The organism is Plantactinospora sp. KLBMP9567 (assembly GCF_033446045.1).
GTDB lineage: Bacteria > Actinomycetota > Actinomycetes > Mycobacteriales > Micromonosporaceae > Plantactinospora.
The window spans coordinates 1-57,671 of the sequence record NZ_JAWQRR010000020.1; the positions used below are offsets into that span (position 1 = coordinate 1).

General features: G+C 72.0%; 48 protein-coding genes and 1 pseudogene (1 of these 49 running past the window's edge). 30 read left to right on the forward strand and 19 right to left on the reverse strand.

Going from position 1 to position 57,671, the window contains the following annotated elements; all coding sequences use genetic code 11:
• Positions 1 to 2,104: MMPL family transporter (locus R6Y94_RS15000; RefSeq protein ID WP_318396456.1), on the reverse strand; the 2,104-nt coding region annotated here is incomplete at its 3' end.
• Between the two features lie 299 nt (positions 2,105 to 2,403).
• Here R6Y94_RS15000 and R6Y94_RS15005 point away from each other — a divergent pair.
• From R6Y94_RS15005 to R6Y94_RS15020, 4 genes are all read left to right on the forward strand, one after another.
• The gene (locus R6Y94_RS15005; protein WP_318396457.1) at positions 2,404 to 3,705 is read left to right on the forward strand and encodes a sensor histidine kinase; all 1,302 of its coding nucleotides are present in this window, start codon (positions 2,404 to 2,406) and stop codon (positions 3,703 to 3,705) included.
• Positions 3,657 to 4,301: a response regulator transcription factor gene (locus R6Y94_RS15010; protein WP_318396458.1), complete on the forward strand. Its 645-nt coding sequence runs from the start codon at positions 3,657 to 3,659 to the stop codon at positions 4,299 to 4,301. Before R6Y94_RS15005 ends, R6Y94_RS15010 begins: the two co-directional genes overlap by 49 nt.
• A gap of 210 nt (positions 4,302 to 4,511) precedes the next feature.
• Positions 4,512 to 5,717, forward strand: a complete 1,206-nt coding sequence (locus R6Y94_RS15015) for a cytochrome P450 (protein WP_318396459.1) — start codon at positions 4,512 to 4,514, stop codon at positions 5,715 to 5,717.
• The gene (locus tag R6Y94_RS15020; RefSeq protein ID WP_318396460.1) at positions 5,714 to 5,941 is read left to right on the forward strand and encodes a ferredoxin; all 228 of its coding nucleotides are present in this window, start codon (positions 5,714 to 5,716) and stop codon (positions 5,939 to 5,941) included. The genes R6Y94_RS15015 and R6Y94_RS15020 overlap by 4 nt, the downstream gene beginning before the upstream one ends.
• Positions 5,942 to 6,087: 146 nt before the next feature.
• On the opposite strand, the gene R6Y94_RS15025 is transcribed toward R6Y94_RS15020, so the two are convergent.
• Complete coding sequence (locus R6Y94_RS15025; RefSeq protein ID WP_318396461.1) at positions 6,088 to 6,939, reverse strand: alpha/beta hydrolase; 852 nt, start codon at positions 6,937 to 6,939, stop codon at positions 6,088 to 6,090.
• A gap of 285 nt (positions 6,940 to 7,224) precedes the next feature.
• Between R6Y94_RS15025 and R6Y94_RS15030 the strand changes: the two genes are divergently transcribed.
• Complete coding sequence (locus R6Y94_RS15030) at positions 7,225 to 8,001, forward strand: alpha/beta hydrolase (RefSeq protein WP_318396462.1); 777 nt, start codon at positions 7,225 to 7,227, stop codon at positions 7,999 to 8,001.
• A 162-nt stretch (positions 8,002 to 8,163) separates the two neighbouring features.
• On the opposite strand, the gene R6Y94_RS15035 is transcribed toward R6Y94_RS15030, so the two are convergent.
• Positions 8,164 to 8,472 (reverse strand): hypothetical protein, encoded by a 309-nt coding sequence (locus tag R6Y94_RS15035; protein WP_318396463.1) that lies wholly within the window; start codon positions 8,470 to 8,472, stop codon positions 8,164 to 8,166.
• A gap of 588 nt (positions 8,473 to 9,060) precedes the next feature.
• Between R6Y94_RS15035 and R6Y94_RS15040 the strand changes: the two genes are divergently transcribed.
• Both R6Y94_RS15040 and R6Y94_RS15045 read left to right on the forward strand, forming a co-directional pair.
• On the forward strand, positions 9,061 to 9,840 hold the full coding sequence (locus R6Y94_RS15040) for a helix-turn-helix transcriptional regulator (RefSeq protein WP_318396464.1): 780 nt from the start codon (positions 9,061 to 9,063) through the stop codon (positions 9,838 to 9,840).
• Positions 9,837 to 10,025 (forward strand): DUF397 domain-containing protein, encoded by a 189-nt coding sequence (locus R6Y94_RS15045; RefSeq protein WP_318396465.1) that lies wholly within the window; start codon positions 9,837 to 9,839, stop codon positions 10,023 to 10,025. The genes R6Y94_RS15040 and R6Y94_RS15045 overlap by 4 nt, the downstream gene beginning before the upstream one ends.
• A gap of 36 nt (positions 10,026 to 10,061) precedes the next feature.
• On the opposite strand, the gene R6Y94_RS15050 is transcribed toward R6Y94_RS15045, so the two are convergent.
• Complete coding sequence (locus tag R6Y94_RS15050) at positions 10,062 to 11,990, reverse strand: Hsp70 family protein (RefSeq protein ID WP_318396466.1); 1,929 nt, start codon at positions 11,988 to 11,990, stop codon at positions 10,062 to 10,064.
• Between the two features lie 217 nt (positions 11,991 to 12,207).
• On the reverse strand, positions 12,208 to 13,602 hold the full coding sequence (locus tag R6Y94_RS15055) for a PLP-dependent aminotransferase family protein (RefSeq protein WP_318396467.1): 1,395 nt from the start codon (positions 13,600 to 13,602) through the stop codon (positions 12,208 to 12,210).
• On the opposite strand from R6Y94_RS15055, the gene R6Y94_RS15060 reads away from it, so the two are divergent.
• The 3 genes from R6Y94_RS15060 to R6Y94_RS15070 all read left to right on the forward strand — a co-directional run bounded on the left by R6Y94_RS15060 (position 13,601) and on the right by R6Y94_RS15070 (position 16,492).
• Positions 13,601 to 14,533, forward strand: coding sequence for a DMT family transporter (locus R6Y94_RS15060; protein ID WP_318396468.1), 933 nt, complete (start codon positions 13,601 to 13,603; stop codon positions 14,531 to 14,533). The genes R6Y94_RS15055 and R6Y94_RS15060 overlap by 2 nt on opposite strands.
• Before the next feature lie 114 nt (positions 14,534 to 14,647).
• Entirely contained in the window at positions 14,648 to 15,085 is a 438-nt protein-coding gene (locus tag R6Y94_RS15065; protein WP_318396469.1) for an RpiB/LacA/LacB family sugar-phosphate isomerase, read from the forward strand.
• Between the two features lie 93 nt (positions 15,086 to 15,178).
• Entirely contained in the window at positions 15,179 to 16,492 is a 1,314-nt protein-coding gene (locus R6Y94_RS15070) for an NAD(P)/FAD-dependent oxidoreductase (protein ID WP_318396470.1), read from the forward strand.
• Positions 16,493 to 16,838: 346 nt separating this feature from the next.
• Here the strand turns inward: R6Y94_RS15070 and R6Y94_RS15075 are convergent, their stop codons facing one another.
• Positions 16,839 to 17,282: a PPC domain-containing DNA-binding protein gene (locus tag R6Y94_RS15075; RefSeq protein ID WP_318396471.1), complete on the reverse strand. Its 444-nt coding sequence runs from the start codon at positions 17,280 to 17,282 to the stop codon at positions 16,839 to 16,841.
• 384 nt (positions 17,283 to 17,666) lie between these two features.
• Here R6Y94_RS15075 and R6Y94_RS15080 point away from each other — a divergent pair, with 384 nt between their 5' ends.
• Positions 17,667 to 19,826 (forward strand): glycogen debranching N-terminal domain-containing protein, encoded by a 2,160-nt coding sequence (locus R6Y94_RS15080; protein ID WP_318396472.1) that lies wholly within the window; start codon positions 17,667 to 17,669, stop codon positions 19,824 to 19,826.
• Positions 19,827 to 19,899: 73 nt separating this feature from the next.
• A complete protein-coding gene (locus R6Y94_RS15085; RefSeq protein ID WP_318396473.1) occupies positions 19,900 to 20,688 on the forward strand; it encodes a glucose 1-dehydrogenase in 789 nt (262 codons plus the stop codon).
• Positions 20,689 to 20,816: 128 nt separating this feature from the next.
• Here R6Y94_RS15085 and R6Y94_RS15090 read toward each other — a convergent pair whose 3' ends face one another.
• Positions 20,817 to 21,296, reverse strand: coding sequence for a hypothetical protein (locus tag R6Y94_RS15090; protein WP_318396474.1), 480 nt, complete (start codon positions 21,294 to 21,296; stop codon positions 20,817 to 20,819).
• 335 nt (positions 21,297 to 21,631) lie between these two features.
• Here R6Y94_RS15090 and R6Y94_RS15095 point away from each other — a divergent pair, with 335 nt between their 5' ends.
• From R6Y94_RS15095 to R6Y94_RS15105, 3 genes are all read left to right on the forward strand, one after another.
• Entirely contained in the window at positions 21,632 to 23,299 is a 1,668-nt protein-coding gene (locus R6Y94_RS15095) for a metallophosphoesterase family protein (RefSeq protein WP_318396475.1), read from the forward strand.
• Between the two features lie 67 nt (positions 23,300 to 23,366).
• On the forward strand, positions 23,367 to 24,041 hold the full coding sequence (locus tag R6Y94_RS15100) for a hypothetical protein (protein WP_318396476.1): 675 nt from the start codon (positions 23,367 to 23,369) through the stop codon (positions 24,039 to 24,041).
• Positions 24,038 to 25,036, forward strand: a complete 999-nt coding sequence (locus tag R6Y94_RS15105; protein ID WP_318396477.1) for a hypothetical protein — start codon at positions 24,038 to 24,040, stop codon at positions 25,034 to 25,036. Before R6Y94_RS15100 ends, R6Y94_RS15105 begins: the two co-directional genes overlap by 4 nt.
• A 39-nt stretch (positions 25,037 to 25,075) precedes the next feature.
• On the opposite strand, the gene R6Y94_RS15110 is transcribed toward R6Y94_RS15105, so the two are convergent.
• The 3 genes from R6Y94_RS15110 to R6Y94_RS15120 form a co-directional block, all read right to left on the reverse strand.
• Entirely contained in the window at positions 25,076 to 25,318 is a 243-nt protein-coding gene (locus tag R6Y94_RS15110; RefSeq protein WP_318396478.1) for a hypothetical protein, read from the reverse strand.
• Between the two features lie 285 nt (positions 25,319 to 25,603).
• Positions 25,604 to 25,834 (reverse strand): ATP-binding protein, encoded by a 231-nt coding sequence (locus R6Y94_RS15115; RefSeq protein WP_318396479.1) that lies wholly within the window; start codon positions 25,832 to 25,834, stop codon positions 25,604 to 25,606.
• A 76-nt stretch (positions 25,835 to 25,910) separates the two neighbouring features.
• On the reverse strand, positions 25,911 to 26,975 hold the full coding sequence (locus R6Y94_RS15120) for a glycoside hydrolase family 43 protein (protein WP_318396480.1): 1,065 nt from the start codon (positions 26,973 to 26,975) through the stop codon (positions 25,911 to 25,913).
• A 300-nt stretch (positions 26,976 to 27,275) separates the two neighbouring features.
• On the opposite strand from R6Y94_RS15120, the gene R6Y94_RS15125 reads away from it, so the two are divergent.
• The 5 genes from R6Y94_RS15125 (at position 27,276) to R6Y94_RS15145 (ending at position 32,288) form a co-directional block, all read left to right on the forward strand.
• Positions 27,276 to 28,268, forward strand: coding sequence for an NAD(P)-dependent oxidoreductase (locus R6Y94_RS15125; RefSeq protein ID WP_318396481.1), 993 nt, complete (start codon positions 27,276 to 27,278; stop codon positions 28,266 to 28,268).
• A gap of 256 nt (positions 28,269 to 28,524) precedes the next feature.
• Positions 28,525 to 28,680 (forward strand): hypothetical protein, encoded by a 156-nt coding sequence (locus R6Y94_RS15130; protein ID WP_318396482.1) that lies wholly within the window; start codon positions 28,525 to 28,527, stop codon positions 28,678 to 28,680.
• Between the two features lie 92 nt (positions 28,681 to 28,772).
• Positions 28,773 to 29,681 carry an ABC transporter permease gene (locus R6Y94_RS15135; protein WP_318396483.1) on the forward strand — a complete coding sequence of 303 codons (909 nt, stop codon included), beginning with the start codon at positions 28,773 to 28,775 and terminating at the stop codon, positions 29,679 to 29,681.
• The gene (locus R6Y94_RS15140; RefSeq protein ID WP_318396484.1) at positions 29,678 to 30,574 is read left to right on the forward strand and encodes a carbohydrate ABC transporter permease; all 897 of its coding nucleotides are present in this window, start codon (positions 29,678 to 29,680) and stop codon (positions 30,572 to 30,574) included. The genes R6Y94_RS15135 and R6Y94_RS15140 overlap by 4 nt, the downstream gene beginning before the upstream one ends.
• A 52-nt stretch (positions 30,575 to 30,626) precedes the next feature.
• Positions 30,627 to 32,288 (forward strand): extracellular solute-binding protein, encoded by a 1,662-nt coding sequence (locus R6Y94_RS15145; RefSeq protein ID WP_318396485.1) that lies wholly within the window; start codon positions 30,627 to 30,629, stop codon positions 32,286 to 32,288.
• Positions 32,289 to 32,305: 17 nt separating this feature from the next.
• Here R6Y94_RS15145 and R6Y94_RS15150 read toward each other — a convergent pair whose 3' ends face one another.
• Positions 32,306 to 33,382 carry an MFS transporter gene (locus R6Y94_RS15150; RefSeq protein ID WP_412102767.1) on the reverse strand — a complete coding sequence of 359 codons (1,077 nt, stop codon included), beginning with the start codon at positions 33,380 to 33,382 and terminating at the stop codon, positions 32,306 to 32,308.
• Here R6Y94_RS15150 and R6Y94_RS45130 point away from each other — a divergent pair.
• A pseudogene (locus R6Y94_RS45130) lies at positions 33,359 to 33,460 on the forward strand (ArsR family transcriptional regulator); the annotation flags it as partial. The gene R6Y94_RS15150 and the pseudogene R6Y94_RS45130 overlap by 24 nt on opposite strands.
• Positions 33,461 to 33,533: 73 nt before the next feature.
• Here the strand turns inward: R6Y94_RS45130 and R6Y94_RS15155 are convergent.
• Complete coding sequence (locus R6Y94_RS15155) at positions 33,534 to 34,106, reverse strand: TetR family transcriptional regulator (protein ID WP_318396487.1); 573 nt, start codon at positions 34,104 to 34,106, stop codon at positions 33,534 to 33,536.
• A 99-nt stretch (positions 34,107 to 34,205) separates the two neighbouring features.
• Here R6Y94_RS15155 and R6Y94_RS15160 point away from each other — a divergent pair, with 99 nt between their 5' ends.
• The 7 genes from R6Y94_RS15160 to R6Y94_RS15190 all read left to right on the forward strand — a co-directional run bounded on the left by R6Y94_RS15160 (position 34,206) and on the right by R6Y94_RS15190 (position 44,820).
• Positions 34,206 to 35,144: an oxidoreductase gene (locus tag R6Y94_RS15160; RefSeq protein ID WP_318396488.1), complete on the forward strand. Its 939-nt coding sequence runs from the start codon at positions 34,206 to 34,208 to the stop codon at positions 35,142 to 35,144.
• Positions 35,145 to 35,388: 244 nt separating this feature from the next.
• The gene (locus tag R6Y94_RS15165; RefSeq protein ID WP_318396489.1) at positions 35,389 to 36,804 is read left to right on the forward strand and encodes an aminopeptidase P family protein; all 1,416 of its coding nucleotides are present in this window, start codon (positions 35,389 to 35,391) and stop codon (positions 36,802 to 36,804) included.
• 348 nt (positions 36,805 to 37,152) lie between these two features.
• Complete coding sequence (locus tag R6Y94_RS15170; protein WP_318396490.1) at positions 37,153 to 40,233, forward strand: glycosyl hydrolase 115 family protein; 3,081 nt, start codon at positions 37,153 to 37,155, stop codon at positions 40,231 to 40,233.
• A 363-nt stretch (positions 40,234 to 40,596) separates the two neighbouring features.
• Complete coding sequence (locus R6Y94_RS15175; protein ID WP_318396491.1) at positions 40,597 to 41,811, forward strand: ABC transporter substrate-binding protein; 1,215 nt, start codon at positions 40,597 to 40,599, stop codon at positions 41,809 to 41,811.
• Positions 41,808 to 43,007 (forward strand): ABC transporter ATP-binding protein, encoded by a 1,200-nt coding sequence (locus tag R6Y94_RS15180; protein WP_318396492.1) that lies wholly within the window; start codon positions 41,808 to 41,810, stop codon positions 43,005 to 43,007. The genes R6Y94_RS15175 and R6Y94_RS15180 overlap by 4 nt, the downstream gene beginning before the upstream one ends.
• Complete coding sequence (locus R6Y94_RS15185; protein WP_318396493.1) at positions 43,004 to 43,960, forward strand: sugar ABC transporter permease; 957 nt, start codon at positions 43,004 to 43,006, stop codon at positions 43,958 to 43,960. Before R6Y94_RS15180 ends, R6Y94_RS15185 begins: the two co-directional genes overlap by 4 nt.
• On the forward strand, positions 43,960 to 44,820 hold the full coding sequence (locus R6Y94_RS15190; RefSeq protein ID WP_318396494.1) for an ABC transporter permease: 861 nt from the start codon (positions 43,960 to 43,962) through the stop codon (positions 44,818 to 44,820). Before R6Y94_RS15185 ends, R6Y94_RS15190 begins: the two co-directional genes overlap by 1 nt.
• 172 nt (positions 44,821 to 44,992) lie before the next feature.
• Here R6Y94_RS15190 and R6Y94_RS15195 read toward each other — a convergent pair whose 3' ends face one another.
• From R6Y94_RS15195 to R6Y94_RS15215, 5 genes are all read right to left on the reverse strand, one after another.
• Positions 44,993 to 47,188 carry an AMP-binding protein gene (locus R6Y94_RS15195; protein ID WP_318396495.1) on the reverse strand — a complete coding sequence of 732 codons (2,196 nt, stop codon included), beginning with the start codon at positions 47,186 to 47,188 and terminating at the stop codon, positions 44,993 to 44,995.
• Positions 47,110 to 48,330, reverse strand: a complete 1,221-nt coding sequence (locus R6Y94_RS15200; protein ID WP_318396496.1) for a beta-ketoacyl synthase N-terminal-like domain-containing protein — start codon at positions 48,328 to 48,330, stop codon at positions 47,110 to 47,112. Before R6Y94_RS15200 ends, R6Y94_RS15195 begins: the two co-directional genes overlap by 79 nt.
• Entirely contained in the window at positions 48,317 to 49,546 is a 1,230-nt protein-coding gene (locus R6Y94_RS15205) for a beta-ketoacyl synthase N-terminal-like domain-containing protein (protein ID WP_318396497.1), read from the reverse strand. Before R6Y94_RS15205 ends, R6Y94_RS15200 begins: the two co-directional genes overlap by 14 nt.
• Positions 49,536 to 49,796: an acyl carrier protein gene (locus R6Y94_RS15210; RefSeq protein ID WP_318396498.1), complete on the reverse strand. Its 261-nt coding sequence runs from the start codon at positions 49,794 to 49,796 to the stop codon at positions 49,536 to 49,538. The genes R6Y94_RS15205 and R6Y94_RS15210 overlap by 11 nt, the downstream gene beginning before the upstream one ends.
• A 279-nt stretch (positions 49,797 to 50,075) precedes the next feature.
• Complete coding sequence (locus tag R6Y94_RS15215) at positions 50,076 to 51,182, reverse strand: L-dopachrome tautomerase-related protein (protein WP_318396499.1); 1,107 nt, start codon at positions 51,180 to 51,182, stop codon at positions 50,076 to 50,078.
• 245 nt (positions 51,183 to 51,427) lie between these two features.
• Between R6Y94_RS15215 and R6Y94_RS15220 the strand changes: the two genes are divergently transcribed.
• Positions 51,428 to 52,366: a peptidoglycan DD-metalloendopeptidase family protein gene (locus R6Y94_RS15220; protein WP_318396500.1), complete on the forward strand. Its 939-nt coding sequence runs from the start codon at positions 51,428 to 51,430 to the stop codon at positions 52,364 to 52,366.
• A 63-nt stretch (positions 52,367 to 52,429) separates the two neighbouring features.
• On the opposite strand, the gene R6Y94_RS15225 is transcribed toward R6Y94_RS15220, so the two are convergent.
• Positions 52,430 to 53,464 (reverse strand): SAM-dependent methyltransferase, encoded by a 1,035-nt coding sequence (locus R6Y94_RS15225; protein WP_318396501.1) that lies wholly within the window; start codon positions 53,462 to 53,464, stop codon positions 52,430 to 52,432.
• Positions 53,465 to 53,694: 230 nt separating this feature from the next.
• On the opposite strand from R6Y94_RS15225, the gene R6Y94_RS15230 reads away from it, so the two are divergent.
• Positions 53,695 to 56,070, forward strand: a complete 2,376-nt coding sequence (locus R6Y94_RS15230) for a M64 family metallopeptidase (RefSeq protein ID WP_318396502.1) — start codon at positions 53,695 to 53,697, stop codon at positions 56,068 to 56,070.
• A 108-nt stretch (positions 56,071 to 56,178) separates the two neighbouring features.
• Here the strand turns inward: R6Y94_RS15230 and R6Y94_RS15235 are convergent, their stop codons facing one another.
• Positions 56,179 to 57,671, reverse strand: partial view of an Hsp70 family protein gene (locus R6Y94_RS15235; RefSeq protein ID WP_318396503.1) — the 3' portion only. Its footprint extends 340 nt past the window's final position; the window shows 1,493 of its 1,833 coding nt (coding positions 341–1,833); its start codon lies off the right edge, out of view; the stop codon is at positions 56,179 to 56,181.

A 57,671-nucleotide genomic window follows, 5' to 3' on the forward strand; every position in this document is an offset into this window, starting at 1 on the left:
ACACCACGGCCGCCGGGACCGGATCGACCGGTCTCGGCGCGGCCGGCGGCGCCGCACGCCGGGACAGCCGGCCCGGCCACCAGGTGGCGGGTCCGACCGAGAGCGCCAGTGCCGGAACCAGCAGGCTGCGCACCAGGAACGTGTCGATGAGTACGCCCACCGCGACGATCACCCCGGTCTGCACCGACGGCACCAGCGGCATCACACTCAACGCGGCGAAGGTGGTCGCCAGCACCACCCCGGCGCTGGTGATCACACCGCCGGTGACCGTCAGCGCGTGCAGTACGCCCCGCCGGTGCCCCAGCACGGCGACCTCCTCCCGGGCCCGGGTCATCAGGAAGATGGTGTAATCGACGCCGAGCGCGACCAGGAACAGGAACGTCTGCAACGGCAGCGCCACCCAGAGCCTCGGGTGGCCCAGCGCGTCGAGGATCAGCCCGGCCGCACCCAGCGCGGCGACGTACGACAGCACCACGCTGGCCATCAGCAGCAGGGGCGCGACCAGAGCCCGGAGCAGCACCACCAGCACGAGGAAGACCACGAGCAGGATCAGTGGCATCACCACCCGGTCGTCCCGGGCGGTGACCCGGTCGGTGTCCAACTGGTACGCGGTCTCGCCGCCGACCAGCGCGTCGGCGCCGGGCACCGCCCGCAGCGCGGTACGCAGCCGGTCGACGCTCTCCTTCGCCGCCTCGGTGCCCGGGTCGTCGGCCAGTACCGCCGGAATCCGTACCCACCGGCCGTCGGCGGAGCGCTCCGCCGGGCCGACCTCGGCGATGCCGTCGACGCCCCGGGCCACCTGGGCCACCTGGTCGGCGCTGCCCGCACCGGCCACGATCTCCGCCGGCGCGAGCTGGCCGGCCGGCCAGTGCGCCTCGACCATCCGTTGACCGGTGACCGAACCGACCTCCCGGGTGAAGAACTCGTCACCGGGCAGGCCGATGCTGAGGTTGCCGATCCCGAGCACGAGTACCCCGAGCGCGAGCGTGCTGCCGATCCAGGTGGTCCTGGGCCGGCGGCCGACGAACCGGGCCACCCGGGCCCAGCCACGGTGGTCCTCGGCGACGTCGTGCCCGGCCAGGCCGACGGTGTAGCGCGGCACGAACGGCCAGAACACCCAGCGGCCGAAGAGCACCAGTACCGCCGGCAGCAGGGTGGCCATCGCGACCAGGGTGGCGGCGATGCCGACCGCGCCGACCGGGCCGAGTCCCCGGGTCGACGGCAGGTCGGCGGCGAGCAGGCAGAGCAGCCCGGCACCGACCGTGGCGGCCGAGGCGCACATCGCCGGGAAGGAGCGGCGCAGCGCCAGCGCCATCGCCTCGTGCCGGTCCTCGTGCCGCCGCAACTCCTCCCGGTAGCGGGCGACGATCAGCAGCGCGTAGTCCACCCCGACGCCGAGGACCAGCACGGTCAGGATGTTCTGGCTCTGGAAGTCGACGGTGAGCCCGGCGTACTCGGCGAGGAGGTAGACCACCGCGCTGGCCACCTGACTGGCTATCCCGGCGGTGAGCAGCGGGATCAACCAGAGCACCGGGCTGCGGTAGGTGACCAGCAGCAGCAGCGCCACCGCGCCGATCGTGGCGAACAGCAGCGTGTGGTCCATCCCGCCGAACGCGTCGAAGAGGTCCTCCTCGGCCCCGGCCGACCCGGTCAGTGCGGTACGCGGGCCGTCCGGCCCGCCGTCGCCCAGCCGCTGCCGGATCTCACCGACCGCCGCCGACTGCGCCTCGTCGGTGCCGGCGAGCGGAAAGGAGAGCAGCAGCGCCCGGCCGTCGTCGCTGGGCAGTTCGGGCGGGACGATCCCGTCGACCGCGTACCGGGCGAAGGCCGCCCGGTCGGCCGCGACCCTGGCCCGGTCGGCCTCGGTGAGGCCGGTGTCCCGGGCGTACACGGCGACCGCGACCAGCGCGTCCGGTCCGGGGAACGCGGCCTCGGCCCGCGCGGCCGCCCGGCTCGCCTCGGCGCCGCCGGGCAGCGCGCCGAGATTGTCGTTCTGCTGTACCTCGGTGAGCTTCAGCGCGAGCGGGCCGACGATCGCGGCGACGACCACCCAGAGGGCCAGCATCGCGAACTTGGCGCGCCGACCGGCGACGACGCCGGCCAACGAACCTCTTCCAACCTCCCCTTGCGCTCCGGTGGACCGTGAGGTCGAACGCGGGGCGCGAACGTCGCGCGGTTCAGGTTGAAAAGGGTTCAATCGGTGCCTGGACATGGCATGTTCCTCCCGGAACCTGGTAGGACTGCTGGTTCGACCGGCGGGAGTCGCGGCGGGCATCCGGGCCGGACCGGTCATGCCATCGATCCAACGGGCTGGCGGGGCGGGCGGCAGGGGTGGCACGTCCCGAACGACGGTGGTCGTAGCACCACAGATCGGAGTCGGGCGGGTCGACCAGAATGGGGCCCATGGACCCCGCGACCACCACCCGGCTACCACCGGGGCTCCGGCGCCGGCTCATCCAGGCCGGCCAGGCGCTGCTGCTGGCCGTGCTCTCGGTGGGCGCCAACATCGCTCTGCTGGTGCTCTCGGTGCTCTCCCTCGTCTTCACCGTGCTCGGTGCGGGCTTCCTCGCCTTTCCGGCGGTGACCGCCGCGGTACGCGATCTCGCCGACCTCAACCGCCGGATCGCGGGGCGATGGACCGGCCGGGAGGTGCCGAGCCCGTACCGACCGCCGCCGGAGCGGATGACCGTCTGGGCCCGGTACCGGTGGGTGGTGACCGATCCGGCCACCTGGCGGGACCTGCTCTGGCTGCTGGCGTCGATACCCGTCGGGCTGGTGCTCGGGCTGCTGCCGGTCTGCCTGGTGGTCTACGGCCTGGAGGGGCTGCTCGGGGTGCCGGTGCTGCTCTGGGCCCTCGACGTCTGGTACGGCTACGGCGCGGTCTGGCCGGCCGACACCCTCGGCAAGGCGCTGCTGGGGGCGCCGCAGGGTGCCCTGATCCTGCTCCTCGGCGTCTACGCCGGCGACCTGATCCACCGGTTGCATGCCGGCTTCACCCGGGCGCTGCTGGCACCGACCCCGACGGCAGCGCTGCACCGGCGGGTCCGGCAGCTCACCGAGACCCGGTCGCAGACCGTCGACGCGCAGGCCGCCGAGCTGCGCCGGATCGAGCGGGACCTGCACGACGGGGCCCAGGCCCGGCTGGTGGCGCTGAGCATGAGCATCGGGCTCGCCGAGGAACTGATGCGCCGGGATCCCGAGGCGGCCCAGCGGCTGATGGCCGAGGCCCGGGAGGCCAGCGGGCAGGCCCTGGGCGAGCTGCGGGACCTGGTCCGGGGCATCCATCCGCCGGTACTCGCCGAACGCGGGCTGGCCGGTGCGCTCCGGGCGCTCGCGCTGAAGCTGCCGCTGCCGGTCGAGGTCGATGTCGAACTGCCGGGCCGGCCGCTCGCCCCGGTCGAGTCGGCGGTCTACTTCACCGCGGCCGAACTGCTGGCCAACGTCGCCAAGCACAGCGCCGCGCGCAGCGCCTGGCTCCGGCTGCGGCACGGGGACGGCCGGCTGGTCATGGCGGTCGGCGACGACGGCGTCGGCGGGGCCGACCCGGTCGGGGGCACGGGCCTGCGGGGGATCGAACGACGCCTCGCCGCCTTTGATGGCACGATGTTCGTGGCCAGCCCGCCCGGCGGGCCCACGACCGTGACCATGGAGCTGCCGTGCGAGTTGTCATCGCCGAAGACCTCGCCCTGCTCAGAGACGGCTTGACCCGGCTGCTCCAGGCGTTCGACTTCGAGGTCGTCGCTGCGGTCGACAACGGACCGGCGCTGCTGCCGGCGCTGCTCGACCACCGCCCCGACGTGGCGGTGGTCGACGTACGGCTGCCGCCGACCTTCACCGACGAGGGGCTCCAGGCGGCGATCGAGGCGCGTACCCGGATCCGGGGGCTGCCGGTTCTGGTGCTCTCCCAGCACGTCGAGCAGCTCTACGCCCGGGAGCTCCTGGCCGACCGGACCGGTGCGATCGGCTACCTGCTCAAGGACCGGGTCTCCAACGTGGGCCAGTTCGTCGACGCGGTGCGGCGGGTGGCCACCGGCGGCACGGTGATGGACCCGGAGGTGATCGCCGAGCTGCTGGCCAACCGCTCCGGCGCCGAGCCGCTGCACGTTCTCACCGCCCGGGAGCGGGAGGTGCTCGGCCTGATGGCGGAGGGGCGCTCCAACGCGGCGATCGCGGGCCGGCTCTTCGTCACCGAGAAGGCGGTCAGCAAGCACATCAACAGCATCTTCAGCAAGCTGGGCATGCCGCCGTCGGAGGACGACAACCGGCGGGTGCTGGCCGTGTTGGCGTACCTGAACGGCTGACGGGTCAGCGGCGGGCCGGCACGGGCCGGCGGACGGAACCGGGTGCACGATCGTCCAATGTGACCAATGGAATTGATCAGCGTAATTCGCTACTATCCGCCATCAGTGCCTTACCCGGCGCCAATGGTCCGATCGTACTGATCACCGCGGGTCAAGCCGATCGTCACCAACCGTCGCGCCGACCGCGCCCGCTCGACGGAGGGATCCGAGATGACGGACAGCCGGCAGGCGACCGCCCGCCCGTACCCGTTCGCCGCCCCCGACCGGCTCAACCTCGACCCGCTCTACGCCCGACTGCGCCGCGACGAGCCGCTGATCCGGGTGCGGCTGCCGTTCGGCGAGGAGGCCTGGCTCGCCACCCGCTACTCCGACGTCCGGACCGTGCTCGGCGACGCCCGGTTCAGCCGCGCTGCGGGGGTCGGGCGCGACCAGCCCCGGACCATGCCCCGGCAACCGGAGCTGGGCATGCTCGGGATGGACCCGCCCGACCACACCCGGCTGCGCCGGCTGGTGGCGAAGGCGTTCACCGCGCGCCGGGTGGAACTGCTCCGGACCCGTGCCGAGGAGATCGCCGACGGCCTGGTCGACGAGATGGTCAAGGCCGGTCCCCCGGTCGACCTGGTCGAGCACTTCGCCACCCCGCTGCCGATCCAGGTCATCTGCGAGCTGCTCGGCGTCCCGTTCGCCGACCGGGACAGGTTTCACACCTGGTCGGAGGCGATCGTCTCGACCACCTCGCTGGGCCCGGAGCAGATCCAGGAATATCTGGACAGCCTCTGGGGCTACATCGGGGAGCTGGTCGCGGTCCGCCGCCGGGAGCCGATCGACGACCTGCTCGGCGCGATGGTCCGGGCCCGGGACGAGAACGAGGACCGGCTCACCGAACAGGAGCTGGTGCAGCTCGCCGCCGGCCTGCTCGCGGCCGGGCACGAGACGACCGTGACCCAGATCCCGAACTTCGTCTACGTACTGTTGGAGAACCCGTCGGAGCTGGCCCGGCTGCGCTCGGATCCCGCGCTGATCCCGAGCGCCGTCGAGGAGCTGATGCGCTACGTGCCCCTCGGCGCGGCGGCCGCCTTCCCCCGGTACGCGACCGAGGACATCGAGCTCGGCGGCGTACTCGTCCGGGCCGGTGAGCCGGTGCTCCCGGCGGTCGGCTCGGCCAACCGGGACGCCACCGTCTTCGCCGACCCGGACCGGCTCGACCTGGGCCGGGAGGTGAATCCGCACGTCGGCTTCGGCCACGGCGTGCACCACTGCGTCGGCGCGCAGCTCGCCCGGATGGAGTTGCAAGTGGCGATCGGCACCCTGATCGGCCGCCTGCCCGGCCTGCGGCTGGCGGTGCCGCAGTCGGAGGTGCCGTGGAAGAGCGGCCTGCTGGTACGCGGACCGCTCGCGTTGCCGGTGACCTGGTGAGCACCGCCTGGCGGGTCAGCGTCGACCTGGACCGCTGCATTGGCTCGGGGATCTGTGCCGGCATGGCGCCCGGGCACTTCCGGCTCGTCGACGGCTTGTCGACCCCGCTGGCCGAGACCGTCGACCCGGCCGACCCGGTGGTCGACGCGGCCGAGTCCTGCCCGGTCGAGGCGATCCTGGTACGGGACGCGAGCGACCAGCGGCTCATCGCCCCCGAGCCGTGACGGCCGACCGCGGCGAGTCCGGACGGCCGACCGCCCCCGACCCTCGACGCTCGTCGCGCCCAGGTCGTGGCATGCACCGTCCGGCGCCGCGCGGCGCCGGACGGTGGGGTCGGCCCGGACGACAGCCCGCCCCGGGACGGACCTGCTCAGAGGAGCGCGTCGACGGGGGTCCTGATGAAGTCGAGCAACGCCTGGTTGATCTCGTCGGCATGGGTCCACGGGATGCCGTGCGGTGCACCCTTCAGGGTGACAAGCTGGCTGTTCGGCATCGCCGCGTGCATCCGCTGCCCGGTCACCGGATAGGGCAGTACCCGGTCCGCGTCGCCCTGGATGATCAACGCCGGTACGTCGATCCGGGGCAGGTCCTGGCGGAAGTCGGTGAGCCAGGCGGGAATGCAGGCCAGCGTGCCGATCGGCGAGGCGCTCACCGCCACGTTCCAGTTCATCCGGACCACATCCTCGCTGACCCGTTTGCCGAGGTTCTCGTCGAGGTTGTAGAAGTCGTGCAGGAACGACGTGTGGTACTTGGCCCGGTCGGTGATCACACTCTGCATGAAGCCGTCGAAGAGGCTCTGGTCGACACCTTCCGGGTTGTCCTCCGTCTTGAGCAGGAATGGCGGGATCGGCGAGACGAAGACGGCCCGGTTCACCCGGGCTGAGCCGTAGTTGGAGATGTAGCGCGCCACCTCGCCGGTGCCCATCGAGTGGCCGACCAGTATCGCGTCGGTGAGGTCCAGCTCGTTCATCAGGATGCTGAGGTCGGCGGCGAAGGTGTCGTAGTCGTATCCCACCGCCGGCTGGCTCGACGTGCCGAATCCCCGACGGTCGTAGGTGATCGTCCGATAGCCGGCGTTGAGCAGCGGGTTGATCTGTTTCTCCCAGGCCGCCCCGCTGAACGGAAAGCCGTGGATGAGCACCACCGGCTGCCCGGCGCCATGATCCTCGTAGTGCAGATCGATGGGCGCGGAGTTCTCCACGCCGACAGTCAGATAGGGCACCCGACTCTTCCCTTCCCCCGTGTTCGCCCGCCGGGCGCGGCGGTCGCATCGGCCGGCAGCACGACCGCGGCGAGCCGGCGCCGCGATGCGGCGAGCCGCCATGTCTCGGTGAAACGCCGCACCCCGGCGACAATTGCACTAATTGTCGAATTTGCCGGCCTCGGCCAGCCTATCGAGTCCACCCTCGCCACACCGGCGGGATGGCGATATTCGTCCCTGCGCCGTACGCCGCCGGGCGGCGATATTCGATGGTGGACCCCGCGGGCCCGGCCTAGGGTGCCCGCAATGACGCTTGCACACGATGTTGCCGGAGACGGCCCCGCCGTCCTGCTGCTGCACTCCTCCGTCTGCGACCGCCGGATGTGGGACCCCCAGTGGCCCGCCCTGCGCGACGCCGGCTACCAGGTGATCCGCTGTGATTTCCGGGGCTTCGGCGAGACCCCGGTGCCGGACCGCCCCTACTCCGAGCCCCAGGACGTGCGCGACCTGCTGGATGCGCTCCGGATCGACCGGGTGGCACTGGTCGCCGCCTCGTTCGGCGGTCTGGTGGGGCTGGAGGTGGCCGCCCGGTGGCCGGACCGGGTGGAGACGCTGGCGCTGCTCTGCACCGGCATGCCGGGCCACGTTCCCGGCCCGGAGCTGCGGGCCTTCGGCCGACGCGAGGATGAGCTGCTCGAGGCCGGCGACGTCGCGGGCGCCGTCGAGCTGAACATCGCGACCTTCCTGGGGCCGGAGGCGGACGAGGCGACCCGGGATCGGGTACGCGAGATGCAGCGGCACGCCTTCGAGGTGCAACTCGCCGCCACCGAGGAGGTCCCGCGCCTCGATCTCGGCGAGCCCGACCTCGGGAAGATCACAGCGCCCTGCCTCGCCGTCTCCGGCCGCCACGACCTGCTGGATTTCCGGCAGATCGCCGCCCAGCTGCCCGAGTTGCTGCCGCAGGCCCGGCACCTCGAACTCCCCTGGGCCGGTCACCTGCCCAGCCTGGAACGACCCGCCGAGGTCACCGCCCTGCTCGTCGACTTCCTCCGCGAGACCCGGCCACGGTCCCCCGCGCGCTGACCCGCCCCGGCCGCTGCAGCGCTGCAGCGCACACCCGGGACCGGGAAGCCAGACCGGAGCAGGGCTGAACCGGGCCAGGCAGGCCGATCACGGGCAGGCCGATCACGGGCAGGCCGATCACGGGCAGGCCGATCACGGGCAGGCCGATCGTCGGCCGAGGCGTCAGGGCTCGCGGGCGGCGGGTAGCCACCCCAGGAACCGGGTGGCCAGGGCGAGCGGCGCGGCTTTCGGCTGGTCGGTGAGCGCGGTCACGAGCTTTTCCCCGAGGTGCCGGCGGAGCCCCGCCGGATCGGCCCGGTAGCGGAAGAGCAGCGCCAGTCGCGCCGCCGAGCAGGGCCACAACGCGCCGCAGCCGCGACAGCGGAACAGCGGTCGCATCGGGGTGTGCGGACGGAACCGGGCGTGCGGCAGTGGGAAGACACTCAACGGCACGGCGCCGTCTCCCATCTCGACGCTGGACCACTCAGCCACACCGGTGCGGGCAGCGGCAGCGCCGAGCCACGCCGGAGCCGGCGCTTCACATCCGCTCGGTACGCCGGCCGTCGCGCCCGGCCTTGCCACCGACCGGAATCGCGGCGCGACCGCCGACCGGCTGGACCCGAACGTTGCGTGCTCGTTGGTCCGGCCCGGTCCGGACCGGCCGCTGGTTCGCGCTGCGGGACCGGGGCGCCGGAGGCGGCGGCTCGGGTACGACCGTCCCGGGGCGCCCGGCACCGGGCGGCGGCAGTATCGAGTACGGGCAACGCCAGCGCAGGCCGCACCGACAACGCAACCACAGTCGCCGCCAGTCCCGCCGATGTAATGGCTTCTTTCCGCGCCGCCAATTCATGATGATCTCCCTTTCGTGCAGGAATTGGAGCGGGGATGTGACGCCCGGCTCCGCACCGTGGTCTCATCCCCGCGCGCCCCCGCCCGTCCTTTTCGACGTGTTACCGCCGTGGACCCGAGCGAAACCGCTTGGCTTCCACCCTGGACGGTTCCGCACAGGTGGCGGAAGATGTGCGGGACGCACAGCGGCCCGATAGTGCGGATAACGCCGTGGATAAGGAGACGATAAAGGTGAGTACCCTTCCGGTAATCCTCAAGCGACTCCGCGCCGAGCGTGCCGTGACCCAGGAACAGGTCGGCGAGGCGACCCAGGTCAGCGGCTCGTTGATCGCCGCCTTCGAGACGAGTCGACTCCTGCCGCAGGCGGATACGGCGGAACGGTTGGACGCCTACTTCGGCACCGGAGACGAGATCCGGAAGTCGTCGGCCGAGGCCCGGAAACAGGGCCGCCCGGCACCGTTGTGGTTCCGCCCGTGGCGGCAGGTGGAGGACACCGCCAGCACCCTTCGCTATTTCGATTTCAGTCTGATTCCCGGCCTGCTGCAAACCGAGGCGTACGCCCGATCGGTCCTCGACAGCGGTTTACGCAGTGCCCGGGAGGTCGAGGAACAGTTGGCGGCTCGGATGGAGCGGCAGGTCGCCGTGCTCGACCGCGAGGATCCGCCGGTCTGCGCCTTCGTGCTGGACGTCGCCGCGCTGCGCTGCGGCGACCCGCAACTGGCCAAGGCGCAGTTGCTGCACCTGGCGGACACCGGCGCCCGGCCCGGGATCTTCGTCCGGGTCGTCCCGGAGACGGTGGGAATGTATCCAGGCCGCTCGGGCGGGTTCGCGCTCGGCACCCTCGACACCGGTGGCATGGTCGGCTATCTGGAAGACTTCTTCGAGGGGCGGGTGCTCGCCGAACCGGGGCGGGTGACCGCGCTGGACCGGACGTGGCAGGCCGTCAGCGCGGTAGCGTTGCCGTGCGACCAGTCACAAGACCTGATTCTGAGGATGGTGAGAGACCTGTGACGACCGACAGTCCTCGGTGGCGCACCTCGCGGCGGAGCAACCAGTCCGGCGGCAACTGCGTCGAGGTCGCCGACAACCTGCCGGGCCGGGTACTGGTCCGGGACAGCAAGGACCGCCCGGGACCGCTGCTGGCGTTCGCGCCGGACGCCTGGCGCCGCTTCGTCCGCGACATCGCCGTACCCTGACCGGCCGCCCGCCGTCGTCCGAACGCTACTGACGCCTCACCGCGACGGCCGCCCGGCGAGCCACGCCGCGGGCCAGGCCAGCAACAGGACGAAGGGGTACGCGAACAGCGTGTCGACCACCGCCCGGCTCAGCGGTGGATGGGCGTACCAGTCGAAGATCCAGTGCAGTAGCGGGCTCGGCAGCATGCCGGCGGCGACGACGATGGCGACGATCGTGCCCCGGCTGCCCAGCCGTCTGGTCGCGGCCAGCGCCGCCTCGATGGCGAGACCGGCGGCGAGGCAGCCGCCGACCAGCGTCACGAACCAGATGTCGGGGTTGTGCTCCCAGTAGTAGAAATCAACCGGAGTCCCCCACGGCAGGTCGAAGTCGTTTTCGTCGTTCTGGTCGAACCGCGCCACCGCGATGCCGACGAACCCGGCGACGACACCGGAGACTGCCTGCGCGGCGAAGGCGGTGCCACGCCGACGAGTTAACAGCCCGGCCAGCAGGCCCGCCACGGGCAGGAGCTGCCAGGGGTACCGGCGTGTCCAGTAGGGGATCGGATCGTCGAACCCGGCAACGAGCGGGTAAGCCATCATCGCGGCGCCCACCAGGGCGCCGAGCAGCAGCACGATGGCGAGGGCGACCACCGGCCGGCGTGCCGACGAGGGCGGGTCGGCCGTGGCCGGCCGCCCTGCGGTCGGTGTGGCGGCTGCCGCACCCGGCACGGCCGCTGCCACCGGCGGGGCGGCCCCCGCAGCGGACGGCACGATCGCTGCCGGCGGCGGCGCGACCGGTGCCGTCGGCAGCGCGACCGGTGCCGTCGGCAGCGCGACCGGTGCCGTCGGCGGCACGACGGGCGCCGCGCTGGCCGGTGCCGGTTGGGTCTGGACCGGAAGCGGCGGACGAGGTGCGGCGGCGTCCACATCGGAGGGAACCCGGAGGCTGCCGTGGGCGACAACCAGCTCCGGCTGGTCGATGACCGTCGGCGCCACCCCGAGTGCCCGGTGCAGCATGGTGGCGACCAGCGGGATCCGGCTGGACCCGCCGACCAGGAAGACCCCGACCAGTCGGTCGGCGGCGACGCCGCTGGCGACGAGCGTCGATGTGGTCAGGGCCACCGTCCGGTCCAGCAGCGGCCGTGCCAACTGCTCGAACTCGTCGCGGGTGAGGTGGATGTCGCGATCCAGCCCGGGTAGCACGATCGACGCCGTGGCGACCCGGCTGAGCTGCTCCTTGGCGGCGCGTGCCTCCTGCTGCACGAGCTGTCGCCAACGAAGCGCGACGAGCGCGGTGCCGCGAGCGGAAGTCTCGATGCCGGCGTGGGCGGCCATCCAGTCGACGATCGCGGCGTCGACGTCCACCCCGCCGACGTCGTCCAGCCCGGCCGTGGCCAGCACCGCCCAGTCGCCGTCGGCCGTCCGTCGCACCGCGCTGACGTCGAACGTCCCGCCCCCGAGGTCGTACACCATGAGGGTGTTGCCCGGCTTCACCCGGTGGCCGAGCACCTCGGTGAAGTACAGCGCCGCGGCGACCGGCTCGGCCACCAGCCGGACCGTGCCCAGCCCCGCGCCGGTCGCGGCCTCCGCCAGTACCGCACGACGCCGGACACCCCAGCTCGCCGGGTGGGTCAGCACCACCGGCCGGGGTACGGTGCCGAGCGCGCGCCGCGCGGTCTGGGCCACCCGGGCGAGCACCGCTCGGACCGCCTCTCCTACCGGTGTCTCGACATCGCCCAGCAGCAGTGTCCCGTCGTCGACGCGGCGCTTGGGATTGGGCTCCAGACGGCCGGGATCGAGCCGCGAGCCGCGCAGCGCGTCGTGACCGACCAGCAGGTGACCGTCCGGCTGCGCCAACACTGCCGAAGGCAGCAGCGGCGACGCGTCGAAGAGCAGCGACTCGATCCGGTCGCCCGGCATCCGTAGCGCGGCCACGGTGTGCGAGGTGCCGAAGTCGATCCCGAGGGCGGCTGGCGTGGCGGACACCCAACGGACGGTATCAATGGCGGAACAGCGCCACCCGGACCGTGGGTCACGTCGCCGTCGCCGTCGGCGTCGGCTGCCGCGGCCGCTGGCGACGGCGGCAACGACGACGGCGTTTCGAGCGTGGTCGTCTGGCACTCTCGACTGGACGGTGCCGCGCCGGTCGGCCCACCGCCGGGCGCCGCGCCGCCAGCCGGCCTGACCGGTCGCTGTCTCCGGCTCAGCAGGTACGGAGGGCGCGGGCCAGGCGGCGGACGGCCTCGTCCATCAGTTCGGGCGGGGCGGCGGCGTAGCTGAGGCGCAGGTGTGGGGCCGGGGGTTCGGCGGCGTACCAGGGGCGGCCGGGAAAGACGACCACCCCCTGGGCGGCCGCGGCGGTGGCCAGCGCGACGTCGTCGGTGCCCTCGGGCAGCCGGGTCCACAGGTGCATGCCACCGCGCGGGACCGGCTGCCCGGCGAGTTCCGGGAGGTGCCGGCGGAGCGCGGTCAGCAGCGCCTCCCGGCGGTTCCGTAGCGCGGTGCGCAGGGCCCGGCGGTGCCGTGCCCAGGCGGGTGCGCTGACGAACTCCAGGGTGGCCTGTTGCAGCGGACCGGCGACGAAGAGGTCGTCGCGCAGCCGGGCGGTACGCAGTCGGGCGCCGGCCGGGCCACGGGCGCCGATGGCGGCGACGCGCAGCCCGGGAGCCGTCGACTTGGTCAGTGAGCGCAGGTAGACGACGTGCCCGTCGGGGTCGTCGGCGGCCAGCGGCGGTGGAGGCTCCCCGTCGATGGTGAGGTCGCGGGCGTAGTCGTCCTCGATCAGGAACGCCCCGGCGTCGCGTACCGCCTCGGCGACCTGAGCCCGGCGGTGGGCTGCCAGTGTCGCGCCGTGCGGGTTGGCGTACAGCGGCTGGCAGTAGCACAGCCGGGCGCCGGTACGGGCGAACGCGGCGGCGAGTTGGTCGGGCCGTACGCCGTCGGCGTCGGCGGGTACCGGCACCACCCGCAGGCCGGCCGCCTGCGCGGTGGCCAGTGCGCCGAGGTAGGTCGGCGACTCGACGAGCAGGGTGTCGCCGGGAGTGCTGAGCGCGCGCAGCGCCGTCGACAGCCCGGCCTGTCCGCCGGGACAGACGACCATGTCGTCGGCGCGCAGTCCGGCCCCGGCCTCCCGGGCGAACCAGGCGCGCAGGTCCTCGCGCCCCTCGGCCGGTCCACGCTGCCAGGACGCGGGTTGCCGGGCGGCACGGGTGAGCGCGGCGCCGAGCGCGGCGGCCGGCTGGAGATCGGCGTCGAGGTATCCACCGGAGAGCGGAATCGCGCCGGTTGGCGGTAACGCGAGTAACGCCTGCATCTCCTCCTCGCCGGGCCGGCGGTGCCCGAGCGCGACGGTCTGCCAGGACAGGTCGGGGGCGGGTGGCCGTTGCGGCGGGGCGGCCACGAAGGTGCCCTTGCCGGATCGCGCCTCGACCAACCCCTCCGCCACCAGTTGCCGGATCGCCCGGGCCACGGTGACCGGCGAGGCATGGTGCCGGGCGGTCAGGTCGCGTACCGAGGGAAGCCGCGTGCCGGGGGGCGCGACAGCCGCGAGGTCACGCAGATCTTGGACAACGCGTTCAGCAGCGTTACCGTGGTTCATGAGGGGTCAGAGTAGCGCTACTGTCAAGACCACGGTAACGGCGGATCGGGTGGTCGGCCTCGTCCTCGGCGCCCTGGGCGTGCTCGCCTTCAGCATGTCGCTGCCGGCCACCCGGGTCGCGGTGCGACAGCTCGACCCGTGGTTCGTCGCCTTCGGCCGGGCCGTCGGCGCGGCACTGCTGGCATGGGCGTACCTGCGGGCCACCGGCGCGCCACGCCCGACCCCCGGTCAGTGGCGGCGGCTGTCGATCGTCGCCCTCGGCGTCGTCGTCGGCTTCCCGCTGTTCACCTCGCTCGCACTCGTCACCCAGACCTCCGCGCACGGCGCGGTCGTCATCACGGTGCTGCCCGCGATGACCGCCGTCTTCGCGGTACTGCGGGCCGGCGAGCGTCCCCCACCGCTGTTCTGGGTCGCCAGCGCCGCCGGACTACTGGCGGTGCTCGGCTTCCTCGCCGCCAGTGGTGCCGTACAGGGTGCCCTGTCCCTGGCCGATCTGTTCCTGCTCGCGGCGGTCGTGCTCTGCGGCCTCGGGTACGCCGAGGGCGGCGCGCTCGCCCGCGAACTGGGCGGCGCCCGGACGATCTGTTGGGCCCTGCTGCTCTCGCTGCCCGTCACCGGGCCCGTCACGGTCGTCGCCGCCCTGGCCGATCCGCCGCACGCCGACACCGTGGCCTGGTCCGCGTTCGGCTACCTCGCCCTGGTCTCCATGTTCCTGGGTTTCTTCGCCTGGTACGCGGGCCTGGCCCGGGGCGGCATCGCACAGGTGGGCCAGATCCAGCTCGCGCAGCCGGTGCTCACCCTGGTCTGGTCGGCGCTGCTGCTCGGCGAGACCGTCACCCCGGCCTCGATCGGGGCAGCGCTGGTGGTGCTGGCCTGCGTCGTGCTGATCCAGCACACCCGGCCTCGGGTACCGGCCGTGGTCGGCCGATGACAGCGAACGGAAAGGGGTGGCGGCCCAACGTGTCCAGCGGTCCGATGTGGGGCGCCGTGGAACCGGTGATCGCACGGCACCCGGCCCGGGCGCGAGCGACCGTATGCTGACCGGATGCGAATCGCCTTCGGCGCCGACGACGAGAACGAGGCGACCAGAGCGGTGCTCGACTACCTGTCCGGGCTCGGCGAGGTGATCCGGGTGGCTGGGGACGGTCCGTGGCCCAGGATCGGCGCGGCGGTGGGCCGGGCGGTGACCGAGGGAGGCGCGGACTTCGGCGTCGTGATGTGCTGGACGGGTACCGGCACCGCGATCGCAGCGAACAAGGTCCCGGGGGTACGCGCCGCACTCGCCTGGGAGCCGTGGATCGCGACCGGCGCGCGGCTCTGGAACGACGCCAACGTGCTCGCGCTGAGCCTCAAGCGACTGGCCCCCGACGTCGCCGTCGAGGTGGCCCGGGCGTTCTTCGAGACGCCCCGGCCCGATCCGGACGAGGCGGAGAACATCGCCCGGATCTCGGAACTGGAGCCGGGGCAGAGCCCTTCGCGGTGACCCGGGCCCGTCGACCGGCGATCCGCACCCTCTCCCGCGCACCGCCCGGCCGGTGTCCCGACCGGCCGCACATCCTCCGGAAGGTGGCCTTCAGTGCCGGCACGGGGATACGACGTCATCGTCGTCGGCAGCCGGGTGGCCGGTGCGGCGACCGCCATGCTGCTCGGCCGCCGGGGCCTGCGGGTGCTGGCGGTGGACCGGGCACGCTTTCCCAGTGACACACTCTCGACGCACCAGATCCAGGTGCCGGGTGTCGCCCGGCTGCTCCGGTGGGGCCTGCTGGACCAGCTCGTGACGACCGGAACTCCGGCGACCCGCGAGATCCGGCTCGACCCGGGCGGTGTCGTACTCGCCGGCCGTTATCCCGCACACGACGGCGCCGACGCTCTCTTCAGCCCGCGCCGTACCGTGCTGGATCTCCTGTTGGTCGACGCGGCCCGTGCGGCTGGTGTCGAGGTGCGGGAGGGGTTCGACGTCGACGACCTCGTCTGGGACCAGGGCCGGGTGGTGGGGGTGCGCGGACGGCAACGCGGCGGCGCGCCGGTGACCGAGACGGCGTCGCTGGTGGTCGGCGCCGACGGCAAGCGTTCCATGGTCGCCGCCGCGGTGCGGGCGACCGCATACCGGGAGCGGCCGGCCAGCACGTTCGCCTGCTACACGTACTGGTCAGGGGTCGCCATGTCCGGCGGCGAGCTCTACCAGCGTCCCGGTCGGACCGTGGCTGTCTTCCCCACCAACGACCACCTGACGATCGCCTATCTCGCGGGGCCTGCCGCCGGGTTCCCGGCGTTCCGCGCCGACGTCGAGGGCCACTACCTGGCCACTCTGGACTCCTGTGGCGACCTGGGCGCCCGGGTACGCGCCGGCGAACGGGCCGAACGCTTCCGGCTGACTCCGGACGTGCCGAACGTGTTCCGGGTGCCGCACGGCCCCGGCTGGGCCCCGGTCGGCGACGCGGGCCTGGTCATGGACCCGATCACCGGCCAGGGCATCGGTAACGCGTTCCGGGACGTGGAGCTGCTCGTCGACGCGATCGCCACCGGGTTGGACAGCGGCGGCCGGCTCGGCACCGAGCTGGCGGGGTACCGGGCGTGCCGGGACACCGCTGCCACCCCGATGTACGCCCTCACCCTGGACCTGGCCTCCTTCCGGCCGCCCAGCGCGGTGGACCGACAGTTGTTCGCCGCGCTCCAGGACAGACCGGCCGCCGTCGAGCAGTTCCTCGGGGTACTCTCCGGGGCAGTCCCGATGTCCCGGTTCCGTTCCCCGCGCAACCTGCTGAACCTGCTCGGGCCCCGCGCCCTGACCCGGATTGCCACCGCCGAACTGCGGGGCCGCCTCCGTTTCCGACAGTCCGATCGAGGACGTCTCCCGAGGCAGCAGCCGCACCCGCGTCGGGGCGGCTAGCTCTGGCGGCCGAACTCCCGGACCCGCCCCGGCGGCGGTCGCCCTCGGCGCTCCCGCGCTCCCCGAGGACGACCACCACCGGCCGGCGCAGGCCGGCTACCGGACGCCCGGCTCCACGGTCAGCGGCCCGGCCTCGGCGTCGATGGTGGCCCGGGCACCGAGCGCGGTGGTGAGCTGCCCGGCGAACCGACCCAGCACGCCCCACGATCCGATGGGTGCCGCAGCCGCCGGGCGGCGAAGACGGCCCGCACCCGGGGGGCCGCCGGTACCGTCGGATGGCACCGATGCTGTTGATCGTCCACAAGCGATCACTCCGGTCGCGGCGGCGGCCGGAGCGGTACGCCGGTCAGCCGTAGGCCGTGCCGGTCAACATCGCCACCCCGGTCTCCGGGTCGACCCGCTTGGCCAGCCCCGCCGCGACCTCGGAGACCATCACCTCCAGAGTGGGCCACACCTCGCCGCGCAGCAGGTGGCCGCCGACCGTACCGCCGTCCCGGCGGCCGAGCACGGCGTGCACGTGCAACGCCGGCTCGCCGTGCAGTTCGGCGATGTCGCCGACCAGGGAGAGCACCTCGACCTGCTCCGGTACCGGTATCCGCAGGTAGTCCCGGGCCGCCCGGTCGAAGTAGCCGACCTCGGCGCCGGCGAACCCGCCCACCGCGGTCACCTGGGCCGCGCGGATGCCCCGGCGCCGGGCCACCTCGTTGACGCCTGCCACCGCCTCCTCGCCGGGCTCCATTGCGATCACCACCACCCGACGGCCGTCGGTGGCCAGTTCGACGTCACGCATCTCCCGCCTCCTCGTCTTCGTTCCCGCCCCGTCCTGCCCGCCGGACCGGGCGACATGCCTGCCGACGCCGGGCGACATGTCCGCCGACGCCGGGGGACCTGTCCGCCTGCGCCGGCGGCCGGGGTTGCCGTCTCCGGCGCCGGCTCCCGTGGGTCACCCGGGATCCGGCCGCACCCGGCCCTGGCCGAGCGTCCCGGTGGTCGGGCTGGACCGGCGCCCGATCACCGCGTCCGGCGGCGCAACCGCGCCGAATTCCCCCGTCAGGTACGGGACCGGACAGGCCGACGGGCTCGTTCCCGCGTTCGGCACCGGTGCCGCCCCGGTGCTGCCTAGGCTGGCTTCGACAGGATGGCCACGCTTCTCGTGCGGGCGAAGGGGGCTGCCGTGACGAATGTTGTCCGGCGTCCCACCCCAGCCGATCCGACACCGGGGGTGGTGACGAGCCCCAACGCCCCGAGTTCGGTGGTGCGTACCCAGCCGCCGGAGTTGGGCCCGGACGCGGTCGCGGTGGTGGAAGGCCGGTCGTTCATGGTGAGCAACGCCGCCGGGGACATACCGGTCGGCACCATCGGCGGCCTGGTGCACGACGACACCCGGCTGCTCAGCCAGTGGGAGCTGACCCTGGGTGGGGCGCCACTGCTGATCCTCAGCTCGGGGCTGGTCGACGACGACTCGGCGGCCTTCTTCCTGACCAACTCGGACCTGCCGCACGTGCCGACCAACAGTGTCGGGGTGCGCCGCCAGCGGTTTATCAGCGACGCGATGCAGGAGCGGATCGAGTTGGAGTGCTTCGCCAACGAGGTGCAGTCGGTGCAGCTCCGGCTGCGGGTCGGCACCGACTTCGCCGACCTGTTCGAGATAAAGCAACGGGTCCGGGACCGATCCGCCAGCATCACCCGGGAGCACTCGATCGACGGCTCCCGGCTCTGCTTCACCTATCGCAACGCGGACTTCACCGCGGTCACCGAGATCCAGGTGTCGCCGCCGGCGGACCGGGTGGAGGAGAACGACCTGATCTGGGACCTGCGCCTGCACCCGGGACTCAAGTGGCAGTGTGAGATCTCCGTGACACTCCCCCGCCGGCCGACCGAGCTGCCCTCCCTGCACCGCCGGTTCGGCCAGGGCTTCGACCTGGTCGGCGAGGACCCGACCGACACCTGGCGGGACGACTGCCCCACCCAGGACCTCGACTCCGACCTGCTCAACCGGGTCCTGCACAAGTCCAAGTTGGACCTGGTGGCGCTGCGGATCGAGCAGAACATCGGTGACGAGACCATCGTGCTGCCGGCCGCCGGGCTGCCCTGGTTCCTCACCGTCTTCGGCCGTGACTCACTGGTCACGGCGTACCAGTCACTGTCGTTCGGGCCACGGCTCGCCCGGGGCACCATCCGGTCCCTGGCCAACTACCAGGGCAGCAGACTGGACGACTTCCGGGACGAGGAGCCGGGCAAGATCCTGCACGAGATACGCAGCGGGGAGCTGACCCGTACCGGCGAGAAGCCGCACAACCCGTACTACGGCACCTCCGACGCGACGCAGCTCTGGCTGATCGTGCTCTCCGAGTACTGGCGCTGGACCCTGGACGAGGACTTCGTGCGGCGGTTCCGGAGCAACGTGCACGCCGCGCTGCGCTGGATCGACCACTACGGCGACCTCGACCGGGACGGCTACGTCGAGTACGCCACCCGCTCGCCGCAGGGGCTGGGCAACCACTGCTGGCGGGACTCTCCCGACGGTGTCGCCTACTCCGACGGCACCATCCCGGTGCTGCCGATCGCGACCTGCGAGATCCAGGGCTACACCTACGACGCGAAACTCCGGGTCGCCGAACTCGCCGACGGCCCGCTGGGGGATCCGGAGCTGGCCGAGCGGCTGCGCGCCGACGCGCACCGGCTCCGGGAGCAGTTCAACCGGGACTTCTGGATCGACGAGCGGGGCGGCTACTACGCGATCGGCCTGGACGGCGACAAGCGTCCGATCGACTCGATGACCTCCAACATGGGGCAACTGCTCTGGAGCGGCATCGTGCCGCCGGAGCGGGCCGAGGTGATCGCCGGACAGCTCCTCTCCGGGCACATGTTCTCCGGCTGGGGCATCCGGACCACCTCCACCGAGAACCGGTGCTACAACCCGATCGGCTACCACAGCGGTACGGTCTGGCCGCACGACAACTCGCTGATCGCGCACGGCCTGGCCCGGTACGGGTTCCGCGAGGAGGCGACCCGGGTCATCGTGGCGATGCTGGAGGCGGCCGACTACTCGGCGCACCGTTTGCCGGAGGCGTTCGCCGGCTACGACCGCTCGTACGGGCGCAAGCCGGTGCCGTACCCGACCGCCTGCACGCCGCAGGCCTGGGCCAGCGCGGCGCCGCTGTTGTTCCTCCGTACCCTGCTCGGGCTGGAGGCCCGCGACGGCCAGTTGCTGGTCGACCCGCACCTGCCGGCGGACTTCGGCCGGATCAGGTTGGGTCGGCTCCAGGCCCTCGGCAAACGCTGGGACCTGGAGGCGACCGGCGACCAGAGTTACGTACGGCTGACCCCGTGAGTGCCGCACCAGCGAAAGAGGCAGATACAGAGCGTACCTGCGGATCACCGTTTCGTGATGAGAGAGTGGCCTCATGACCGGAACGAACGCCCCGGGCAGCGGAGCCGGCCTGCTCGGCGACAAGGTCGCGCTCCTGATGGGCGCGGGTCGCGGCATCGGCGCGGCCGCCGCCCGGCTGTTCGCCCGCGAGGGTGCCGCCGTGGTGCTGGCCGCCCGGACCGAGTCCGAACTCGCCGACGTGGTCGGTGAGATCCGCGACGCCGGCGGGACCGCCGACTACGTGCTCGCCGACCTGACCGACGGGGCCAGCATCCAGGCGGCGGTGGACGGCGTGATCCGGCTGCACGCCCGGCTGGACGTCGCCTTCAACAACGGCGGCGTCTCGATCCCGCAGACCCCGATGGTGAACGCGACGGAGCAGAACTTCGACCTGGTCACCTCGGTCAACTACCGAGGGCTGTTCCTCGCGATGACGGCGGAGATCCGGGCGATCCGGGCCACCGCCGGGTCGGGGGCGATCGTCAACGTCAGCAGCGTCGGCAGCCTGCGCGGCGCACCGGGACTGGGCCCGTACGCGGCGACGAAGCGGGCCGTGAACAGCCTCACCGAGACCGCCGCCGCCGAGTACGGCCCGGAGGGGATCCGGGTGAACGCCATCGCCCCGGGCACCACCATGACCGGGGTGATCCGGCAGTGGGCCGATGACGAGCCGGCCGCCGTCGAGCGGCTCAACGCGCTCACCCCGCTGCGCCGGGCCGCCGAGCCGGACGAGATCGCCGCGGCGGCCGCCTGGCTGCTCAGCGACCGCGCCTCCTTCGTCACCGGCGTCTGCCTGCCGGTCGACGGCGGTCTCCGCGCCTGAGCCCGCACCGGGGCGACGCCGCCCGGAACGGCTCAACGCAACGGCAACACCACAGCCCAGCACAACGACAGCACCACAGCCCAGCACAACGACAGCACCACAGCCCAGCACAACGGCAACACCACAGCTCAACGCAACGGCAGCACCGAGTCGGTGAGCCGGCCGCGCGGGCGGTAGACCACGCACATCACGGTGCGGTCGCCGTCCGCCCAGGTCTGCTCGGTCGGCAGGATCGGATAGAAGTCGAGGGTGCCGCCGTCGCGGTCCGGCCAGCGCCGCTCGAAGTAGCCCCGGCAGCCCTGCCAGGCGAAGCCCGCCAGCCGGGCACGGTCCCACGGCCCGTCATCGGCACGCAGAAAGCCGTACGACTGGTTGTCGGCGCCGGACTCGCACGGTTCGTACCGGACGACCACCTCGGCGGCCTCCCGGGAGTACGCCGGGTCGGAGAAGCACTCCCCGCCCTCGATGTTCAGCACGCCACCGGTCTGCGCGGTGAGGAAGGTGTCCCCCTTGACGATCGGCGGCGAGACCGCCGGTTCGATCGCGGCGAGCGCCGCCAGGGTGGCGACGGTGGCGACCACCGCCCAGCGGCGGGACGGCAGTTTCATCGTGCTCCGTAGGTTCGGCGGTCGGGGTGGTCGGCGGGTCGGGCGGTCGGCGCGGATGCCCGGCCGCCGCGCGGGCGAGGGACTCGGTGCCGCCGGCATGGTAGGTGGGCCGGGGTGAACGGTCGGTTCCCGGGCGATGGACGAGCGGTCTCCGCACGGTGAAGCCCGGCACCGGGCACGACGTGTTGATCATGAATTAACCCGCTGGCCAGGCCCGTTCATCCGGCGGCCAGCCAACGGCCGACCGCCGGTCGTCCACCTCTGGATGAATGCGCTTGGCCACCGGCTGCGGGCCGGCGGCCGTACCCACTTTCACCCGAAAGGTGATCCCTGTAGTGAGTGACGTCAAGAGACCCTGGATTGCGGGCTCCCGGCGGGCCAGGCTTGCCGCTATCGGTGCCGCCGCCATGCTCGTCGGCGGTTTCGCAGTCAGCCCGGTAGCGTTCGGTGACGCCGCACCGGGCAAGTACCCGGCGGCCGAGATCCACCGGCCGTCCCCGATGCCCGACCGCATCATCCTCACCCCCACCACCACCCCGGCCACCACTCAGCGGGTGACCTGGCGGGCCGAGGCCACCCCCGAGTGGGCCCAGGCCGAGATCCTGGAGGCCCCGGCCGCGCTCGGCAGCGTGGCCCCCGCCGAGGGCGCTGTCTCCGTGGTCAAGGCAATGTCGACCAAGTCGGTCAACACCTCCCTCGGGTACGCCTCGACCTACCACACCGTGGAGTTCGTCGGCCTGAAGCCGGGCACCCGGTACACCTACCGGGTCGGCGACGGCACCAACTGGAGCGCCTGGACCGACTTCACCACGGCCACCACGGACGCCAAGCCGTTCTCGTTCATCTACTACGGCGACGCGCAGAACTATCTCGACTCGGCGCTGCCCCGGGTGTTCCGGCAGGCGTTCGCGGACCGCCCGCAGGCCAAGCTGATCGTCAATGCCGGTGACCTCATCGACTCCGCGAACAGCGAGGAGCAGTGGGGGCAGTGGTACCAGGCCGGCGGCTTCATCGACGGCCAGATCAACAACATCTCGATCCCCGGTAACCACGAGTACAGCGGCGGCACGCTGTCGCAGTTCTGGACGCCGCAGTTCCCGTACCCGGACAACGGGCCGGCGGGCTGGCCGGCGGAGTTGGCCAAGACGGCCTATACCGTCGACTACCAGGGTGTCCGGTTCATCGGCCTGAACACCAACGTGCAGGGCATCCCGGACGTGATGGCCGCGCAGACCGCGTGGCTGGAGGGGCTGCTCAAGAACAACCCGAACAAGTGGACCGTGGTGACCTTCCACCACCCGGTCTACTCGACGGCCGAGGGCCGGAACAACCCGGTGGTCCGGGCGCAGTGGGGCCCGCTGTTCGAGAAGTACGGGGTCGATCTGGTGCTCCAGGGCCACGACCACACGTACGGCCGGGGCAGCGTGGCCTCGTCCCGCCAGTCGGTGACCGTGCACGACAGCACCGTCTACGCGGTGTCGGTCTCCGGCGGCAAGATGTACGACGTCGACGGCTCGGTCTGGACCGACAACAACGCCGACATCATGAGCAAGGCCGAGGACAAGCAGCTCTACCAGCTCATCGACGTCACCGGCGACAGCATCCGCTACGAGGCCCGGTACGCCAACGGCCAGCACCACGACGGTGTCGTGATCCGGAAGAACGCGGCCGGCGAGCGCACCGTCAACGAGCTGCGTACCCCGGAGAACACCGTCGGCGAGCAGGCAAAGGTCAACAAGACCATCGTCGAGGCCAAGGGCAAGGTCCGGGTCAACGCCTACGGCTACGACCCGGGCGAGGAGGTCACCGTCTACCTGCGCAGCACGAAGGACGGCGCGGGCAAGAAGGGCGTCTTCATCGGCTACAAGAAGGCCGACGAACTGGGCCGGCTCGTGTACAGCTTCGCGCTGCCGCCGTCGGCGAAGAAGAACACCACCCACGTGGTCTACCTGGACAGCGAGAACCAGCAGATCACCAGTCCGGTCATCACCGTGACGAAGTAGTTCCCGCCGCCCCGGACCATCGCCACCGTGCGGTGGTCCGGGGCCGGTTCGTACGTCAGGAGACCTCTTGATCGCCCGCATCCCGTCGCCGGTCGTCGCGCTCGGCCTGGCCTGCCTGGCCGTGCTGTCCGCGCTCGCGGTCCCGGCGACCCCGGCCGCCGCGCACCCGTTCGGCCCGCCCTCCACCGCGCGGATCAGCGTGCACGGCTCCCGGGTCGACCTCGCCTGGCTCGCCGCCGAGGACGACTGGGTGGCGCTCGGCCAGTCGCTCGGCGCCTTCGAGGACCCGCGTCTCGGCGCGGTCGCGACGAATCTGACCGGGGAGCAGAAACTCCAGCGCTCGCCCCGGGTACACGACTACCTGCTGGAGCGGATCTCGGTGCGGCAGGACGGGAGCCCGTGCCCGGGCCGGCTCGACACTCTGGACCGGCTGCTCGACGAGGGCGCCCGGCTCACCTTCGACTGCCCGGCCGAGGTGGTCGACCTCGACGTCACCGTCGGCGCGCTGACCGACCTCAACGAGGCCTACCGGACGATGCTGACCAGCCAGACCCCGGCCGCGCCGGACCGGGCGCTCTTCACCGCCGCCGAGCAGACCCACCGGGTACGCTTCGCGCCCGGCGCGGGCGGCCTGCCGGCCAGCACCGTACGCACCCTGGCCGGCGTCGGCGCCGCCCTGCTCGTCGGGGTCGTCGCGCTGGTGGCGGTACGGCTGCGCCGACGCGCCCGGGGCCGGTCGTGACCGGGTTCGAGGGCCGGTTGGTCGCCCTCTTCGACGGCCGGGGAGTCTTCTGGCTCGCCCTCGTGGTGGCGCTCGGGGTCGGTGCCGCGCACGCGGTCGCCCCGGGCCACGGCAAGAGCGTGACGGCGGCGTACCTGGTCGGCACCCGGGGCCGCTACCGGGACGCAGTCCGGCTCGGCGTGATCGTGGCGGCGATGCACACTTTCTCCGTCCTGGTGCTGGCGCTCGCCTGGGTCGGACTCAGCGGCGCCGCGAGCCTGGGCACCAAGACGCTGACAGCCTGGATGCAGGTGGCGGCCGGGTTGCTGGTGATCGGCGTCGGCGCACACCTGAGCTGGCGCCACCTGCGCGGCCATGGATCGCACGACCACGACCACGACCACGGCCACGGCCACGGCCACGGGCACGAACACGACCACGACCACGGGCACGGGCACGGGCACGGGCACGGGCACAGCCACGTCCTCGTCGGGCACAGGGCCGTTCCGGTAGCCGACCATGCTCACGGACACGACCACGGGGACACGCTCCCGCGCCAGCACGACTACGGGAACACGCACCCCAGCCACCACGGGCACGGGGACGAAGGCGGGCACGAGGACGGGCACGGGCACGGCGGTGCGCCTGGGCACGGGCATCGGCACGGCGTACCGGCGCCGACCGATCCGTGGTCCCGGCGCGGGTTGACCGTACTGGCCCTCTCCGGCGGACTGTTGCCCTCGCCGTCCGCGTTCCTGGTGCTGGTCAGCGGCCTGCTGACCGGACGGGCCCTCGACGCGCTGGTCCTGGTGCTCGCCTTCGGCATCGGGATGGCCGGCACGCTGACCGGGGTCGGCGTGATCACGATCCGCGGCTTCGCGCTGTTGACCGGGACGGCCCGGCGCTGGCCTCTGGCGGCGACCGCGACGGCCTGGCTGCCAGCGGTCGCCGGGATCGCGGTCAGTCTCGGCGGCTGCCTCTACCTGGTCGCGGCAATCTCGGTGCTGACCGGCTGAGCTGAGTAGTTGGGTCGTTGACGTAGACGCTGCGGCAGCTCACCCGGCCGTGTGCGCGAGGATGGCGGCGGCCAACTCCTCGTGCCGGGCACCGCCGGGCAGTGGGGCGGGCAGCGGTTCGCCTCCGGCGAGCTGCGCGGACGTCAGGCGGGCGGCGATCTCACTCCGGGCGAGCGGGTTCGCGTGGGTCAGCGTGACGATCTCCCGCGCCACCTGGGCAGGCAGCAGACCGTAGCGGGACTCCAGCAGCTCGGCCGCTGCGGACTCGGGCAGCCCGCGCACGTCCACTGTCAGCGGACGCCCTTGACCGGAACGTCCCCGCGCACGGCGAACAACATCGCGATCGGTTCCGTCCCCAGCCGCCTCGCGGCGAACAGCAGCCGTCGGCCGAGAAACGATCGACCCACTGCAAGTCGTCGACCACGCAGATCAGCCCGTCCGGCGCGGCGGCCTCGGCCAGCAGCGAATGCACGCCCGCGCCAAGTAGGAACCGATCCCCGACACTTCCTGCGGCAAGCCCAGGGCCGCGCTCACAGCGTCGCCCTGCGGTTCCGGGAGCGCGTCCGGTCACCGGCCACAGCATCCGGTGCACGCCGCGAACGCGAGGTCGGACTCCGGCTCGACGCCGGTGGTCCGTAACACGCGCATCGTGGCGCCTCGCGCGGCCGCCGGGTCGAGCAGGGCGGTCTTGCCCACGCCTGCCTCGCCCCGCAACACCACCGCGCCGCCGGAGCCATCGCGAGCCCGCACGATCACCTCGTCGAGCCCGCTGATTTCCGCAGATCTCCCGTGAAGCACGAACACCTACTGTAGGCAGTTCGGTCACGCTGGGGCGCCCTCGTGGTGCAGGCGCCCCAACGGGCCGTACGGAGGTTTACGAGTCGCCGGAGGGGCCGACGATCGAGGTCCCGGTGCGGACCGGGACGCCGGGGTTGGGGGTGCCGTCGGAGTTCCAGCCGATCTTCTGCGCCCGCGTGGTGCGGGTGGTGCCGCAGCCCTGGCTGGCGGACGAGTTGGCGTGGTAGACGATCCACGTCTCCGCGCCGTCCGGTGACCTGACGAAGGAGGCGTGGCCCGGGCCGTAGACGCCGTTCGCGTCACTGCGCTGGAAGATGGGCGTCGACCTCTTCGTCCACGAGCTGGCCGACATCGGGTCGCCACCGGTCCAGGTCAGCGTGCCGAGCTTGTAGTCAGGCGTGTTGCAGGAACTCGCCGAGTACGTCAGGAACGTCCTCCCGCCGTTGTACACGGCGTACGGCCCCTCGTTGACCGCACCGCCCTGCCGCTCCCAGGACAGCGTCGGGGACGAGATCCGTACGCCGTTGCGCGAGACCTGGGTCGGCGACGACATCGGGGCGATGAACAGCCCCTGTTCCCCACCCCGGAACGCGGAGTAGACGAAGTGGTTCACCCAGCCGTTGAACCGGACCACACTGCCGTCGATCGCCCACCCGTTGTTGGGCTCCAGGTTGAGGATGCCCCGGTAGGTGTACGGCCCGAGCGGATCGGTGCCGTTGCTCTCGAGCACGCCGGTCCGGCGCTCACCCTGGCCCGGGGAGGCCTCCGCCGAGAAGTAGATGTACCACCGGTTGTTGATCCACTGGATGTCCGGTGCCCACATCGTGCAGCAGCCGGGCCCGGGGGCGAGGGTGAACACCGTCCGCTCCGCCGCGTTCTTCAGGCCGGCCATGGTCGACGACGTGCGCATGACGATTCTCGAGGACCACGTCGTGGCCACGTAGTACCAGTTGCCGTTGGTGTACACGATCGACGGGTCCGCGCTGTTGGGCGTGCCGACGAGGGCGTTGGTGAACGACGGCCCGGGTGCTGCGATCGCCGGGGAGGCGGGGATGGTTGTTCCCAGGGCCGACACGAGCACGGCGACGACGGCGGTGGTCAGCAGTCGTCGCGCCGCCTTCGCTCTGTGAATCGTGATCATCGCGGTTCCTTCCTTGGGGTCTGCGTCCGGGGGATGAGTGGGCTGCCGCCTGAGACCGACCCTGCACGCACTGTTGACGAGGCGGCGATATCGATGTTGCTGCTTCCCGCACCAACCAACTGTGAGCGCTAACATCGGCACCTGTCAAGGTCTCGGCGTCGCGCCGATCGGTCGTCCTGCGGTCCCAAGCAGGGAGAAGCTGCGGCAACGACATCGGGGACACCCGGGGCGTCGCTATCACTGCCGGTGCGCGTTTGTTATCGCTCACATGAACCGGGCGGCCCGCTAATCCGACGCGGTGTGCTGACCGGTCCGCTCGGGCGGCATGTCACCCGACAGGCGACTCGGCCTGATTCGGGGTCGACGGCGCCGCCCGCCGACCTACGCTGCCGGACGGGGCAGTTCGTACGGGGGGAAGCGCCGATGGCGGAGACACAGCGGGTGGCTGTACTCGGGCTGGGCGGCATGGGTCAGCCGATGGCGGCCAATCTTGTCCGGGCCGGCCTGCCGACCGTGGTCTGGAACCGCCGGCCGGGGCCCGCCCGGCAACTCGGCGCACAGGGGGCCGAGGTCGCCGACAGCCCGGCCGACGCGGTACGCCGGGCCGACGTGGTGATCACTATGGTGACGAACGGGGACGCGATCCGGGCCATCGCGCTCGACCAGGGCATGCTGGCCGCGATGGCCGAGGGCGCGATCTGGGCGCAGATGAGCACCATCGGGGTCTCCGACACCGAGCGGATCGCCGGGATGGTCCGCGAGCAGCGTCCGGACGTGGTCCTGCTGGACGCGCCGGTGGCGGGCAGCCGTGGCCCGGCGGAACGGCGTCAACTGGTGGTGCTCGCTTCCGGCCCGGAGCAGGCCCGGGGGCGGATCGCCCCGGTCTTCGACGCGCTCGGGCAGCGGACCGTCTGGGCCGGTCCGGTCGGCGCCGGTTCCCGGCTCAAGCTGGTCAACAACATGCTGCTCGCCTTCCTGGCCGAGGGGATCGCCGAAGCGATGGCGCTCGGGCACTCCCTCGGCCTGGACCGGGCGGCGGTGCTCGGCGCGTTGCAGGGCAGTCCGCTGGTCTCCCCATGGGCGGCCGAGAAGCTGGAGCGGATCGGCCGGGACGAGTACTCGGCACAGTATCCGCTCTCCCTCGGGCTCAAGGACGTCAACCTGGCACTGTACGAGGTCGACATCGACCGGTTCCCGGTGGCCAACAGCCTCGCCGCGCAGTGGCAGCGGGCCGTCGAGCACGGGCTCGGCGACGAGGACATCACCGTACTGGCCCGGGCGCTCCAGCACTGAGCGACCCGCCAGGCCCCAGAACCGGGCGACCTCGGCGGCGCGGGCCCGGCCGACGGCCCGGCCGGCACGCGCGGCGGGACCCCGGGTCGCCGGGGACAGCGAACTGCCCCCGAACGCCGCGACCGATGCCTCGTCGGCGCGCACCACCAGCACCTCGGCCGGAGGCAGCGGAGAATGCATCCGGCACCATCAGCGGGTTACCCACGTGATGCCGACACTGCCAGCGACTCGGGAGGACCTGCCTCGGCCCGCGGGCATGGATCGCCCATCCGGGACACTGGCCGGGATCGGCCGGGTGACCAGCCTCGACGACGTGCTGCTGAAGGCCGCCGGGGCGGGGCTGGTCGCACTGTCCAACAGGAGTTTCGACGGCATCGACTCACGTCTTGACGCTCATCGGGGTCGACTCTAGGTTTACCCGGATGTAACAGCCGACTTCCGGAACTGTCGCGATCCATCGTGTTCACGCGTCGCATCCGGCGGGACTGAATGGGGTGGGCCGGCTTGTCGTGGTGGGACCGGGTACGGCGAGATCGCATACTGCTGCTCGCCACCCTTCCCGGCGTCGCACTCCTCCTGACGTTCCACTATCTACCGTGGCTCGGCAACGTCATCGCGTTCAAGGACTACCAGCCGTACGTCGGGATTCTCGACAGCCCGTGGCGCGGGCTGGCGAACTTCCGGATCATCGTCAGCGGCGACCCGGCGTTCCTGAACGCGCTGACCAACACCCTGATCATCACCCTGCTCCAGGTGCTGGTCGTCTTTCCGGCCCCGATCGCCCTCGCGCTGCTGCTGGACAGCCTGATGTCGCAGCGGCTCAAGCGGACCGTGCAGAGCATCCTCTATCTGCCGCACTTCCTCTCCTGGGTGATCGTGGTCGCCATCTTCATGCAGTTGCTCGGCGACGGCGGGCTGCTCAACAACTTCCTCCGAGACCACGACCTCGGCACGGTCAGCATCGTCAACAATCCTGACGCATTCTTTGCCCTGGTCACCGGCCAGGTGCTCTGGAAGGACGCCGGCTGGGCAACGATCCTCTTCCTGGCCGCGCTCTCTCGGATCGACGGCACGCTCTACGAGGCGTCCGCGGTGGACGGTGCCAGCCGCTGGCGGCAACTGTGGCACATCACCCTGCCCGGGCTGCGCGGTCTGATCGTGCTGCTGCTGATCCTGCGGCTCGGTGACGCGCTGACCGTCGGCTTCGAGCAGATCGTGCTCCAGCAGCCGGCGGTCGGGGCGGACGCCAGCGAAGTGCTCGACACGTACGTCTACAACAACGGCATCCTCGCCGGTGACTGGGGGGTCAGCGCCGCCGTCGGGCTGGTCAAGGGCCTGGTCGGGCTGCTCCTGGTGCTCGGCGCCAACCGGCTCGCGCACCGCTTCGGAGAGCAGGGGGTCTACCAGCGATGAGCAACCGGCCGACCATCGCGGGTGTCACGGTCGCGTCGAGGCCGGTGCGTGTGCTGAAGGGCGTGATCCTGGCGGTCTGCTGCGCGGCGGTGGTCGTACCCTTCCTCGGGATCGTCTCCACCAGCCTCGCGACGCACGAGCAGATCACCCGGGACGGCGGCTTCGTGCTCGTCCCCGACGAGGTCAGCTTCGCCGCGTACGCCGCGATCCTCTCCGGTGGCGTGGTGACCCGGGCGACCCTGGTCAGCCTCTTCGTCACCGTCGCCGGCACGGCGTTGAGCATGGCCACCACCATCCTGCTGGCGTACGGGCTGAGCCGCCCCCGGTCGGTGGCGCACCGGCCGCTGCTGATGATCGTGCTCTTCGCCCTGCTCTTCGCCCCCGGCATCATCCCGAGTTACCTGGTGGTGAAGAGCCTCGGGCTGCTGGACAGCTACTGGGCGCTGATCCTGCCGGTCGCGGTCAACGCGTTCAACGTGATCATCCTGCGGGCGTTCTTCATGGAACTGCCCCGGGAGGTGGTCGACAGCGCCCGGATCGACGGCGCCGGCGACCTCGCCATCCTGTTCCGGATCGTCCTGCCGCTGAGCAAGGCCGTACTCGCGGTCATCGGACTGTTCTACGCCGTGGCGTACTGGAACGCGTTCTTCAGCGCCCTGCTCTATCTGAACGACACCGCGAAGTGGCCGTTGCAACTCGTGCTCCGGACCTACGTGGTCAACCAGACCCAGCTCGGCGTCGACCAGCTCGGCTCGGCCGGCGCGGCACTGCCGCCCCAGGAGGCGATTCAGATGGCCATCCTGGTGCTCTCCGTCGTCCCTGTCCTCGTCGTCTATCCCTTCGTGCAGCGGCACTTCACCAAGGGTGTGCTGATCGGCGCGGTCAAGGGCTGAAAACCGCTCCTCCTCCCCCGATTCCCCCAGGCGTTACGCCAAGGAGCAAACGATGACCAGTGAACCGGCGATCGGCCGCCGACAATTCCTGACCGGTGCGCTCGGCACCGCCGCCATGCTCGCCACCCCGGGACTGCTCGCCGGCTGCGGCGACGGCGACACCCCCACCGGCGGCGACCGCAACAGGGCCAGCGGGTCGGCCAGGCTGCCGAACTACACGCCGTACACCGGGGTCACCCCGGACCTGAAGGGCAACCGGCAGGGCCTGCTGGACGCCTTCCTGAAATATCCGGAGCCGCCGGTGAAGGCCACCGACGGCCCACCCGGCGACGGCGGCGAACTCTCCGCCTTTGTCCTCACCAACTCGCCGGTGCCGCCCGCGGTCGGGCAGAACCCGTTCTGGCAGGAGATGAACCGGCGGCTCGGCGTCGACCTGCGGCTGACCATCGTGCCCAACGCCGACATGCCGACAAAGTTCGCCACCCTGGTCGCCGGGGACGACCTGCCGGACGTCATCGTGCCGGCGCTGTACACCCCGAACGGCCTGCCCGCCGGTACGGCGAACCTGCCGGCCTGGCTCGCCGCCAAGTGCCAGGACCTCACCGCGTATCTGAGCGGCGACGCGGTGCAGGAGTATCCGTTCCTGGCGAACCTGCCCACCGACGCCTGGCGGGACTGCCGCTACAACGGCGGCATCTACGGCCTGCCGGTGCCCCGCGGCATCGGTGGCACCATGATGATGCGCCGGGACGACCTGTTCAAGCAGCTCGACGCCAACCTCCAGCCGGGCAGCTTCGCCGAGTTCCGGGACGTCTGCCGCAAGGTCACCGATGCCCGGGCGAACCGCTGGGCGCTGGCCCAGGCTCCGCTCGACTTCGTCCGGCAGATGCTCGGCAACCCGTGGCGGTGGAGGCTGGAGGGCGGCAAGCTGGTCAGCGCGTACGAGAGCGAGGAGTTCACCCAGGCACTCGCCGACACCGCCCGGCTGGTCAAGGACGGCGTGGTGCATCCGGACAGCTTCACCAACAACGCGCCGACGAAGAAGTGGTTCAACGCGGGCAGCGCGTTGATGATCACGGACCGGTACACCGCCTGGCCGCAGTTCTTCGCGGAGAACATCGCCGGGCCCGACTTCGAGATCGGCGGCATGCGCCCGCCCCTGCACGGCGGCGGCGGCTTCGCGGCCACCTGGCAGGCCCAGGCAACCAACAACTTCACCGCGTTCAAGAAGGCCGACGAAGGTCGGATCCGGGCGCTGTTGAAGGTCTGCAACTGGCTGGCCGCGCCGTTCGGCACCGAGGAGTGGCTGCTGCGCCGGTACGGCGTCGCCGGGGTGCACTACCGGATGGAGGGCGGTGGGCCGGAGCTGACCCAGGCCGGGGTGAGCCAGACGGTACTCGGGATCCGCTACATCGTGGACGCCCCCGACGTGATCTTCGTACCCGGCGAGGCCGAGGCGACCCGCAAGTCGTACGAGTACCAGAAGTCGATCATCCCGACCGCGGTGAAGGATCCGACCCTCGGGCTCTTCTCCGACACCTGGTCGCGGCGGTCCGGGCAGCTCGGCACGATCGTCAACGACGCCCAGATGGACATCCTCAGTGGGCGCAAGCCGGTCTCGGCCTGGGGCGACATCCTCAAGCAGTGGCGTAGCACCGGCGGCGACAAGGTGCGGGGCGAGTTCGAGGAGGCGATCGCGAACAGCAGCGACTAGGCCGGGTCGGCGCGGGGTCAGGGGTCGGCGGGGCGGTTGTGCAGGGCCCGCCGGACGAGTACCGGAAGCAGCGATGCGGCGAGCAGGAAGATCGCGGCGACGAGCAGCCAGCCGACGGGGCCGTACCTGCCGACGGCGACGGTGAACAGGGCGGGTCCGAAGATCTGCACCGTTGCCGTCGCCGCCTCGGCCAACCCCTGGTACGCGCCCAGCGCCCGTTCCCGGGCCAGGCCCAGCGACAGCGCCCAGCTCGACGCGACGTACCCGAGTTCACCGGCGAGGTGTGCCAGGGCCGCGGTCACCACGACGGTGACCGCGACCGCGCCGGCCCCACCCGCCGTGGTGGCCAGCAGCAGGCAGCTCGCCGCCAGCGCGACGCCCGAGCAGACGGCCGTCCGGGCGGCCGACGCCGGTGTGCGGGCGAGCCGGGTGGCGGGTACCTGTCCGGCGGCGATGCCGACCGAGCTGATCACGACCACGATGCCGCTGAGCACGAGCGGCAGCCGGGTCGACTCCGCGATCCAGAGCGGCAGGCCGGTGGAGAGCATCGCCCAGCAGAGCGAGAAGAGTGCGACGACGGCGGTGACGCCGACGTACGGCAGGTCGCCGAGGGCGGCCCGGACGTTCGCCCGGACCGGCCGGGTCGGGCCGCCGACCCGGCGGCCGGGCACGGTCGCGGTGATGGCCGCGAAGACCGCGAAGGTGAGCGCGTTGGCGGCGACTGCGACGGTGTAGCCGGCGGGTCGGTCCACGGCGAGTACGGCTGCGCCGAGGGCCGCACCGGCGGCGTAGCCGACGTGCTGGGCGACCCGTTGCCGGGCCAGTTCCCGCACGCGCGCCCGGTTGTCGCTGACCAGCGCCGCCACCAGGGCGGTACGAACCGCGCTGCCACCGTTGGCCAGCGCGACGAAGGCGACCGTGACGACGAGGAAGCTCCAGACGCCGTCCACCAGGAGATAACAGGCCATGCCGCCGGTCCGGACGACGGCGATCGCGACCAGCACCCGCTGGCCGCCGCCACCTCGCTGGCCCGGGAACTCGCCGACCCGATCCGGCTTACCACCCTGCAGTTGCTGGCCGTCGAAGGGCCGCACACCATGACCCAGCTCGCCGAGGCACTGCGGGTCAGCCCGCCACGGCTGGGCAACCACCTGGCCCGGCTGCGCGCCCGGGGACTGGTCACCGTGCAGCAGCGCGGACGGCACGTCGTCTACCGGCTGGCCAGCCCGGACACCATCGAGCCGGTCAGTGGGGCTCGACCAGTCGACGGACGGCGTCGACCACGGTTGCCCGGCGGTGGTCACGGTCGGCGCCGGACAACTCGGCGGTCTCGATCGACAGCGTCGACCACATGGTCGCCAGGGTGAGGACCAGCGCGACCACCTGCTCGGGATCGAACCGGTCCGAGACGATGCCGTCGCGCTGGGCGGCCCGGATGGCTTCTGCCTTGGCCTTGCCGGCCTCGGTGATGGCCGGGATGGACCGCCCGGCACCGGCCCGTTCGAGCCGGTACCAGGTGGCGATCCGGGCCACGTCCGGATGCGCCTCGGTGGCGTCGAAGAGCCGGCCGGCATAGCCGGGCAGGTCCTCCGGGGTGATCGGGATCTCGGTGACCGCCTGCCCCACGATCGCGTCGAAGACCGCGTCGAACAGGTCGTCCTTGCTGCCGAAGTAGGTGTAGACGAGGCCGGCGCTGCACCCCGCGCGACCGGCGATCCGGTCGATCCGGGCCCCGGCGAGACCGTGCGCGGCGAACTCGGCCAGCGCGGCCTCGACAAGCTGCCGCCGCTTGGCCTCGGGTTCGCGGGTCCGCACCATGATCTGAACCTTATTGGGTGAACGTTCATTTGACAACTTCCGGCATACGCTGCTTCACTTGATCGCTATTGAATGAACATTCAATTGGGAGGTCGGGCGATGCGCGGGACGGCGGGTTGGACCCTGGCGGAGATGCCGGGGCAGACAGGCAGGACGGCCCTGGTGACGGGGGCGAACAGCGGAGTCGGCTACGAGACCAGCCGGGCGCTGGCCAGGGTCGGAGCCACCGTGATCATGGGCGGCCGGGACGAGAGCCGGCTGGCCGAGGCCGCCACGGCGATCCGGGCCGAGACACCCGGCGCCCGCCTCGAGGTCCGCCGACTGGACCTGGCGGACCTCGACTCCGTCCGCGCGGCGGCAGCTGGCGTACTGGCCGAGGGCCGTCCACTGGACCTGCTGTTCAACAACGCGGGGGTGATGGCCGTGCCGCAGCGGCGTACCACCCGGGACGGGTTCGAGCTGACCTTCGGCACCAACCACCTCGGGCACTTCGCCCTCACCGGCCACCTGCTGCCCGCGCTGCTCTCGGCGGGTGCCGCCCGGGTGGTCACAGTGAGCGCGATCGCCTCCCGCTGGCCGGCCGGCGGTCTGGCGGACGTCAACAGCGAGCAGGCGTACCGGCCGATGCAGGCGTACGCGGTGTCGAAGTTCGCCAACGTCGTCTTCACCCAGGAACTCGCCCGGCGGGCGGCCGGCACCGGTCTGGTGGCGGTCGCCGCACATCCCGGGGTGAGCCAGACCAACATCACCCGGGAGGTGCCGCGAGTCCTGGCCGCCGTCAACCAGCTACTCCGACCCTTCCTCTTCCAGAGCACCGACCGGGCCGCCCTGCCGTCGCTCTACGCGGCCACGCATCCGGACCTCGGCGGTGGTGAGTTCGTCGGGCCGACCGGGCTCGGCGAGGGACGCGGCGCGCCCGGTCCGGTGCGACTGCCCCGGCAGGCCGACGACCCGGAGGTCGGCCGTCGGCTGTGGGAGCTTTCCGAGCGGCTGACCGGCGTCGACTACGCCTTCCCCAGCACCCGCCCGGCGGCGTGACCGGAGAGCATCAGGAACGTCCCGACCGAGGCGTCCCGGGCGCCCGGGTCGTGCCGATCTCACCCGTTCCCCGGGCCGCCGAGCCGAGCTGTCTTCGGACATCTGCCGGAACCCTGCACCGCCGCGGCGGTACGTGCGTAGGGAGTTCCCGGGACGCCCTTGCGACAGCACCGTCCGGCGGCAAAAGTGAGGTCCAGTAGGCGAACCCGCCGGCCGTACGGCCGCACCGGCGAAAGGGCCAGGCATGTCCGAGCGTGTTCCCGCCACCAGTAGTCACGACCTGCCGGTGCCCCCGGCGCTCGCGGAGTTCATGCTCGGCGGCTGGGCGCCGACCGAGGGGCCGGTCCGGACGGCTGCCGGGGCGGCCGGCTGGGCGGCGAAACGGCGGGCCCGGCTGACCGGGATGTTCCCCGGCGAGCACCTGGTGATCCCGGCGGGCGGACCACCGGTACGCAGCAACGACCAGTACTTCCGGTTCCGGCCCGGCTCGGACTACACCTGGCTGACCGGGGACGGGGACCGGGGCGGCGTGCTGGTGCTGGATCCGGCGGGCGAGGCGACGCTCTACACCGACGAGCCGCCCCGGCCGGGCACGGCCGCGTACTGGACCGACCGCAACGCCGGGATCGTCTGGAACGGTCCCCGGGCCGACCTGGCCACCCTGGGCGAGGCGCTGGAGATCCGCTGCCGCCCGATCGGCGAGCTGGCCACGGTACTCGGCTCGGCCGGCCGGACCCGGCTACTGCGTATGGTCGATCCGGCCGTGGACGCCCTGGTACCGGTGACGGATCCGGTCGCCGACGCCGATCTCGCGGTGGCCCTGGCCGACCTACGGCTGGTCAAGGACGAGTGGGAGGTCGGGCAGCTCCAGTACGCCGTCGACGTCACCGTACGCGGGTTCGAGGACGTGGTCAGGGCGATGCCGGCGGCGCTGGCCGGCGGCGGTGAACGGTGGCTGGAGGGCACCTTCGCCCGCAGGGCCCGGTCCGACGGCGAGGAGGTCGGCTACCAGCCGATCGTGGCGGCCGGTTCGCACGCGGCGGTGCTGCACTGGAACCGCAACACCGGCCCGGTACGCCCCGGCCAGTTGCTGCTACTGGACGCCGGGGTCGAGGTCGGCACCCGGTACACCGCGGACATCACCCGGGTGCTTCCGGTCGACGGCCGGTTCAGCCCGCTCCAGCGGGACGTCTACGAGCTGGTCCGCCGGGCGAACGACGCGGCGATCCGGCAGCTCCGGCCCGGGGCGATGTTCCGGGACTACCACTGGGCGGCGATGGCGGTCTTCGCCGCCGGTCTGGTCGACCTGGGTCTGCTGCGCTGCTCCGTGGACGAGGCGCTGGATCCGCAGCGGCAGCTCTACCGCCGCTGGACGCTCTGCGGCTCCGGGCACATGCTCGGGCTGGACGTGCACGACTGCTCCCGGGCCACCACCGCCCGGTACGTCGAGGGCGAGTTGCAGGCCGGCATGGTGCTGACCGTCGAGCCGGGACTGTACTTCCAGCCGAACGACGAGCTGGTGCCGGCCGAGTTGCGCGGGCTGGGGATGCGGATCGAGGAGGATCTGCTGGTCACCGAGGACGGCAGCCAGAACCTGTCGGCCGCGCTGCCGCGTACCGCCGACGACGTCGAGAGCTGGATGTCCGGGCTGACCGGCTGAGCCGGAAATTGCCCGGCCGAATTGCAGCGCAAGCGGCCGAACACCACTGAAACATGTCATCAGCAAACCCGAAATCTTTCGGGGCCGCCCACCAAACGTGACCCACCGTCTATCGGCGGCTTCGCTCGGTACGCGCATTCGTCCGCGCCCCGCATCGCGCGCTCTTGACCCTGCATCGATACGTGTTTAGATTTCCTTTCCGGAACACTTCCGAAAAGTTTCGCACGTACGTTGTCCGGTCATGCCCACCCCCCTTACGGTCCGGAGCGCGGAATGAGCAGGTCCACCACCCCCGCCGGCCCGCCGGCACCCGTCCCCCGCCGACACACCCGCCCGACGGCCTGGCGAATGCTGTTGTCACTGACCCTCGCCGTCACGGCCACCCCCGCCCTCGCCTCCTCCGCCACCGCCTCCGGCGGGCGCGGCGCCGAGGCCGGGCGCGACCCCGCCGGCTTCATCTCCACCCGGGCCAAGCCGGGCAGCCTGCCCCTGGTCGAGCGTGGTCGGGCCGCGACGCTGGTGGTCAGCGCCGGCGACCATCCCGGCGTGGTCCGGGCCGTCGGTGACCTGCGGGACGACGTCGAGCGGGTCACCGGGGTACGCCCGGCGGTCGCCACCGACCAGGTGCCGGCGCAGGGCGAGGTCGTGCTCGTCGGCACCATCGGGAAGAGCCCGCTGATCGACCGGCTGATCGCCGCCCGCAAGCTCGACGTACGCGGCATCGCCGGCAGGTGGGAGACCTCGCTCCAGCAGATCGTGGCCAACCCGCTGCCCGGGGTCCGCCGCGCCTTCGTGATCGCCGGTAGCGACCAGCGCGGCACCGTCTTCGGGGCGTACGAGGTGTCGAAGCAGATCGGCGTCTCGCCCTGGTACTGGTGGGACGACGTGCCGGCCCGGCACAGTGCCGAGCTGCACGTGCTGCCCGGCCGGCACAGCCAGGGCACCCCGGCGGTGAAGTACCGGGGCTTCTTCATCAACGACGAGAACCCGGCGCTGGGCACCTGGGCTCCGAACTTCTTCGGCCCCGGCCTGGCCCCCGGCTACCAGGGCGGCTTCAACCGGCACTTCTACGCCAAGGTCTTCGAGACCATGCTCCGACTCAAGGCGAACTACCTCTGGCCGGCGGTCTGGGGCCGCGCCTTCGCCGAGGACGACCCGGCCAATCACGCCACCGCCAAGGAGTACGGCGTGGTGATGGGCACCTCGCACGAGGCGCCGATGATGCGCGGCATCGAGGAATGGAACCGGCACGACGACGGCGGCACCGACCCGTACGGCGGGAACGGCGAGTGGAGCTTCCGGCGCAACTCCGCCGCGCTGAAGGAGTACTGGCGGGACGGCATCGAGCGGATGGAGGAGCAGGACTTCGAGGGCGTGGTCACCCTCGGCATGCGCGGCAACGGCGACGTCAGCCTGCCCGACGGCGACGGCATCGAGCTGATGGAGAGCATCATCGCCGCCCAGCGGCAGATCCTCGCCGAGTCCAGCGACCGCGAACTGCCCGACATCCCGCAGGTCTTCACGCTCTACAAGGAGGTCCAGCGCTACTGGGACCGGGGCATGCGCCCGCCGGACGACGTCACCGTGGTCTTCTGCGACGACAACTGGGGCAACATGCGGAAGCTGCCGGACCAGAGCCTGCCGGCCCGCCCGGGCGGCTACGGCATGTACTACCACTTCGACTACGTCGGCGGCGGCCGCAACTACAAGTGGGTCGACACCATCAATCTGGCCAGCACCTGGGAGCAGCTCCACCTGACCTACCGCTACGGGGTGGACCGGCTCTGGGTGGTCAACGTCGGCGACATGAAGAACGAGGAGCTGCCGCTGCAACTCTTCCTCGACTACGCCTGGGATCCGGACAGCCTCCCGATCGAGAAGCTCGACGACTGGCAGCGGAAGTACGCGGCGCAGAACTTCCCCGACCGGTACGCCGGGGAGATCGGCGAGATCCTGCACGAGTACGGCCAGCTCCAGGCGCGGCGGAAGCCGGAGCTGTTGAACCGCCGGATCACCCTGGACCCGGCGAAGGACCCGGCCACCGACTCCTCGGCGGTGGTCTACACCGACACCAACCCGTACAGCCTGACCGCCTACCAGGAGATGCGCCGGGTGGTGCGGGAGTGGGCGGAGCTGGCCGAGCGGGCCGAACGGATCCGGGCGAGGCTGCCGGACGGCTACGACGACGCCTACTACCAGCTCGTCTACTACCAGGTGGCGGCGTCGGCGAACCTCTACGCGCTGCGCGAGGCGCAGTTCACCAACCTGCTCTACGCCGCGCAGGGCCGGGCCGCCACCAACGCGATGGCCGACCTCGCCCAGCGACACTTCGACACCGACCAGGCGATGTCCGACTACTACCACAACACCCTGGCCGGCGGGAAGTGGCAGGGCTTCCAGACCCAGCCCAAGATCGGGTACGGCGACGTCGAGCGCTACGGCCCGAACGCGCCCTGGCAGCAGCCGGAGCTGAACCACCAGGCTCTGCCGGACGCGTTCTATCCGCATCTGCGCCGCATCGAGGTCCCGGCCGTCGCCGAACTGGGCGTCGCGATCGACGGCTCGGAGAAGTACTGGCCGGCCGAGCCCGGGCCGGCGGTACTGCCGACGTTCAGCCCGTACCAGAGCCAGCCGGGACAGTACATCGAGGTCTTCAACCGGGGTTCGGTGCCGTTCGACTACACGATCCGGGCGGGCGCACCGTGGCTGAAGCTCGGCCGGTCGGGCGGCCGGGTCACCGACCAGGTCCGGATCGAGGTCCGGGTCGACTGGCGGCACGCGCCGCGCGGCGCCACGACGGTCCCGATCACGGTCACCGGCCCGGCCGGCGCCAGCGTGGTGGTGCAGGCCAGGGTGGACAACCCGCAGGGGCTGCGCCCGCGCGGCCACGTCGAGGCGAACGGCTACGTCTCGATCCCGGCCGGGCAGCACACCCGGGCGGTGAACACCGGCGGGGTGTACTGGAAGCGGATTCCGGCTCTCGGCCGGACCGGTGACGGGCTGACGCCGTTCCCGGTCAGCGCGGCCAGCCGGACGCCGGGCCGGGACAGTCCGCGCCTGGAGTACGAGCTGACGTTGACCTCGGCCGGCCCGGTGAAGGTGTCGGCGTACCTGTCGCCGCGCAACAACGTGCTGCCGACCGAGGGGCTGCGCTACGCCGTCTCGATCGACGGTGCCGCTCCGCAGATCGTCAACGTCACCACCAGTACCGGGGCGAACGACACGTCGATGAACCGGCAGTGGGAGCGGAACACCTCGCAGAACGTCAACGTCACCACGACCACGCACGCCGTGGACGCGCCGGGCGTACACACCCTGAAGTTCTGGATGGTCGACCCGACCGTGGTGGTGCAGCAGCTCGTGGTGGAGACCGCCGAGCTGCCGTACAGCTATCTCGGTCCGCCGGAGAGCCGGCGGATCGGCCACTGAGGATCCACCCTCGTCGCACGTGCTCCATCGGCGGGGGGGCCCCCCCCCCCCCGGGGGGGGGGGCCCCCCCCCCCCCCCCAAAAAAAAAAAACCCCCCCCCACCCCCCACCCCTAGAGCGGGCGTAGGGCCCAGGGCGCAACCACCCGCGACGCACGGGCTCAAGGGGGGGGCCCCCCGGCCCGGGCGGGGGGGGGGCGGACCGCTCACACATTGAAACTATTCAACGCGGCCGCTACGACGCACGCTCCCGACCTCCCGCTGCGGCCACGACGGACGCGGCGGGACGTTGAAAAGGTTCAGCAGGCAGCACAGACAGAACGCGCGACATCATAGGATCGCCGAACCGAGAGAGAGGAATGCCCATGCGTCGAAGCCAACGCCGGCTGTTCGCCGCCACGGCCCTGACCGCGTTGAGCCTGGTCGCCGCCGCCTGCGGTGCGCCGGAGGCCGCCGCGCCCGGACCGACCGGGGGCGCGGTGCCGGACAAGCCCGGCTCGCCGGTCGTCCTGAACATCCTCGACGTCGCCGGCAACCTGCAACTCACCCAGTCGATGATCGACGACTTCGTCGCGAAAAACTCCGACACGGTGTCGAGGGTGACGTACTCGAAGTCGCCCTCGCCGGAGCTGGTCGGCAAGGTCAAGGCCCAGCAGGACGCGAACCGGGTCGAGATCGACCTGGTGCTGACCGGTGTCGACGGGCTCGCCGCCGGCATCGACCAGGACCTCTGGACCCCGCTGCTGCCCACCCACGCCGGCCGGCTGCCTGGAATGGCGAACTACCTGCCGGGCGCGTCCGCGATGCAGAAACTGGCCGGCGACCACGGAGTGACCATCACCTACTACCCGTCCGGCCCGCTGATCGAATACCTGCCGTCGAAGGTGCCGAACCCGCCGACGACCGCGCAGGGACTGCTCGAATACGCCAAGGCCAACCCCAACGCGGTGCAGTACGCCCGCCCGTCGAACTCCGGCCCCGGCCGCACCTTCCTGATGGGCCTGCCGTACCTGCTCGGCGACTCGAACCCGAAGGACCCGGTCAACGGCTGGGCGAAGACCTGGGCGTACCTGGCCGAGCTGAACAAGTACGTCCGGCTCTATCCGTCCGGCACCGGGGAGACGATGAAGAACCTGGCCAACGGTTCTGCGAAGATCATCGTCTCGACCACCGGCTGGGACATCAACCCGCGAGTGCTGGGCACCGTGCCCGCGGAGGCGAAGATCGGCACGCTGGAGGGCTTCCACTGGGTCACCGACGCGCACTACGCGGTGGTACCGAAGGGGGTCTCAACGGACAAGCAGGCCGCCATCCTGGCCCTGTTGAACCACATGCTGACCCCGGAGCAGCAGGCCAAGGCGTATGACCAGGGTTACTTCTATCCCGGTCCGGCGATCAAGGACGTGCCGCTGTCGATGGCGCCGCAGGCCAGCCGCGAGGCGATCGAGAAGTACGGCCGCCCGGAGTACGAGCAACTGATCGCTACCAACCCGCTGGAGGTACCGCTGGACGCCAAGGCGCTGGTCGAGGCGTTCAGCCGGTGGGACCGCGAGATCGGCGGCGCAAAGGTGAGCAAGTGAGTTTTGAGAAGTTGCGGTTGGAGGGCGTGACGCGCAGCTTCGCCGGCCACGACGCGTTGACCGACCTGGACCTGACGGTCCGGCGCGGGGAGTTCATCGCCCTGCTCGGGCCGTCCGGCTGCGGCAAGTCCACCGCGCTGAACTGCCTCGCCGGCCTGCTCCCGCTGACCAGGGGCAGCATCTGGTCCGACGACACCCGGCTCGACACGGTATCGGCCGAGAAGCGCGGCTTCGGCATGGTGTTCCAGAACTACGCCCTCTTCCCGCACATGTCGGTACGCCGCAACATCGCGTTCGGCCTGCAGATGCGCCGGCTGCCCCGGGCCGAGATCCGGCGGCGCACCGAGGAGGCCATCCGGCTGGTACGGCTGGAGGAGCACGCCAGCAAGCTGCCCGGGCAGCTCTCCGGCGGCCAGCAGCAGCGGGTCGCCATCGCCCGGGCGGTGGTGCTGGAACCGGCGCTGGTGCTGATGGACGAGCCGCTGTCCAACCTGGACGCGAAGCTGCGGCTGGAGATGCGTACCGAGATCCGCCGGCTGCACCAGTCGCTCGGGCTGACCACGGTCTACGTCACGCACGACCAGGAGGAGGCGCTCTCCCTGGCCGACCGGCTGGTGGTGCTTCGCGAGGGGCGGGTGCAGCAGGTCGGCACCCCGGAGGAGCTGCACACCCGGCCGGCGAACTGGCACGTCGCCGACTTCATGGGCTACCGCAACCTGCTGCGGTTGCGGGCCGAGCAGGGCGGCGGCCCCGAGGTGGTGGTGACCGGCCAGGGCATGCGGCTGGTCGGCACCCCGGTCGGGACGGTGGCCGCCGGTGCCGAGGTGATCGCCGGGATACGTCCCGAGGACCTGCGGATCACCGGTCCGGACGAGGGCGTACCGGCCATCGTTGAGGTGGTCGAATACCAGGGCCGCGAGGTGGCGGTCGAGGCGCGTACCGCCGAGGGGGTGCAGTTCAACCTCCGTACCGACCAGCGTCCGGAGCTGGGCGAGCGGATCGGGATCGGGGTGGATCCGGCCCGGCTGCTGGTCTTCCCAGCGGCCGAGCCGGCCGGGCAGTCGGTCGGGCAGCCCGGCGACGGGCCGGCACCGGACGGGGCGGCCGGGTCGCCGAGGGACGAGCCGGCCGACGCGCCGCCGGACGGCTCCGGCGACGCGCCGGTGGACGAACCGGCCGCCGGAGGCTCCCGGTGAGCGCCACCGCGAGCCCGCCCCGGGCCGGTGAGCCGACCGGCGGGCGACCGGCCGAGCGGCGGCCGCCGGGCCGGACCCGGGTGGCGTTGCGGCACCGGCTGGCCGAACACGGCATCGACCGGCAACTCCTGCTGCTCGCCCCGGCCGCGCTCTTCATCCTGGTGCTCTTCATCTATCCCTTCGGGTACGGCGTCGGGTTGTCCTTCCAGCCGACCGAGGGCGGGCCGTTCGCCGCGTACCAGGAGTTCTTCTCGGATCCGTACCAGCGGGACACCATCTGGACGACGCTGAAGCTGTCGCTGCCGGCGGCACTGCTCAACGTCGCCGCGTCGGTGCCGATCGCCTACCGGATGCGGGGGCGGTTCCGGGGGAAGCGGCTGCTCACCACCGTACTGGTGGTGCCGATCACCCTCGGCACGGTGCTCACCGCGCAGGGGCTGCTCAACTTCCTCGGCCCGACCGGATGGTTCAACCGGATACTGCTCGGCGCCGGGCTGGCCGACGAACCGGTCCGGCTGACCAACAACTACTGGGGGGTGTTCTTCTCCATCGTCATCACCGGCTTCCCGTTCGCCTTCCTGCTGGTGCTGTCGTACCTGTCGGGGATCGACCCGACGCTGGAGCGGGCCGCCGCCACCCTCGGCGCCGGCTGGTGGCAGCGGTTCCGCCGGATCACCCTGCCGCTGCTGGCGCCCGGCCTGGCCACCACGTTCTGCCTCACCTTCGTACTGGCGTTCAGCGTCTTCCCGTCGGCAATCCTGGTCGGTGACCCGGCCGGTACCACGAGGGTGATCTCGATCGCCGCCTACGAGGCGGCCTACGTGCAGTACGACTACCCGATGGCCGCGACGATCGCCGTGCTGATGGGGTTGATCGAACTGCTGGTGATCGCGGCCGTACTCGGCTGGCGAGCCCTGCTCTACACCGGGTCGACGGCGGGAGGGAAGGGCTGATGGGTTCGGTTACCGCCCCGGCGCCCCGCCGTCGTCGCCTGGTCGCCCGACCGGCGGCCTGGCTGATCTGGGGCGTGGTGGCGTTCTTCTTCGTCAACCTGGCCGGTGTGATCGGCTCGGTGCTGGTCAGTTCCTTCGGCGACCGCTGGTACGACACCTGGCTGCCGCAGGGCTACACCACCCGGTGGTACGGGCAGGCCTGGCAGGAGTTCGGCCTCTTCCAGGTGCTGCTGGTGACCCTGGAGGTGTCGCTGCTGGTGGTCGGCATCTCGGTGCTGGTCGGGGTGCCCGCCGCGTACGTGCTGGCCCGGCGGTCCTTCCCCGGCCGGCGGCTGCTCTACCTGCTGTTCCTGCTGCCGATCCTGATGCCGCCGATCACCTACGGCATCCCGCTGGCCACGGTGCTCTACAAGTACGGCTTTGCCGGGCACCTCTCCGGGGTGGTACTGGCCAACCTGGTGCCCTCGGTGCCGTTCGTCATCCTGACCATGACGCCGTTCATCGAGCAGATCGACCCGGCGGTGGAGCGGGCCGCCCGGATGTGCGGGGCGGGCACCCGGCAGATCTTCGTCCGGATCCTCGCCCCACTGCTCACCCCGGGCATCCTGGCCGCCTCGATCCTGGTACTGGTGCGGACGGTCGGGATGTTCGAGCTGACCTTCCTCACCGCCGGGCCGGACTCCCAGACCCTGGTGGTGGCGCTGTACTACACGATGTCGGCGGCCGGTATCCGGGCGCAACAGTCCATCGACGCGATGGCGGTGATGTACACCGCGATGATGCTGGTGCTGCTGGTGGTCGCACTGCGGTTCGTCAATCCGACCCAACTCGTCGCCCGGGTCCGCGAGGACATCGACTGATGGCCCGTCGCGGCCCGGGCCGGCAGTTCGACCCCGGGTCGCGGCGCCGTCGGCCAATTTCGCAATAACCGGGCCGCCACCGCCGGGCTGACCGCCCAGCAGAACGCCAGCGCTCGCACCGACCGGTTCCCGTACGTCGTCGCGGCACGCTGAACGTTCGCCCGGGAGGCCGTCAGTCCTGGAACATCCCGGCGAGCACCTCGGCGGTCCGGGCCGGGTTGGTGGCGACGAAGTAGTGATCGCCGGGCACCATGTGCAGGCTGGCGATCCGGTCGACCGGAATCCGGGCGGTGACCGCGTCCCGGGTGCAGAGCCCGTCGTCGGTGCCGAGCAAGAGGTGCACGGCCCGGGACCGTACCCCCTGGAAGCCGTCCGGGGCGAGCGCGATGTCCCGGCGGAACCGGGGCAGCAGCAGTCGGGTGATCTCCTCCGAGGTGAGCGCGCTGGTCGGCAGCAGCCCCGTACTGCGCAGTCCGGCCAGCAGGGTCTCGTCGTCGTCGGAGACCAGCGCCGGGCGCTGCGTGCCGGGCAGCATCGGCGGGGCGGAGAGGACCACCTGGGCCCCGCCCAGCCCGTCACCGGCGGCGTCGGCCACCGCGGCGGCCAGCACCGCACCGAGGCTGTGCCCGAACAGCACCGCCCCGTCCGACAGGTACGGCGTGCCCGCCCGCCACCAGGCGTCGGCCGCGTCGCCGATGGTGGCCCCGTCCCGGTAGGTCGCCTCGCCGGCCACCACCCGCCACGAGCCGGGCAGGTGCCGGGCCAGCCGGGTGAACGCCCCGGAGGAGCCGCCCGCGTACGGGATGCAGACCAGGGTCCGGCCGGGACCGTCGCGGAGTACCCGCATCCGGACCGTTGCCCGCTCACCGGCCCGGCTGCGGAGCTGGAACCGGGCGAGCTTGCCGGTCGAGGTGGTCGGCAACGCCTCCACCACCTCGACCACCGCGGGACGCTTGTGCGGCGGCAGCCCGGCCCGGAACGCCGCCCGGGCCGCCCGACGCAGCGCGCCCGGGTCGACGCCGGAGGCCGGCACCAGATAGGCCACCGCCTGCTCCAGCCCGGCCTGGTCCCGCGCGCCGACCACCGCACACTGGGCGAGCCCGTCGAGGTTCCGGACCGCCGCCTCGACGTCGAGCGGCGAGACCTTGTAGCCGCCGATGTTGATCAGGTCGTCGTGCCGGCACAGGTAGCGCAACTCCCCGTCCGGGTCCTGCCGGACGATGTCGCCGGTGTAGGCCCCGCCGTCGGCGAAGGTACGTGCCGCCGACTCGGGACGGTCCAGATATCCGGCGGCCACCGACGGGCCCGCCACGTGCAGCCGGCCCTCCGTCCCGTCCGGCACGACCCGGCCGGCGTCGTCCCGGACCGTCACCCTCGTGCCGGGCACCGGCGTACCGGTCGAGCCGGGCTGACTGCCCCGGGTGGCCAGCACGATGTGCAGTACCTCGGTCGCGCCCAGCCCGTTGACCAGCGGCACCCCGAAGGTGCCGGTGAAGTCGGCACAGAGCGATGCCGGCAGGTGCTCCCCCGCCGACACGGCGAGGCGCAGCGAGCCGAGGTCGGGAGCACCGGTCGGGTCCGTCGGGTCGCCCTGCCCGGCCCGGTCGAGCAGCGCGGCGTAGACCCGGGGCACCGCGCAGAGCACGGTCGGGCGGTACCGGGCGATCGTCGCGGCCAGCCGGTAGACGTCCGGCGGTCCCTGGTTGAGCAGTACGCCGGCCCCGACGGCGAGCGGAAAGAGCAGCGAGTTGCCGAAGCCGTACCCGAAGGAGAGCTTGGCGGTGGAGAGCACCAGGTCGTCGGGGCGCAGGTCGAGGATCCGGCCGAAGCCGTCCAGCGCCCCGGCCACCCCGACCCCGTTGTGCAGTACCCCCTTCGGCTTGCCGGTGCTGCCCGAGGTGTACTGGATCAGCAGCACCTCGGACGGCGGCTGACCGACCGGCGGCGGTGACGGTGGCCCGCCGGGGACCAGCCACTCCGGGCCGCCCCGGGGCAGCCCGAGGCCGGCCTGGTCCGCCCGCGCGCCGCCCGCCTCGTCGGCGTGCAGGAACCCGGCCCGGCAGTCCTCGGCGATGAAGCCGAGTTCCGCCCCGGTCAGCATCGGGCTCACCGGCACCGCCACGGCACCCCGCCACCACAGTGCCAGGATCGCCACCGCGGTCGGCAGGTCGTCGTCGGCCACCACCAGGCCCCGGGTGCCGGGGCCGATCCCGGCCTCGGCCAGCCGCGCCGCGTAGCCACGCACCGCGCGGTACAGCTCCGCGTAGCCGAGCCGGCCACCCGCGCCGGTCAGGTACGCGACCCGCTCGCCCCGACCGGACGCGAGCGCTCGCCCCACCAGCCGCTCGACGAGGTTGGCGCTCCCCATGATGAGACCTCCAGGATGGCTGCGTTGCCGGACGGTTCGATCGCCATCGCGAGCAGGCTCGCCGGCGCCGGTGTGCTGGCGCAGTACGCGACGGCACAGGCCGCCGCCAGCAGGCCACCGGCCGCCCCGAAGTCGCCGAGCGACGCTTCCAGGTGCCAGACCGGCCGGGCGGCACCGTTGGCGACTGCCTCGACCAACGCGGTGTCGACGGTGGAGACGATCGTGCCGACCGGCCCGGCCGGTGGACCGCCGACCGGCGCGTCACGCTCGGGCGCGCGGCGGTCGGTCGGTGCACCGGTGGGCGGTCCGGCCGCACCGCCCGATCCCGCGGGGCGGGCGGCGCGGACCAGGGCGCGGCACTGGGCCGCCAGGTCGGACGGGTCCAGGCTGGTCCGGCGGAACCGTCCGAGCCGGATGCCCGGCTCATCGTCCCGGCCCGGCGACACCGCGAGGCAGGCCGCGCCCTCGGCCGCGTCGAACCCGTCGGCGAGTCCGCCGAGGCTCCACCGGCTCACCGTCGCCGAGCCGCCGACCAGGGCCCGGGCCGCCTGGCCGTCGGCGAGCAGCCGGGCCGCCTCGACCAGCGCGCTCAGGCCGGCCGCCGTACCGCCGGTGATCGTCTCGTTCGGGCCGTCGAGCCCGAGCCGGATGGAGACGGTCGCGGCCGGTCCGTTGAACGCCGAGGCGGGACCGATGATCGGGCTGCTCAGCCCCGGGTCCAGGGTGGCGGCCTCGACGCAGATGGTGGCGTACTCGGCCAGCCCCGCACTCGAACTGGCCCAGAGCACCGCGGCCGGACCGGCCTGGACGGGGTCGACCAGTGACGTCGCGAGCCACGGGTCGGGCGGATCGTCGGGCCGGGCCGGGCCGGCGTCGGCCGCCGCGGCCAGCGCGAGTAGGGACTCGGGGGGCAGGGCCCGCAGTCCCCGGCCGGCGACGGCGGCCGGAATCCGGGGCGCGACCGGGGCGTGGGTACGCCGGTCGAGCGGGCCGAGGTCGGTGCTCGGGGCCGCGAAGCGGCGTACCGGCGCCGGCGGCACGGGTGCCCCGTCGACCAGTCGGGCCAGCTCCGCGACGTCGGCCAGGCCGGGCAGCCGCAGCCCCAGGCCGCGTACGGCCAGGCATTCCTCAACCGGCGGCACGATCGTCCTTTCCGAGCAGTACGGTCGAGACCCCGCCGCCGAAGCCGAACGCCTGGCTCAGCACCACCCCGACCGGGGCACGCCGGCCGGCCGGCTCGACCAGGTCTATTCCGCCGCAGGCCGGGTCGGGTTCGATCAGCGTGACGTTGCCCGGCAGCAGGTCGGCGGCGAGCGCCTGCACCGCGATGATCGCCTCCAGGGCGGCTGCTGCCCCCTCGGCATGCCCGAACTGCCCCTTCACCGAGGAGACCACCGGCCGGCGGCGCCCGGCCAGCGCCTTGGCCACCGCCCGGGCCTCGATGCCGTCACTGGCCTGGGTGCCCGTGCCGTGCGCGCAGACCCAGTCGACGTCGTCGCTGGTCAGCCGGGCGCGATCGAGGCAGCCGTGGATGGTCGACACCAGACCGTTGCCGTCCGGGTGCGGTTGGGTGGGGTTGTGCGCGTCGGCCCCGGCGGCGCAGCCGAGTAGCCGGGCCAGCGGCCGCCCGCCCCGGGCCGCGACCCGGTCGGCGCGTTCCAGGATCAGCGCCCCGGCGCCCTCGCCCGGGATGGTGCCCCGCCGGTTGACGTCGAACGGCCGCACGGTGTCGACCGCAAGAGCGCGCAGCGAGGTGAACATTGCGAGGATCTCCAGGGACAGTTCGGAGACCCCGCCGCAGACCGCGACGTCGACCTCGCCGGTCGCGACCGCCCGGGCGCCGGCGGCGATCGCACTGTTCCCGGCCGCGCAGCCGGGCGCGAACAACACCGTCGGGCCGGTGACGGCGACCACCTCGCGAAGCGTGTCCAGCAGCGCGTCCGGCCGGGCCCAGACCCGACCCGGCACGTCCAGCCGGCCCGTCCCGATCCCCCGGTCCAGGATCGGCCGGGTGGCCATCACGGTGCCGGCGAAGACGCCCAGCCGATGCGCCCGGCTCCGTTCCGGCACTCCGCCGTGCCGGAGCGCCTCCAGCGCGGCGACGGCGAGGAACCGGCCGGCCAGGGACTCGTGGCCGGGCACCATCGCGTCAAGGTCCGCGACCGCGCCGGCCGGCACCTCCGCACCGCAGCGGGCCGGATAGCGGGACATGTCGAACCGGGTCACCGGGCCGGTCAGCACCCGCCGTCCGGTCACCGCGGTCCAGAGCGCGTCCGCGCCGAGACCGGCGGCCGAGACCGCACCGACTCCGGAGACCACCACGGCCGGGCCGCCGTCCCGGGTCCGGTCACGGCCCAACGGAGATGCCCCGATCCCGGAGTACGGCGAGGGTGTCGCCGAAGTCCTGGAGTCCGGCCGCCTCCTCGTCGGTCAGCCGTACGCCGAGCTGCCGCTCGATCCGGACGACGAATTCGACCTTCTGCACGGAGTCGATCCCGAGGTCTTCGTAGAACGCCGCCCCCTCGGTGATCTCGTCCGGGTTGACCTCGAAGATCTCCGCCGCCAGGTCCCGCAGAACGGCGGCCGACACCCTGTCTCGCTGTGCCAAGTCCGGCTCCCTTCCCGATCACCGCTCGCCACGTTTCGTGGAACTTGCGGGTGGGCTCACAGTGAAGTTTTCCAGGAAGGAAACGACGCGGGAATCGCTTGAGATGCGACCAAAGAGCTTGTTCGCGCCGGCCGAACAGCTCGTTACCATAGCCCGATCAGGTTGGTCCGGAACGAAGACCCGGTATCCCCGACGAGCGGCCTTTCCCTGTCGGACGATGGTCGGTTCCGGTGTCGACATTGTCGTTGATCACTGGTAGGTGATCGAATACCCCGCCGGTCAGGGCAGCAGCGCCACCGGGCCGGCGTCGATACCGACCCGGAACAGGGCGTACGGGCGGCGTCGCCGGTCGACCCCGCCGGAGTAGTCGGCCTGCCGGTGGAGTTGGTTGGCGGTGACGTAGAGATATCCGTCGGCGCTGACGGACATGGTGTCCGGCCAGAGCAGGCGCGGGTCGCGTACCAACGTCTCGAACCGGCCGTCCGGGTGCCGGCGCAGGACGGCGTTCTGCTCGTACGCGGTGAGATAGACCCGGCCCGCGTCGTCACTCTCCAGCCCGTCGGAGCCGGACCCCTTGTCGCCCTCGTCCCGGACCGTCGCCGCCACCTCGGCGTCGTCCAGGGACCGGTCGACCAGCGCGTCGGTCGAGACGCTGTAGAGCCGGCGGGAGGCGAGCGGGCAGTAGTAGAGGCGGCCGCCGTCGGCCGAGATCGCGATCCCGTCGGAGCCCATCGAGACCGGGCTCGGCGGCCCGTCGGGCGGGCAGACCAGGAACGGCCGCCCCTCGACCAGCGGCCGGAACGTGGCCAGCGGTTCGGCCTTGGTGGACGGGTGGTCGTTCAGCCGGCGCCAGGCCGTCCCGTTGGCCAGGTCCACCACGACGATCCCGTTCGGACCGGAGTTGGACGAGTCGGTGACGAAGGCGACCCCGGCCGAGCGGCGGCGCAGGTCGAACCGGACGTCGTTGAGATACGAGCTGGGCAGCGCCACGTCGGCGGGGAACACGATGGTCTGGGTGACCAGGTCGGTGTCGAGGTCGACGCAGACCAGTTTGGGACCGCCGGTGCGGGTCGGCCGGAACTTCGGGCTGCCGGTGTCGAGCACCCAGAGCCGGTCGGTCGGGTCGACCACGACGCTCTGCACCGAGACGAAGGCACCGGCGTCGTCGTCGCCGGCCGGGTTGTTCCAGTCCCGGTCCGGATAGGGCACGCAGGCCCCGTCCCGCAGCTCAGCGACGGTGGCGTCGACCTGGTCTCCCCAGCGCGGGAAGTTGACGAAGATCCTTCCCTGCCGGGAGACGGTGACCCCGGTGGGCATGGCACCGGAGAAGGTGTGCACGGTCTCCAGCCGGCCGAGCGGCTCTTCGCTGGTCAGTTCGTCACTCACCCGGCCCCCCGTGGCCCGCCCGGATAGGAGCGGCCGAGTCCGCGACCGGCTCGGCCACCACGTCACTGTAAACCGAACAACGCTGCGGAATACCTGAATGGCCGGATTTGCCGCTGATATCCGCCTTCCCTCTGACCTCCGCTTGCAGGCACAGTCGCACGTCTATGTAGAACTCTTTCCAACAGCGCTCACGATTGGTTAAATACCTTCAACTTTACGCCTCGCCTGCGCCGAAGGGCCCTTCGATGAAGACCGGATACGCACGTAGCCTGGCCATCCTCACCGCGACCGCACTCGCCGCCCCGATCCTGCTGACGGCCACTCCGGCCAGCGCCGCGACGGTGACGGTCGACAACGCCGCCGCCGACCGCTTCACCGCCAGCGCCAACTGGGGTACGTCCACCTGGTCCGCCGACCGGCAGGGCCCCGACTACCGGTACGCCACCCCCGACACCACCGCCAGCGACGTGGCCTGGTTCAAGGTCAACGTCCCCAGCGCCGGCAATTACCTGGTGGAGGTCTTCTACCCGGCCGACCCCGGCTACAACAACGCCACCCCGTTCGTCGTCGCCACCACCAGCGGCAACCAGAGCGTCCCGGTCAACCAGCGGACCAACGGTGGCCAGTGGGTCAGCCTCGGCACCTTCCCGCTCGCCGCCGGCGACTACAACGCGGTCGGGGTCAGCCGGTGGACCAGCGGCACCGGTTACGTGGTCGCCGACGCGGTCCGGATCACCACCGCCACCGGTGGCGGCACCAGCTTCTCCCTGCCGCTGCCCCGCACCGCGCTGCCGCGCAGCGAGTACGACGACCCGCACCACGACTACCCGGCGATCGACCTGCCGGTGCCGACCGGCACGGCCGCGTACGCCGTCCGGGCCGGCACCGTGGTCCGGATCAACGACAGCAGTTGCGGCCAGGGCATCAACCTGACCGGTACCGACGGGGCGATCTACACCTACTGCCACTTCTCCGCCTGGTCGGTGGCGTCCGGTGCCACCGTCACGGCCGGGCAGCGGATCGGCTCGACCGGCAACACCGGCAACTCGACCGGCCCGCACCTGCACTTCGGCATCCGGACCGGCAGCACCCGCCGCTGCCCGCAGAACTTCCTGCTCGCCCTCTACGACGGTGTCACCCCGCCCGCCGCCAGCAGCCTGCCCACCAGCGGTTGCAGCTACTGAGCTGTCAGGAAAGGCCCCCGCTCGTCGTCTTCGTAGCGGGGGCCTTCCCGACCAGCACGCTCCTCAGCGCTTGCGGGCGACCAGGATGTCGCGGACGATCGCCTGGTCGACCCGGTGGGCGAACTCCAGGTACGGGCCGTCGGCCAGCACCTCCAGGCCGGCGTCGGCGAGGACCCGGGCCGCCTCGTCCCGGCGCGCCACCTGGGTGTTCCAGGCGATGCCGAGCGCCCCACCGGGCCGGAGCAGGTCGACCCAGACCGGCACCGCCTCGGCGAGCAGGGCGAGCGGGCTGCGCGCCAGCGGGTGCCCGGCGCTGCGGCTGCCGTGCTGTACGCCGTACGGGGCGTCCGCCACCAGTAGGTCCTGGGTGCCGGGCCGGAAGAACTCCGCACTGCGGACGGTGTCCACCTGCACCACGTCCAGCCGCTGGGTCCGGCCCGCCCGATAGGACTCCTTGTCGGCGGCCAGCTCGACCTGCAACCGTCGGGCCACCACCTGCCGGTTCCGGCGTACCGGCCCGGACTCGGCCCGGTGCTTCACCCGCTTGCGCTTCAGCCAGGTCTGGATGTACGTCGAGTACGCCTCGAAGTCCTTCTGGTCGCGATCCACCCCGGCGGCGTGGTACCCGTACATCAGCGCCTGGTTGAGGGTGGTGCCCCGGCCGCAGAGCGGGTCCAGCACCCGGAACTTCCGGTCCAGCATCTGCGGGGCGAAGTCCGAGGCGAGCAGCGTCACGTTGAGCAGCAGCTTGGTGAACTGTTCGTTGGTCTTGCCCGGATACTTCGGGATCGTCAGCAGGTCGTCGTCGAACCGGTCCAGCCGGCGCAGCTCGACCGGCCGGAGCAGTCCGCCGGTGACCTCGAACAACACGTAGATCGACGACAGGTTGGCCAGGTACGCGACGTCGCGTCCGTCGAGCTGGTCGGCGGTGAAGGTGACGTAGCGGACGCCACCGAGCACGGTCTCGGCGATGTCGTGCAGCCGGCCGCCGAGCACGGCCCGGTCGAAGACCGCCAGCTCGGCCCGGGTCAGCGTCACCGAGGCGTCCGCGTAGACCCGGTTCGACGACGGCGAGATCAACAACGCGTACTGGCTCATCTGTCCTTCCGGCAATTCGCACGCTTACGACCGGTAGATGCTAGTCGGCGCTCCGCAGCCGCCTCCGTCGAGGTCAGCCGGGGTGTCGGTACGGCGGCGGATACTTGCGGCAGTTGATGGATGACCGGCCGCCGCGCAGCGGGTTAGCCTTCCCCGATGATCTATGCCGACTGTTCCGTTCCGGGCCCGTTCCCGGAGCCGACCACCCCCGAGTCCGGCAGGTGACGTCGATGAGATTGACCGCGTCGAGAAGACGGAAACTCGCCACCCTCGCCTCGGTGGCCCTGGCGGCCGGACTGCTGGCCCTGGCCCAGCCCAGCCCGGCCGCCGCCGAGCCCGAGGTGGGCAGCGCCCGGCTCGTCCCGCTCCAGGTCACCGGCCCGGCCAGCGAGCGGCTCAACCTGATCCTGCTCGGCGACGGCTACACCGCGGCCGAGCTGCCGAAGTTCCACGCCGACGTGGACCGGCACATGAACGTGCAGTGGAGCATCGAGCCGTACCGCAGCTACCGGAACTACTTCAACGTCTACGTGATCGAGATCGTCTCCGGTGAGTCCGGCATCCGCTGCGACCCGGACGACGATCCGCCGGACCCGGACCGGATCACCCCGCTCGGCCTGCACTACGCGGACGGCTGCACCAATCCGCTCGCCCGGGGCATCACCTTCCAGCCTTACGGCACCCAGGCGCTCAACCGCTATCTCCAGCAGCTCGTCGCGCCGCTCGGGGTGACCGCCAGCAACCGGCAGATCCTGGCGATCGCCAACACCGACACGTACGGCGGGATCGGTGGCACCAACGCGACCACCTCCGGCAGCGCCCCGCAGGGGCCACTGATCAGCCCGCACGAGCTGGGTCACTCGCTGGGACAGCTCCAGGACGAGTACCCGTACTCCAACCGCCCCGACCCGGGCGGGCCGTACTGCACCGACGACTGCGCCGAGCCGGACTCGCGGCACCACACCCGGCTGACCGAGCAGCAGATGGTCGAGCAGCAGGCGAAGTGGTGGCGCTGGCTCGGCGAGGAGAGCGAGTCCGGCGGCACGATCGGCCGCTACGAGAGCGGCATGTACGCCACCTCGGGCGTCTGGCGGCCCAGCGAGCACTCCATCATGCGCTGGATCGGCTTCTACTACGACCAGGTTAGCCGGGAGATCATGACGCAGCGGATCTCCGGCCGCCGCAACACCAACGCGATGGCGCTCTCCGCCACCCCCACGGACCGGGCGGTCGGGCGCACCGACGTGCTCTGGGTGGAGACCCAGCATCCGGTCTACCACGAGCTGGACGTGCGCTGGGCGGTCAACGGGGTCGCGGTGCCGGACACGCACAACAGCCGCAACCTGGAACTTGCCGACCTGGACGTCCGGCCCGGCGACGTCGTACGGGTGACGGTGTCCGACCCTACCGAGTTCGTCCGGGACCCGGCGATCCGCAACGGGCCGGCGCTGACCCAGAGCCGGCAGTGGACGATCGGCGCAGAGCCGAGCCCGCCGTCGGAGGTGGACGTGGCGTTCACCGCCTCGACCCAGACCGACGAGCGCGCGGTCGGCGGCCAGGACGTGGTGTACGTCGAGACGACCCACCCGGTCGACCGGGTGCTGGACGTGACCTGGCGACTGGACGGCACGGTGTTGCCGAACCCGCACAACAGTCGCAACCTCGACCTGGGTGCGCTGCGGCTGGCTCCGGGCAGCTACCGGCTCGCCGCGACGGTGACCGACCCGGCCGCTCCGGGCGGGGACTCGGAGACCCGCACCTGGACGGTCGACAACCTTGAGGCGGGCACCACGGCGACCCTCTCGACGCCGGTCAGCACGCTGCCGGGCGGCACCCCGCACCACGTCTACTTCGAGCGGTTCACCATGGGGCTGGAGCCGACCGACGACCGGCCGGGGTTCACCGTCGGCGAGTTCCGGCTCGACCGGGACGGCTGGTTCAACTACTTCGGCTGGCCGGACGCCCCGGCCGGTACGCCGTTCCTGTTCACCCCCACCGGCACGGTGGTGAAGTCGCTGGTCTACGGCAACCTCGGCTCGGGCGGGCTCTCCAAGGCGGTCTTCGAGGAGACCGAACCGGGCTACGGCACGCACACCGTCGAGCACCGGGCGATCGACGCGGCCGGCAACATCGGCTCGGCGGACGAGTTCCGGGCCACCGTGCTGCCGGGTTCCTCGCCGGCCTGCACCCGGACGATCTCCGGTGCCCGGGCCGGCAACCTGACCGTCGCCACCGGGGTGACCTGCCTCAAGGACGCTCGGGTGGCCGGCCGGATCACCGTACGCCCCGGTGCCTCGCTGATCGTCTCCGGCGGTGCGGTCTCCGGCGGGATCAGCACCGACCGGGCGGTCGCGGTGCAGATCTTCGGCGCGACGGTCAGCGGCGCGGTCCAGATCAGCGGCAGCACCGGCACCGTGGCGAGCGTGGGCAGCACGTTCAGCGGCGCAGTCCGGCTCGCCGGCAACGCCGGTGGTGAGCACGGGCTGGCCATGGCCGGCAACCGGATCAGCGGCCTGCTCTCCTGCACCGGCAACGGGCTGGTGGCCGACTTCGGGGTACGCAACGAGGTCCGTGGCCACGCCTCGGGCGAGTGCGCCGGGTGGTGACGGTGACCGGCTGATCGGCCCCGGGCCGGTGGTGGGTGCCCCGGGTTACCACCACCGGCCCGGCCCTCCGGCGGGCACGCCGTCCGGCCGAACGGCGGGGAGACGCCGTCAGGCGCGGTCGCGCCAGATTTCCCGCAGCGGCTCGATCCCGGCCGCCGGGTCCAGGTTGAGCACCGCGGCCCCGAGCCGGTAGGTGTAGCGGTCGGTGGGCTCCCAGTAGATGCCGGGCCGGTCGCCGGCAGCCCTGAACTCCACGTACGCCTGCAGCGGCCCGCTGCCGGCCTGGTGGCTCACCTCGCCGGAGAGTTCGACCACTCCGCTGTACCGGTCGATAACGCCGTCGGGGATCTGGGTGCGGTGGTCGTCCGGCGAGCGGTTCGGCAGCCCACGGGGGGCACCGGAGTTGTAGAAGTATCCGGTCCAGTCGCTGCCCTGACACCGTACGACGGCTCTGAAGTTGTCGTCCGGCATCTCCAGCCCGGTCTCGTCCCGGTGCCGCGTCGCGTCGCCCGACCGCTCGCACCTGTCGGCCGCGGCGATGAATCTCCCCGCGAACTCGCGCAGGTCGCTGTCATCGCCGAAGGCCCGGCCGGGGGAACCGGTTTGCCACCAGGTCACACCGCCGACGGCGGCCAGCGCCAGCACGGCCACCGCCACCGCCCCGGCCACCACGGCACGACGGCGCCGCCGGGGCACGGTACGGCCGGCGGCACCCCACGGCGGCACGGACGCGCCCGGCGGCGGGCCCGGCACCGGCGCGGACGCCCCGGGCAGCGGGGCGAGCACGCGGGGCGGAGTCGCGGAGCCGGCGCGGGGATTCGGTACCACGGCGTGGCCTGCGACGCCGACCGACTCCCCGGTCGCCATCGCCGGCAGATGCAGCCCGCCCTCGGCCACCACGAACTCGGGCTGCTCGATCGCGACCGGCGCCATCGCCGAATGCTGGTGCAGCAGCGTCGCCACCAGTGGGATCCGGGTCGATCCACCGACCAGGAAGACGGCGGAGACCCGCTCCCGGTGATCCCGGTGGTAGTTGTCCAGGGTCTGCACGGCCAACCGGACCGCCCGGGTCAGCACCGGTCGGGCCGCCTGCTCGAACTCCTCCCGGGTGACGTGCACGTCCCGGTTGAGGATGGGGAGGTGCACCGAGGCCGTCGGCTGGCGGGAGAGCATCTCCTTGGCCGCCTTGGCGTCGTCCCAGAAGAGCCGGAAGTCGCGGAGGTCCTCCGGTCCGGCCGGAACGGTCAGCCGGCGCCAGCGTTCCGGATCGCTCGCCGCCACGGCCGCGCCGATCCGCTCCACCACGATCGCGTCGAGGTCCACCCCGCCGAACGCGTCCATGCCGTCGGTCGCCACCGTCTCGAAGGAGCCGGGCGTCCGGCGTACGACGCTCACGTCGAAGGTGCCGGCGCCCAGGTCGAAGACCATGATGGCCCGGCCCGGCGCGAGTTGCCGCCCGAGCACCCGGACGAAGTACGCGGCGGCGGCGGACGCCTCGTCCACCAGCCCGACCCGGGGCAGCCCGGCGAGGGCGGCCGCCGAGTGCAGCACCTGTCGTCGGGCCGGTCCCCAGGTCGCGGGGTGGGTGATCGTCACCGTTG

What these genes read in the sequence shown, in the direction of transcription:
- R6Y94_RS15005 (WP_318396457.1), top strand. Translation starts at nt 2,404, where the DNA reads ATGGACCCCGCGACCACCACCCGGCTACCACCGGGGCTCCGGCGCCGG.
- R6Y94_RS15015 (WP_318396459.1), top strand. Translation starts at nt 4,512, where the DNA reads ATGACGGACAGCCGGCAGGCGACCGCCCGCCCGTACCCGTTCGCCGCC.
- R6Y94_RS15030 (WP_318396462.1), top strand. Translation starts at nt 7,225, where the DNA reads ATGACGCTTGCACACGATGTTGCCGGAGACGGCCCCGCCGTCCTGCTG.
- R6Y94_RS15060 (WP_318396468.1), top strand. Translation starts at nt 13,601, where the DNA reads ATGAGGGGTCAGAGTAGCGCTACTGTCAAGACCACGGTAACGGCGGAT.
- R6Y94_RS15055 (WP_318396467.1), bottom strand. Translation starts at nt 13,602, where the DNA reads ATGAACCACGGTAACGCTGCTGAACGCGTTGTCCAAGATCTGCGTGAC.
- R6Y94_RS15065 (WP_318396469.1), top strand. Translation starts at nt 14,648, where the DNA reads ATGCGAATCGCCTTCGGCGCCGACGACGAGAACGAGGCGACCAGAGCG.
- R6Y94_RS15075 (WP_318396471.1), bottom strand. Translation starts at nt 17,282, where the DNA reads ATGCGTGACGTCGAACTGGCCACCGACGGCCGTCGGGTGGTGGTGATC.
- R6Y94_RS15085 (WP_318396473.1), top strand. Translation starts at nt 19,900, where the DNA reads ATGACCGGAACGAACGCCCCGGGCAGCGGAGCCGGCCTGCTCGGCGAC.
- R6Y94_RS15090 (WP_318396474.1), bottom strand. Translation starts at nt 21,296, where the DNA reads ATGAAACTGCCGTCCCGCCGCTGGGCGGTGGTCGCCACCGTCGCCACC.
- R6Y94_RS15120 (WP_318396480.1), bottom strand. Translation starts at nt 26,975, where the DNA reads ATGATCACGATTCACAGAGCGAAGGCGGCGCGACGACTGCTGACCACC.
- R6Y94_RS15130 (WP_318396482.1), top strand. Translation starts at nt 28,525, where the DNA reads ATGGATCGCCCATCCGGGACACTGGCCGGGATCGGCCGGGTGACCAGC.
- R6Y94_RS15140 (WP_318396484.1), top strand. Translation starts at nt 29,678, where the DNA reads ATGAGCAACCGGCCGACCATCGCGGGTGTCACGGTCGCGTCGAGGCCG.
- R6Y94_RS15145 (WP_318396485.1), top strand. Translation starts at nt 30,627, where the DNA reads ATGACCAGTGAACCGGCGATCGGCCGCCGACAATTCCTGACCGGTGCG.
- R6Y94_RS15155 (WP_318396487.1), bottom strand. Translation starts at nt 34,106, where the DNA reads ATGGTGCGGACCCGCGAACCCGAGGCCAAGCGGCGGCAGCTTGTCGAG.
- R6Y94_RS15160 (WP_318396488.1), top strand. Translation starts at nt 34,206, where the DNA reads ATGCGCGGGACGGCGGGTTGGACCCTGGCGGAGATGCCGGGGCAGACA.
- R6Y94_RS15165 (WP_318396489.1), top strand. Translation starts at nt 35,389, where the DNA reads ATGTCCGAGCGTGTTCCCGCCACCAGTAGTCACGACCTGCCGGTGCCC.
- R6Y94_RS15170 (WP_318396490.1), top strand. Translation starts at nt 37,153, where the DNA reads ATGCTGTTGTCACTGACCCTCGCCGTCACGGCCACCCCCGCCCTCGCC.
- R6Y94_RS15175 (WP_318396491.1), top strand. Translation starts at nt 40,597, where the DNA reads ATGCGTCGAAGCCAACGCCGGCTGTTCGCCGCCACGGCCCTGACCGCG.
- R6Y94_RS15190 (WP_318396494.1), top strand. Translation starts at nt 43,960, where the DNA reads ATGGGTTCGGTTACCGCCCCGGCGCCCCGCCGTCGTCGCCTGGTCGCC.
- R6Y94_RS15195 (WP_318396495.1), bottom strand. Translation starts at nt 47,188, where the DNA reads ATGGGGAGCGCCAACCTCGTCGAGCGGCTGGTGGGGCGAGCGCTCGCG.
- R6Y94_RS15220 (WP_318396500.1), top strand. Translation starts at nt 51,428, where the DNA reads ATGAAGACCGGATACGCACGTAGCCTGGCCATCCTCACCGCGACCGCA.
- R6Y94_RS15225 (WP_318396501.1), bottom strand. Translation starts at nt 53,464, where the DNA reads ATGAGCCAGTACGCGTTGTTGATCTCGCCGTCGTCGAACCGGGTCTAC.
- R6Y94_RS15230 (WP_318396502.1), top strand. Translation starts at nt 53,695, where the DNA reads ATGAGATTGACCGCGTCGAGAAGACGGAAACTCGCCACCCTCGCCTCG.